This is a genomic window from Mycolicibacterium flavescens (assembly GCF_001722335.1).
Classification (GTDB): domain Bacteria; phylum Actinomycetota; class Actinomycetes; order Mycobacteriales; family Mycobacteriaceae; genus Mycobacterium; species Mycobacterium flavescens.
Genome location: NZ_MIHA01000017.1, coordinates 1 through 56,416, shown reverse-complemented (window position 1 = coordinate 56,416; position 56,416 = coordinate 1). Strand labels below are relative to the sequence as shown.

Genomic DNA, 56,416 nt, shown 5'->3' with positions numbered 1-56,416 from the left:
GGGGGCGACACCGTTTCTCGACGGGCTGCTCGCCGCCGCCCAGCGCGCCGACACGCGGCTGCCGGATCTGAAGGTGTTCATCTGCGGCGGCGCGTCGGTGCCGCCGTCGCTGATCCGCAGGGCCGCCGAGTATTTCGAAGCCGCCGCGGTGTCGCGGGTATACGGTTCGACCGAGGTGCCGGTCACCACCGTCGGCGCGCTCGGCGACATCGAGCACGCGGCCGACACCGACGGCAGGCCGGGCATCGCAGACATCAAGCTGGCCGGCGACGAGATCTGTGCGCGCGGACCGCAGATGCTGGTCGGCTACCTGCACCTGGAGGACGAGACCGCCGCGTTCGACGACGAAGGCTACTTCCGCACCGGCGATCTCGGCCGCTGGGTCGACGGCGACCACCTCGTGGTCACCGGACGCGCCAAGGACATCATCATCCGCAACGGCGAGAACATCTCCCCCAAGGAGATCGAGGACATTCTGATCGGACATCCCGGCGTTGCGGAGATCGCGATCGTCGGCGTGCCCGACGAGCGCACCGGCGAGCGGGCCTGCGCCGTCATCGTGGCGACCGACGAACCGCCGCCGGATGTCGCGGGTCTGCGGGCGATGCTCGAACAGCACGGGGTGGCCCGGTTCAAGGCGCCCGAACAGGTGGCGGTGTGGGAGTCGTTGCCCAAGAACGACGCCGGAAAAGTGTTGAAACATCGGATTCGAGCGGCCCTGACATGACCGCGGACGCAAGGAGCGAAATGGTCCGAGTAGCAATTGTGACGGGCGCCAGCAGCGGGATCGGCTTCGGCTGTGCGACCAAGCTCGCCGAGATGGGGATGGCGGTGCTGGGCACCGGCCGCGACGCGGAACGACTCGCCGGGCTCGATAAGGCCATCGGTGATCGGGACCGGGTGGCGACGGTCGCCGTCGACCTGACCGCCGACGACGCGCCGCAGCGGATCGTGCAGGCGGCGCTGGACCGGTGGGGGCGCATCGACTTCCTGGTCAACAACGCCGGGGTCGGCAGCCCGAAACCGTTGCACGAGACCGACGACGACAGCCTCGACTACTTTCTGGGACTGATGCTGCGGGCGCCGTTCCGGTTGGCCCGCGACGTGATCGCGCACATGGAGTCCGGTTCCGGGATCGTCAACGTGACATCGACGTTCGCGGTGGTCGGCGGGTTGCGGGGCGGCGCGTACTCGGCGGCCAAGGGCGGGCTGACGTCGCTGACGCAGCACATCGCGTGCCAGTACGGCCCGCGGGGGATCCGGTGCAACGCGGTGGCGCCCGGCGTCACGCTCACGCCGATGGTCGCGACGCGCCTCGAGGACGAACGGTTCCGCAAGATCAACACCGAGATGACGCCGTACCCGCGGCTGGGTGAGGTGAACGACATCGCGAGCACGGTGGCGTTCCTGTGCTCGGACGGCGCGAGTTTCATCAACGGCCAGACGATCGTCGTCGACGGCGGCTGGAGTTCGACGAAGTACCTGTCCGACTTCGCGCTCAACGCGGAGTGGGTGGCGCGGCCGTGAACCTGTTCGCGCTGCTGGATCAGGCCGCGAGCCGGTTCGGTGACCGCGGCGCGGTGTATCTCGGTGACCGGCAGGTGCTTTCGTGGAGCCAGTTGCGGGACCGGTCGTTGCGGCTGGCCGCGTCGCTGGGTGCGCCGGGCACCCGGGTCGCGGTCGCCAGCGAGAACCGGCCCGAGATCGTCGAATTGATGTTCGGGGTGTGGGCGGCCGAATGCGTGTACGTCCCGATCAACTACAAGCTGCACCCGCGCGAGATGATGCAGATCCTCGAGGACTCCGGGGCCGAGGTGGTGTTCGCGTCGCCGAAGATCGCGCCGACGCTGAATGTTCCGGCCGAGGTGATCGGCTCGTCGTCGTACGAGGACCGCTTCGCCGGTGCACCGTCGGCTCCCCCGGTGACCGATCCGCAGACACTGGCGTGGCTGTTCTACACCAGCGGGACCACCGGCAAGTCCAAGGGCGCGATGCTGTCGCACCGCAACCTGATGGCGATGACGGTGTCGCATCTGGCCGATTTCGACGACCCGGACGAGAACTGCAGCCTGGTGCACGGTGCGCCGATGTCGCACGGTTCGGGTCTGTACGTCCCGCCGTATGTGCTGCGCGGTGCGCGGCAGGTGATCCCGGAGTCGGCGGCGTTCGAACCCGAGGAGTTCCTCGACCTGTGCGAGCACCACCCCGGCTGCAGCGCGTTCCTGGCGCCGACGATGGTGCAGCGCCTGGTGCAGACCGGGCGCTCGTGCCCGGCCAACCTGCGGACCATCGTGTACGGCGGCGGCCCGATGTACGTGGAGAGCCTGAAGAAGGCGCTGGCCGCGTTCGGGCCGGTCTTCGTGCAGCTCTACGGTCAGGGGGAGGCGCCGATGACGATCACGGGTTTGCGGCGCGGCGATCACATCGACACCGACGATGCGGCGCTGGGTTCGGTGGGCTACGCCCGTTCGGGTGTCGACGTGGCGGTGTGGCGCGAGGACGACACACCCGCCGCGGTCGGTGAGATCGGCGAAATCGTCTGCCGCGGAGACGTTGTCATGTCCGGCTACTGGAAGAACCCCGAGGCGACCGCCGCCACGCTGCAGAACGGGTGGCTGCGCACCGGCGACATGGGTTCGTTCGACGAGCGGGGCTATCTCACGCTGCGCGACCGTTCCAAAGACGTCGTGATCAGCGGCGGCAGCAACATCTATCCGCGCGAGGTTGAAGAGGTGCTGCTCGAACATCCCGGCGTGGTCGAGGCCGGCGTCGTCGGGGCACCCGACGAGGAGTGGGGCGAGGTGGTGGTCGCGTTCATCGTCGGGTCGGTGACGGCCCAGGAACTGGACGCCCATCTGCTCGAGCGCATCGCCCGGTTCAAGCGGCCGAAGCGCTACGAGTTCATCGACGAACTGCCGAAGAACAGTTACGGCAAGGTGCTCAAGCGGGCGCTGCGCGAGCGCCTACGCTGAGTCGCGGGTGTTGCTGGGCGGTCGCTCAGCGGTGGCGGCTGAGTGTTCTTCAGCCAATCGCTGACACCACTTGACCAGTGCACCGGTGTGATCGAAGCAACAAAGCCACCACCCGAAAGGCAGTGATGCCGCGATGCCGTCAGAACCATGAACAAGACCTTCGCAACCGCATCAAAGCCGAGCGCCGCCCCCACCGGCCACCTCTAACGGTCAGAACCCCACGGCGCGAGCATGTTCCGCCCGCTCCCGCCAACGCGCCGAATTCATCGCCGAAGAGGAACGCCAACGCCAGGCGAACTACGAGCCCCCACCGCTTCGAGAACCGTTGTCGCAGAAGCGCAGTTGGTTGCCGAACGGATCGGTGACATCGATGGTCAGGCCCCAGGGCTCACGCTCGAGGCCGGGGCGCGCGAACGCGTAATCCTTGGCGGCGAGTTCGGCGTGGAACTCCTCGATGCCGCGCATCGGCAGGAACACGGCACTGCCGGGTGTGCCGTCACCGTGGTGCTCGGAGAGATGAATGACCAACTCGGAGCGACTGATCTGCATGTAGAGCGGCATGCCCGGTTCGAAGCGGTGCTCCCAGTCGGTACTGAAGCCGAGGTAGCCGAGATAGAACTCGTCGGCCTTGGCGCGGTCGAACACCCGCAGGATCGGGATCGCGCGTTCGAACCGCATGGGCTCAGGCCGGCGCGAAGATCGCCTTGAAGCGGTTCAGCGACTGCTGGATGTCGCCCTTGAGCGCACCGGCGACCACCATCCCGATCGGGCCGAACAGCGCCGGCCCGCCCAGGTGCACGTCGAACGTGACCGTCGACCCCTCACCGGAGGGTTTGACCTTGCCCATCAGCTTGACCTTGACGCCGCCCTTGCCGTCGCCGTTGAGCGTCATCGCCTCCGGCGGCCGGTAGTGCACGATGGTCCACTTGATCCGGTTCGGCATCCCCTTGACCTCGACGATGGATTCGAGCGTCGCGCCCTTCTCCAAGGTCTCGGGCAGCTTGCTGCGCCACACCCGGTGGATGCTCAGCCACTCCTTGTACCGCGCGAGGTCAGACGCGCACGCCCAAGCCTTCTCCGGCGGCAGTGGGACGTCGACGGAGACCGAGAGTTTGGCCATCGCTACGAGGTAGGAGGCGCGGTGGGCGGCTGCTGCTGAGGCGGCTGAGGCGGCTGAGGCGGCTGTTGCGCCTGCTGCTCCGGGGGCGCGCCCTGCGGGTTGTCCTTGGTGACGTAGTTGCGGGCCGCGTCCTGCGCCTTATCGACGTGTTGCGCGTATTTGCCCTGTGTCTTCTGGTCGAAGAAGTCGCCCGCTTTGTCGATCGCGCTGCCGGCCTTGTCGGGATTCTTCGACACCCAGTTCTTCAGCTTGTCCACAAACGACATGGATCGCAGCCTACCGCCCGCGGTCGCCGCCGAGACAGGGGTCGCGCCGTACACCCGCCAGTTCGCGGCGCATCTGTCGCCGAGCTCGGTGCAGCCGCGACATCACGGTGCCCACCGGAATGCCCATCAGATCCGCCACCTCCCGGTACGAGCGATCCTCGACGTCGGCGTAGTAGAGGACCAGGCGATGCTCCTCACTCAGCGCGGCCAGCGCGTCCATCACCGCAGGGTCGGGCATGTTCTGCAGCACGCGGTCCTCCGCGGAGCTCAGCTGATCACGGCCGGCCCGGTGGACGACGGCACTCTCGCTGACCAGCCCGTCGAACACTTCGCAGGGCCTGCGCTCGGAGCGCCGGTGGGCATTGATCCACTGGTTCCTCATGATTCGGTACAGCCACGCTTTGAAGTTCGTTCCGGCTTCGAACGATCGGTAACCGGCGTAGGCGTGCATCAACGTGTCCTGCACCAGATCCTCGGCGTCGGCCTGACTTCGGGTGAGGAGCCGAGCCCGCCCGGACAGCGCACCGATCACACTCTCGACATCGCTTTGGAATCGAACATGGTCGGCAAGCGTCTGCGTCATTCACAAAGCCTGCCGTTCACAGGCGAGCTTGTCGGCGGGGTTAGCCTCCGACTTCACTGGGGCTGACCACCAGTACCTACTCAGAGCGCCACAGCCGTCGAGGCTCTCCCGACACCGCCCCCAGCACCCACCAGATCACCTCGATCGCGAGCGCCCCGACCACCCCGATGCCCAACGCGATCGACGTGGTCTTGACGTTGGAGATGTCGAGGATGAACAGCTCATGCGCCCAAGGGATCGAGAAGATCACCACATAAGCCAGGCCCGACACGACCACCAACGCCACCCGCCACCACTGGTAGGGACGCGCCACCACGGCGAGCACCCAGACCGCCACCACCAGCAGCGTGATCAACGCCGCGGTCGAAGCCTGCGTCTGCTCCACCGGCGACGCATACCGCCCCTGATACGCCACCAGATACGACGTGAACGTCGCCAGCCCGACGACCAACCCCGACGGCAGCGCCGACGTCATCACCCGCCGCACGAATCCCGGCTGCGCCCGCTCGTGGTTCGGCGCCAGCGACAGGATGAACGCCGGGATCCCGATCGTGAACCAGGCCGCGATCGTCACATGGATCGGCTGGAACGGGAACAGCAGCGGGTCGGTGCCGAAGAACTTCGACGCCAGCCCGGCCACCCCGACGAAGATCGCCAGCAACACCGAGTACACGGTCTTGGTCAGGAACAGGTTCGAGACCCGCTCGATGTTGCCGATCACCCGCCGGCCCTCGCCGACGACGTACGGCAGCGTCGCGAACTTGTTGTCCAGCAACACGATCTGCGCCACCGCACGCGATGCCGAGCTGCCCGAGCCCATCGCGACACCGATGTCGGCGTCCTTGAGCGCCAGCACGTCGTTTACACCGTCGCCGGTCATCGCGACCGTGTGTCCGCGTGACTGCAGAGCGTGCACCATGGCCCGCTTCTGGTCGGGCCGCACCCGCCCGAACGTCGTGCACTCCTCGACGGTGTCGGCCAGCGGACCGGGCTCCTCAGGCAGCTGCCGGGCGTCCATGGTCTCCCCGTGCAAGCCCAGCGACCCGGCCACCGCCCCCACCGAGACCGCGTTGTCCCCCGAGATCACCTTGATCGACACCTGTTGGGAAGCAAAGTAGTCCAGCGTGTCCCGCGCATCCGGGCGGACCCGCTGCTCCAGCACCACCAGCGCGGCCGGCGTGACCCGCCCCGGCGCCTCGGGATGGTCGACCGGCAGATCACTGGACCCCAGCATCAGCACGCGCAGCCCACCGGCGCCGATCTGCTCGGCCTGCTCGGCGACCGGTGACCCGGGTTCGCACAGCACATCCGGTGCGCCGATCACCCAGTTGCCGTGCTCCCCGTACGACGTGCCGCTCCACTTGGTCGCCGACTTGAACGGCGCCACGGCGGTCGCGCTCCACCCGGGCGGCATCTTGTAGGCCTCCGCGATGGCCTGCATGCTGGCGTTGGGGCGGGGATCGTCGGCGGCCAACTGCGCCAGAATGTTGCCCACGTCGACAGCGTCGAGCTGCTTGAGGTCACAGACCCGCATCCCGTTCTCGGTCAACGTCCCGGTCTTGTCGGCGCACACCACGTCGACGCGGGCGAGGCCCTCGATCGCGGGCAGTTCGTTGACCAGGCACTGCCTGCGGCCCAGCCGGATCACGCCGACGGCGAACGCGATCGACGTCATCAGCACCAGGCCTTCGGGCACCATCGGGACCAGCGCGCCCACCATCGCCAGTACCGAACGGCGCCAACCGGATTCGGTGGTGAACAGCTGGGTGTAGATGATCAGCAGGCCGGCCGGGATCAGCAGGTAGGTGATGAACCGCAGGATCTGGTTGATGCCGCTGCGCAGTTCGGAGTTCACCAGTGTGAACTTGCTGGCCTCCTCGGCGAGCTTGGCCGCATACGCTTCCCTGCCGACCTTGGTGGCCCGGTAGGCGCCGGTGCCGGCGACGACGAAGCTGCCCGACATCACCGGATCGCCCGGATCCTTGGCGATGGCGTCGGCCTCACCGGTCAGCAGCGACTCGTCGACCTCCAGGTTCGACTCCTCGACGACCTCCCCGTCGACGACGATCTGATCGCCGGGTCCCAGTTCGATGATGTCGTCGAGGACAACCTCGCTGGGCGGCACCGCCGTGGTACCGGACTGCCTGCGCACCAACGGTTTCGTCTGCCCGACGATCGCCAGCTTGTCGAGCGTCTTCTTGGCCCGCAATTCCTGGATGATGCCGATCCCGCTGTTGGCGATGATCAGCAGACCGAACGCCCCGTTGATCAGCGAACCGGTGGACAGCACGATGATGAACAGCACCCCGAGGATCGCGTTGATCCGGGTGAACACGTTGGACCGCACGATCTCGGAGACGCTGCGCGCCGCCCGCGTGGGCACGTCGTTGGTCTTGCCCTCGGCGACCCGCTGCGCAACTTCGGCGTCACTCAGCCCGGCGGCGCGGGTCTCGGGTATGGCGGTCACTTGACGAACGTCCCCTTCTCGAACGTGTCGAAATACTCGAGGGTGAGCCGGTCGCCGTCGAAGCGTGCCTGCGAGATGGTGCCCGGCGGCGCGTTCTCGCTGACGAAACCGAACGTGAACGTGTCACCGTCCCAATGATCCAGCTGCACGTCGAATTTCGTGCCCAACGCCAACCTCAGACGCCCGTCGCGTTCGGTGACCCGCGCGGGTCCCCAGTAGTCGTTGGCGTAGATGCCGGCGTACGACGACAGCGGGCCGGGCGGTGCCGGGTTCGCCGGGGGTTGCTTGCCGACCAGGTCGCCCACCGGCTTCTCCATGTCGGCGAAGGCCGCGCTGTAGAGGCCGTACCAGTCTTCTCGGATCTCACCGAACTGCACGAGATCGGCGAACTGCGCGGTCAGCGCCTCCGGCACCCCCGACGGGGTGGCGTTGGTGAGCGCGACGATGCCGACGTCAGCCGACGGCAACATCAGGAAGTTCGTCCCCGTGCCGAGTTCGAAGGCGCCCGAATGGCTCAGCTCCGTCCGCGCCGCCGACGTCGTCCCGACGTTGAACCCGTAACCGTAGAAGCCCGACCGCATCGCCGGCTCGCTCGGCGGGTTCGACACCGCCTGCGGGCTCAGCGCGGGCAGCAGCGCCTTAGCGTCCACGACCTGCCGACCGTCGTGGCTGCCGTCGGCCAACACCATCGCCAGCCACCGGGTCATGTCGTTGACCGACGAACTCGCCCCGCCCGCAGGGGATTCGGCGTCGGCGTCGCGCACATAGGACGGCTCGTACCGGCCGTCGACGTGGATGTGGCCGACCGCGCGGTCGGGCCGGGTCTCGTAGTCGGTGAACCGGTAGCTCGTCACCCCCATGCCCAACGGGCCGAACATCACCTCCTCGGCGAGGGTCTCCCAGTCCCTGCCCGCGGCGGCGGCGACGGCCTCAGCACCCGCGGTGTACCCGAAGTTGGTGTAAGCGTAGGAGTCCCGGAACGGATCCAGCGGAAGTTGGCGCAGCCGTTCGAGCACCTGGCGGCGGTCGTAGCCGATGTCCTCGAGCATGTCGCCGGCGTGATCGGGCAGCCCGGAGCGGTGCGACATCATGTCCCCGACGGTGACCATCCGGGTGACCGCCGGGTCCGACAGCGCGAACCACGGCAGCCGGGACACGATCGGGGTGTCCCACCCGACCCGGTTCTGACCGACCTGCTGGGCGACGACGGTCGCGGCCAGGGGTTTGGACACCGACGCCAGCTGAAACACCGTGTCCGGGCCCACTTTCTCACCTGTCCGTGTGTCCTTGACGCCGAAACCTCTGGCGTACACGGTTTTTCCGCCGTGCACGACGGCCACCGCCATCCCCGGGATGCCGGTTTTGTCCATCAGGTCGGTGGCCAACCCGTCGAGCTGGGCGACCGCGTCGTCGACAGCGTTCTCGGGCAGCGGCATCGCGGCAACCAGCGGCGGTGGCACGTCGGACTGCGCGCTCGGCGGCGGGGCGGGCTCGGCCGGCTCCGCGCTACACCCGGCGACCAGCAGCAGCCCTGCGACAGCCCACCGGGCCAGTGCGTTCATGACGTGAACGGTAACTCAGAAACGCCACCACGGGTCGGACGCCGGCGGGGCGTCCCGCTCCACACGCTGACCGGGTTTGGGCACGACTACCTGGACCTTTTCGGCGTCGGCCGCGCGCAGCAGCCGCTCCACCGGTTCGGACCACGGGTGCGGGGCCAACCGGAACGTCGCCCAGTGGATCGGCACCAGCAGGCCGCGGTCGGCCTCGGCGACGTCGAGGTGCGCGCGCACGGCCTCCTCGGGGTTCATGTGGATGTCCGGCCATGCCGGGTGGTACGCGCCGATCGGCAGCAGGGTCACGTCGAACGGCCCGTGCTCGGCGCCGATCTCGGCAAAGCTCTTCGTGTATCCGGTGTCGCCGCCGAAGAACGCGCGGTGGCGCGGGCCCAGGATCACCCACGACGCCCACAGCGTGGTGTTGCGGGTCAGCAGCCGGCCCGAGAAGTGCCGGGCCGGCGTGCAGACCAGCGTCAGGTCGCCGATCGTGTGGCTCTCGTGCCAGTCCAGTTCGACGATGCGGCTCTCGGGTATCCCCCACCTGCGCAGGTGCGCGCCGATGCCCAGCGGCACGACGAACGGCGCGCGCTGCGTGCGGGCCAGACCGGTGATGGTCTCCATGTCGAGATGGTCGTAGTGGTCGTGGCTGATCACGACCGCGTCGACCGCGGCCAGCGCTTCCAGCGGCGCGGGCACGTCGTGCATGCGTTCGGGCCCGACCGCCTGCGACGGTGAGCACCGGCGGCTCCACACCGGGTCGGCCAGCACGCGGTAGCCGTCGAGTTCGATCAGCGCCGAGGAGTGCCCGAACCAGCACACCGACCCCTGCGATGCGGGGGCCGCCGGCGTCGGGGTGACGACCGGCACCGGCCCCGCCGGCCGGGTGACGCTACGCGAACCGATCAGCTCGCGTACCAGGAGCCGCTGCTGCTCGGCCTCGATGCTCATCATCGACGCGGGTTCGAGGTTGTCGAACCCGCCGTCGCGGTAATTCGGCGAGCGACGGGCGACCGTCTCGATCTCCGTCGGGGACGCGCCGAGCGCCGCCGGCGCGCCCTGCAGCGCGCGCAGCACCCAACCACCGGCCAGCAGCGACGCCGTGCCGAAGCCGATGCGCAGCGCGCCGCGGATCATCAGGCGCCCTTGAAGTTCGGCGGCCGTTTCTCGATCCGCGCGACCTGAGCCTCGATGACGTCCTGGCTGGCCCACGCCCGGTCGAACAGCTCCTGGTGCTCGGGCCAGGGGTCCTCGTAGGCGCCGTCGTCGTTGAGCACCCGCTTGGCGTGCTGCAGTGCCAGCGGCGCGTAGCCGGCGATCTCGGCGGCCCACGCCTGCGCGTCCTCGACCGTGCCGATGCGGTTGGCCATCCCGGTCTGCATCGCGTCGTCGGCGGTGAGCCGTTCGGCGGCCAGCAGCATCCCGCGCGCCCGGCCCGCGCCGACCAGCGACGTCAGCCGCCGGATACTCCAGTTGTCCAGCGCCAGACCGTATTTGGCGACCGGGAACTGGAAGTAGGCGTCGGGCGCGACGACCCGCAGATCGCAGATCATCGCCAGGATGACCCCGGCGCCGATCGCGGGACCGTTGATGGCGCCGATGACGGGCACCGGCGCCTTGTCGATCGCGACGTTGAGTTCCTTGGCCTTGTCGGGCAGCTTCTCGGCCACCCCGGACGGGTCGGACAGGTCGGCGCCCGCGCTGAAGACGTGGCCCGCGCCGGTGAGCACGATGGCGCGGACGTCCTCGGCGGCGGCCTTCAGGATGGCCTCACGGAGCGCATCGACCAGTTCGACGTTGAGGGCGTTGCGCCGCTCGGCGCGTTGCATCTCGAGGGTCAGCACGTGGGCGTCACGGGTCACACCAATCATTCCGCCAGCCTATATAGGCTGACGCCGTGAGCCGGATCGGTGCCCTCGAGGTGCGTGACGCCGTGCTCGACGCGGGCTCCTTCCGCAGCTGGGACGGCCCGCCGCTCGACGTCGGCGCAGGTGAGCGGTACCGCGGAGAACACGCCGCCGCCGCGGCCAAGACCGGACTCGACGAGTCCGTGGTCACCGGCGAGGGCACCGTGTTCGGCCGCCGCGTGGCGCTGGTGCTGTGCGAGTTCGACTTCCTGGCCGGTTCGATCGGGGTGGCGGCCGCCGAGCGCATCACCGCGGCCGTGCACCGCGCGACCGCCGAGAAACTGCCGCTGCTGGCGTCGCCGAGTTCGGGCGGCACCCGCATGCAGGAGGGCACGGTCGCGTTCCTGCAGATGGTCAAGATCGCCGCGGCCGTCGAACTGCACCGACGCGCCCACCTGCCGTATCTGGTGTACCTGCGGCACCCGACCACCGGCGGGGTGTTCGCGTCGTGGGGCTCGCTCGGGCACGTGACCGCCGCCGAACCGGGCGCGCTGATCGGGTTCCTCGGGCCGCGGGTCTACGAGCACCTGTACGGCGAACCGTTCCCGGAGGGCGTGCAGACCGCCGAGAACCTGCACCGGCACGGCGTGATCGACGGCGTGGTCCCGCTCGACGTGCTGCGAGCGACGCTGGACCGCGCGCTGACGGTGATCGCCGACCCGCCGCTACCTCCACCCGCACCGCCCGAACTCGGCCCGCTGCCCGATGTTCCGGCGTGGGAGTCGGTGCAGGCCTCGCGGCGACCGGACCGGCCGGGCGTCGGGTACGTGTTGCGGCACGGCACGACGGAGCGACTGCTGCTGTCCGGCACGGGTTCCGGCGAGGCGGCGACGACGCTGCTGGCGCTCGCCCGCTTCGGCGGGCAGCCGGCGGTGGTGGTGGGCCAGCAGCGCGTGGTGGGAGGCTCAGGTTCAATCCCGGGTCGCTCCGCTCCTGCCCTCCGTGTCGGCCCCGCCGCGCTGCGCGAGGCTCGCCGCGGCATGGCGCTGGCGGCGGGCCTGCGGCTGCCGCTGGTGCTGGTCATCGACACCGCCGGGCCTGCGCTGACCGTCGAGGCCGAGCAGGGCGGGCTGGCCGGCGAGATCGCGCGGTGCCTGGCCCAACTCGTCACGCTCGACACGCCGACGGTGTCGGTGCTGCTCGGGCAGGGCAGCGGCGGGCCGGCGCTGGCGATGGTGCCCGCCGACCGGGTGGTGTCCGCGCTGCACGGCTGGTTGGCGCCACTGCCGCCGGAGGGCGCCAGCGCGATCGTCTACCGGGACCTCGACCATGCGCCGGAACTGGCTGCGGCCCAAGGTGTCCGGTCGGCCGACCTGCTGCGCGACGGCATCGTCGACGTCGTCGTCCCCGAGCAGCCGGACGCCGCCGACGAACCGCTGCAGTTCACCGGGCGGCTGTCGGCCGTGATCGCCAACGAACTGCACTCACTGCGCGCGGTGCCCGCCGACGACCGGATGCGCGCCCGGCTCGACCGCTACCGGCGCATCGGGTTGCCGAGCTAGCCGCCCAGCTCGGAGACCGCGGTGTCCAGCTGCGCCGCCTGCTCCTCGACCTCGCGGTCCGACGGTGACTCGCCGACCCGGTTGACCAGATCCTCGCGCGACACCACTTCCAGGGCGCCGCGGTAGTCGGGCGAGGCCAGCTTCCCGGCGCCGATCACCTCCACGCGGCCCTCGATCACGACCAGCACCGCGTTCTTCTCCTGCGAGGCCAACAGCACCCGCACGTCGTCGACCGAAATCACGACGAACTCCGTCCGGTCTGCTGCTGCAGGCGGTCGATCAACTCCGAGGCCTGGGCCTTGGACAGATTCTCGGGCACCTCTTCGCCGGCCTCCTGCGCCAGCGTGGACAGGTAGCTGCGTTGCGGACCGGTCATCGGCTCGTCGCCGGTGACCCAGTCCGAGCGGTCTTTCTGCGGGTTCTCCTGCGGCGCGCGGCCGGCGTCCTCACTCATGGCCTAGCTATGCCCGCTCCACCGCCGGTCTATGCGAGTGCCAGCGCCCACAACACCGCGCCGCAGGTGATCAGGTCCAGCGGCAGCCGCGCCGCGCTGCGCCGCGTCCAGCGCACCGCGGCCGCCTCGTCGACGCCCGCCGGGTCGGACCGCTCGAACGCGCGCCCCGCCGGCTCGACGTCCAGCAGTGACCACACCCGCACCGCCGCGTGCGCGATCACCGCGACCAGCAGTGCGAGCCGCACGTCGGGCCGGTCCCACGCGGTGATCAGCGCCAGGATCAGCAGCACCTCGCACATCGTGTGCGCCGGCAGCCAGAACCGCTGTCGCGACAGCCCACCGTTGCGGGCCTGAACGATGCCCGGCCGCTTCGGCCACACCGGGTCGACGACGACCGTTTCGTAGATTCCGGCTCCGAGCAGGACACCGGAGGTCAGGGCAGCGGCGGCGATCAGCAGAAGCGTCCACATCAAGTGCGATTATCGCGGTGCAGCGCCGCGTACTGACCGCGGCTGCGCACATACAGCACGGCCGCGGCGGCCGCCGCCTCGACGAGCGCCACCAGCGTGGCGGCCGCCATCAGCGCCGACGACTGCGCGTCGACGGTGGTCGCGCCGCCGTGGCGGTGCGCCGGGGCCGGCAGGTGCAGCGCGATCATCGCCAGGTTCATCAGCGCGACGACCACCCAGGTGCGGGGGCGGTCGTCGCGCCACAGGTCCCACGCGCAGAACAGGCAGGCGGCGATCATCGCCGCGAGCAGGCCGGTGGTGACCGCGCTTCCGGTGTGGCCGAGCATCGCCGCGTGCAGGCCCGCCGAGCCCACCGCCAGCGCGGCGCACACCCGTCGTCCGATCACACCGATGAATGTCACACAGATAAGGACTACTCGCAGCACGGGAACTCATCCCCGTGACAGGATCCGCACATGGCTGCCGTGACCCCGTTCCGCATCGACGTGCCCGACAGCGACCTCGAGGACCTGCAGGCCCGGCTGCGCCGCACCCGCTGGCCCGAAGCCGAGTGCGTCGACGACTGGAGCCAGGGCATCCCGCTGTCCTACACCCGCGAGCTCGCCCAGTACTGGGCCGACGAATACGACTGGCGGACAAGGGAAGCCGCGCTGAACCGGTTCGACCAGTACACCACCGAGATCGACGGCCTCGACATCCACTTCATCCACCAGCGCTCGTCCGCGCCCGACGCGTTCCCGCTGGTGATCACGCACGGCTGGCCGGGCTCGGTCGTCGAGTTCCACAAGGTGATCGAGCCGTTGACCGAACGCGGATTCGACGTGATCTGCCCGTCGCTGCCGGGCTACGGGTTCTCCGGCAAACCCACCCGCACCGGCTGGGGCGTCGAACGCATCGCGCAGGCGTGGGACACGCTGATGCGACGGCTGGGCTACGACCGCTACGGCGCCCAGGGCGGCGACTGGGGCTCCGCGGTGACCACCCAACTCGGCCGCCTCGGCGGCGCGTGCGCAGCGATCCACCTCAACATGCCGATGGGCGCACCGCCGGACGGGGCCACCGAGTTCACCGACGAGGAACTCGCCGCGATCGAACGAATCGAGTACTACCGCAAGTGGGACAACGCCTATGCCAAGCAGCAGTCGACCCGGCCGCAGACACTGGGCTACGCGCTGGTCGACTCGCCGGTCGGGCAACTGGCGTGGATCGTCGAGAAGTTCTGGTCCTGGACCGACTGCGACGGACACCCGGAGAACGCGCTGCACCGAGACGAACTGCTGGACAACGTGATGCTGTACTGGCTGACCGCCTCGGGCGCCTCGTCGGCGCGGCTGTATTGGGAGAGCTTCAACTCGTTCGGCGGCGGTGAACCCGTGCGGGTGCCGACCGGCGTCGCGTCGTTCCCCAGGGAGATCCTGCGGTCGCCGCGCTCGTGGTGCGAGAGCCGCTACCACATCACCCACTGGACGACGATGCCGCGCGGTGGTCACTTCGCGGCGTTCGAGCAGCCGGACCTGTTCGTCTCCGACGTCGCCGACTTCTTCACCGCCGCGCGAAACGATGGCTGAGGACATCGACGTCGACTACCTGGTGGTCGGGGCGGGCGCGATGGGGCTGGCCTTCACCGACACGCTGGTCGACGAGTCGGATGCCACGGTTCTGGTGGTCGATCGCAACGACCGTCCGGGTGGGCATTGGACGGCCGCATACCCGTTCGTGCGGCTGCACCAGCCGTCGGCCTACTACGGGGTGAACTCGAGGCGTCTCGGCGAGGACCGGATCGACGAAACCGGCGTCAACGCCGGGTATTACGAGCTGGCCAGCGGCGCCGAGGTCGGTGAGTACTTCGACGCGGTGATGCACGCGCACCTGCTGCCGACGGGCCGCGTGCGGTACCTGCCGCGCAGCGAGTACCTCGGTGACGGCCGGGTGCGTACCTCCGGCGGGGACACCGTGCGGGTGCGGGCGCGACGCGTCGTGACCAGCCACACCGAGATCGTCGTGCCGTCGATGCGGCCGCCGGGGTACGACGTGGCCGACGGGGTCGACGTCGTCGCCCCCAACCTTCTTCCCGATGTCGGCGCTTCGCGGGACCGGTACGTCGTTGTCGGAGCCGGTAAGACGGCGATGGACTCGTGTCTGTGGCTGCTGCGCAACGGGATCGGGCCGGAACGGGTGACGTGGGTGAAACCGCGCGAGTCCTGGGTGCTCGACCGCGCGACGATCCAGCCGGGCAGGCAGTTCGCGTCGGCGGTGATGCGCGATACCGCCAACCAGCTGACCGCGGTGCGCGACGCGGAGTCGCTGCCCGACCTGTTCGACCGGTTGGAGGCCGGCGGGTGCCTGCAGCGCGTCGACACCTCCGTCGACCCGACGATGTACCGGTGCGCGATCCTCTCGCAGGCCGAACTGGCCGAACTGCGGCGCATCACCGACGTCGTGCGGATGGGCCGGATCCGGTCGGTCGAGCCGGGCCGGATGACCCTCGACGGCGGCACCCGCGACGTGGCGGATTCGGTGCTCTACATCGACTGCACCGCAGACGGTCTGGGCGGTGAGTCACCGACCGCCGTGTTCGACGGTGAGCAGATCGCGTTGCAGACCGTGCGCACCTGCCAGCCGGCGTTCAGCGCGGCCGTGATCGCCCACGTCGAGGCGACCTACCCCGACGACGAGACCCGCAACGCCTACTGCGAGCCGGTGCCCTACCCGCACGTGCCCACCGACTGGCTGCGGATGATGTTGCCGTTCAACCGCAATCAGCTGCGCTGGTTCTCCGATCCGGACATGCTGGCGTGGGTCGACCGTGCCCGGTTGAACGCGCTGCACCATGTCACGGCCAACGTCAGCATGCGGGCCCGCGAACGGATCATCTCGATGCTCACCTCGCAGCTGCCGGGAGTCAACGACAAGCTCGAGGAGCTGCTGGCGTCGGAAGGTTAGGCCAGCGACTCCATCCACGCGCGGTGCAGCGCCGCGTAGCGGCCGTCGTCGCGCGCGATGAGATCCTGCGGCGCACCGTCTTCGACGACGCTGCCGTGTTCGAGCACCAGCACCCGGTCGGCGATCTGCACCGTGGACAGCCGGTGCGCGATCACCAGCGCGGTGCGGTGCGCGAGCACGGTTTCCAGCGCCCGCTGCACCATCCGCTCGCTGGGGATGTCGAGCGACGAGGTCGCCTCGTCGAGGATCAGCACCGCCGGGTCGGCCAGGAACGCCCGCGCGAACGCCACCAGCTGACGCTGGCCCGCCGAGAGCCGGCCGCCGCGTTTGGCGACGTCGGTGTCGAAGCCGTCGGGCAGCGCGGCGATGAACCGGTCGGCGCCCACCGCTTCGGCCGCCGCCAACACCTGCGCGTCGGTGGCCTCTGGTCTGCCGAAGCGGATGTTGTCGGCGACGGTGCCGTCGAACATGAAGTTCTCCTGGGTCACCATCACGACGTGCCGGCGCAGTTCGCTCTGCGACAGGTCACGCAGATCCACACCGTCGAGCGTGACCGCGCCCTCGGTCGGGTCGTAGAACCGCGCGATCAGCTTGGCGATCGTGGTCTTGCCGGCGCCGGTGGTGCCGACCAGCGCGACCGTCTGCCCCGCAGGCACCGTCAACGTCAGACCCGGCAGCACCGGCCGCCCCTCGACGTATTCGAAACGCACACCGTCGAAGGCGATCTCACCGCGGACGTCGGTCAGCGCGACGGGCTTGCGCGCATCTGCGATGCCCGGGCGCACCGCCAGCACACCCGCGAGCTTCTCCAGCGCCGATGCCGCCGACTGGAAAGTGTTGAAGAACTGCGAGATCTCCTGCATCGGTTCGAAGAACATCCGCAGATACAGCAGGAACGCGGTGAGGGTGCCGATCGTCATCTGGTCGCCGAGCACCCGGTAGCCGCCGTAGAGCAGCACCACCCCGGTGGTGAGGTTGCCGACGAGCTTGACGCCCGGCATGAAGATCGCCAGCAGTTGAAAGGTGCGCTCGTTGTCGTCCTTGTACCGGTCGGCGAGGTCTTCGAAGATCTGCTGGTTTCGCGGTTCGCGACGGTAGGCCTGCACGGCCTTGATGCCCGTCATCGTCTCGACGAACTGCACGATCACCAGCGCCGCGCTCTCGCGCACCCGCCGGTAGGTCAGCGCCGACTCGTTGCGGAACCACCACACCAGACCGACCAGCACCGGGAACGCGGTCAGACACATCAGCCCCAGCCGCCAGTCCAGCGTGATCAGCAGGATCGCGGTCCCGAACAGCGTCAGCACCGCGGTGATCAGGCTGTCGAACCCGGTCTCCAGCATGTCCTGGATGGCCTCGACGTCGTTGGTGGACCGGCTCACCACCCGCCCGGACGTGTAGCGCTCGTGGAACGCGATGTCGAGGCGCTGGAAGTGGCGAAACACCCTGCGGCGCAACTCGCATAGCACTTTCTGCCCGATCCGGCCGGACCGGCGCAGGAAGAACATCCGGCTGGTGGCCTGCACCACGACCACCACCGCCAGCACCGCGACGATCGTCATCAGCGTGCGCGCCGAACCGCCCTCGACGATCGGCGGGATGCCGTGGTCGATGCCGCGCTGCACCAGGATCGGCACCGACAGCCGCGCCGCGTTCTCGACCACCACGACCAGCGCGAGCAGACCGATCGTGAGGCGGTAGGGCCGCAGCAGCGAACCCAGCAGCTGGCGCGCCTCGCGGCGCCGCGGCACGCTCTCGTCGATCGGCAGGTCGTCCTGTTTCTCGTCGAACCGGCCGCGCCATTCGGTTGTCGTCATCGGCGTTCGGCCTCGGAGCTGACGAACGGGTGCGGATGCTGTTGCTGCCCCTCCTCGACGAGGTGCTCGAGGCTGTTGCGCGCGTCGTCGCCCGCCCAGTCGCAGGCGCGTTCGGCGCCGTCGTCGAGTTCGTCGTCGGCGGCCAGCAGGAACCGGTACTGCGGCACCTCGGCCAACAACTCGGAGTGGGTGCCGACGTGGGTGATGGTCGCCCCGGAAGCACCGTCGCGCGCGAGCAGCGCGACCCGGTCGGCCAGCAGCACCGTCGACGCGCGGTGGGCCACCACGATGCCGGTGACCGCGTGCAGCACCCGGCGCAGCGCCTCCTCGACGACGGCCTCGGTGTGCACGTCCAGCGCGGACAGCGTGTCGTCGAGCACCAGGATCCGCGGTGCCGCCAGGATCGCGCGGGCCAGCGAAAGCCGTTGCCGCTGACCGCCGGACAGGCTCATGCCCTGCTCACCGATGCGGGTGTCCAGGCCGAACGGCAGGTCGTAGACGAAGTGCGCGGCGGCGACGTCGACGGCCTCGGCGAGCTGGTCATCGGTGGCGTCCGGCCGACCGAGCCGGAGGTTCTCGGCCACCGACATCGAGAACAGGGTGGGGTCCTCGAACGCGGTCGCGACGGTCTGGCGCAGCGCCGACAGCGACAGCTCGCGGATGTCGCGGCCGTCGATACGGATCGAGCCCTCGGTGACGTCGTAGAGCCGCGACAGCAGCGCGGCCAGCACCGATTTGCCCGACCCCGTCGCACCGACCAACGCGACCGTCTCCCCCGGTTCGACGGTGAGGTTCACGTGCCGCAGCACCCACTCGTCGGAGTCCGGGAAGCGGAAACCCACGTCGACGAGTTCGAGCCGGCCCCCGCGCGGCGGCTCGGTGACGGGGCCGTCGACCAGTTCCCGTGGTTCGTCGAAGATCTCGGCGATCCGGTTCGCGGCGGTGAACGACTCCTGGGTCATCGACAGCAGGAAGCCCAGCGACGCGATGGGCCAGACCAGCGACAGCATCATCGTGATGAACGCGACCAGCGTGCCCATCGTCACGTGGCCCTCACCGGCGGCGTACGCGCCGAACCCGAGCACCACGATCAGCGTCAGGTTCGGGATGACCTCGAGCAGGGTCCAGAACTTCGCCGACACCGACACCCGGTCGAGCTGCGTCTCATACAGATTGGTGAGCTGCTCGTCGAACCTGTCGTACACGTAGTCCTCGCGGCCGAACGACTTCACCACCCGCAGCCCCAGCGCGGACTCCTCGACGTGGGTGGCGACGTGGCCGGCCTGGTCCTGCGCCAGCCGCGACAACCGGGTGTAGGACTGCTGAAAGTGCAGCACCGTCAACGTGATCGGGACGATCGACACCACCACGACCACACCCAGCGGCCAGTACATGAACAGCAGGATCGCGGTGACCACGGTGATCTGCAGACCGTTGAGCAGCAGGAACAGCAGTCCGAAGGACATGAACCGGCGAATTGTGCCGAGGTCGTTCATGATTCGCGACAGCAGCTGACCCGACTGCCAGCGGCCGTGGAACGACATCGGCAGGATCTGCAGCCGCGCGTAGAGGTCCTTGCGGATGTCGGCCTCCACACCCATCGTCGCGCGCGCGGCCAGCCAGCGGCGGATGAACCACAGCACCGCCTCGGTGATCCCGATGCCCACCGCGGCGCTGCCCAGCAGCCACAGCCCGCGCGGGTCCTGCTGGCGCACCGGGCCGTCGATGACGGCCTTGGTCATCAGCGGGATCGAGACGGTGGCGGCCAGGCTGGCGATCGCGACCGTGACCATCGCGATCCAGCGGGCGCGGTACGGCATCAGGTAGGGCAGCATCCGCCACAGGTCCGAACTCGGCCGCGGCCGGTCCGGCGGCCGGGCGATCGCCGGCGCCGAGCGCAAAGCATCCCTCATGCGGCCTCGTTCTCTGTGTCCTGGATCCCGAACTGGGTCTCGTACAGCTCGGCGTACCGGCCCCGGTGGCCGAGCAGTTCGAGGTGGGTACCCCGTTCCACGATTCGACCATCCTCGACCACGAGGATCTGGTCGGCCGCGCGGACCGTGGACAACCGGTGGGCGATGACGATCGAGGTGCGGCCGGCCAGCGCTTCGGCCAGCGCCTGCTGGACCGCGGCCTCGGACTCCGAGTCCAGGGATGCGGTGGCCTCGTCGAGCACGACGACCCGCGACCGGCCGAGCAGCAACCGGGCGATCGTGAGGCGCTGCCGCTGCCCGCCCGAGAGCCGGTAGCCGCGCTCGCCGACGACGGTGTCCAGGCCGTCGGGCATGTCGGCGACGACGTCGGACAGGCGGGCGCGTTCGAGCGCGCGCCACAGGTCGTCGTCGGTGGCGCCGGGCGCGGCGAGGGTGAGGTTGTCGCGGATCGACTCGTGGAACAGGTGCCCGTCCTGGGTGACGACGCCGACCGTGTCCTTCAGCGAGGCGAACGACACGTCGCGCACGTCGACGCCGTTCAGCGTGATACGGCCGGCATCGACGTCGTAGAGGCGGGCGATCAGCGAGGCGATCGTCGACTTGCCCGCGCCCGAGGAGCCGACCAGCGCGACCATCTGCCCCGGCTGCGCGGTGAACGAGATGCCGTGCAGCACTTCCTCGCCGCCGCGGACGTCGCTCGCGCTGAGCTCGGCGACCTCCTCGAGCGAGGCCAGCGACACCTTGTCCGCCGACGGGTAGGCGAACCGCACGTCGTCGACGACGACGGACACCGGCCCGTCGGGCACGGTGACCGCGTCCGGCTTCTCGTCGATCAGCGGTTTCAGGTCGAGCACCTCGAAGACCCGCTCGAAAGACACCAGCGCCGAGGCGATCTCGACGTGCGCGTTGGCCAGCGCGGTCAGCGGCGCGTAGAGCCGGGTCAGCAGCAGCGCCAGCGACACGATCGCGCCGGCCTGCAGGTGGCCGCCGATCGCGAGGACGCCGCCGAGGCCGTACACCAGCGCGAGCGCCAGGGCCGACATCAGTGTCAGCGAGTTCATGAACACCGACTGCAGCATCGAGGTCCGCACACCGATCTGACTGACCCGCCCGGCGCGGACCGCGAACTCGCGCGATTCGGTCGCGGGGTTGCCGAACAGCTTCACCAACGTCGCGCCGGGGGCGGAAAAGCGTTCGGTCATCTGGGTGTTCATCGTCGCGTTGTGGGCGGCCGCTTCACGCGAGAGTTTGGCCATCGCGGCGCCGATGCGGCGGGCGGGCACGATGAACAGCGGCACGAGCACCAGCGACAGCAGCGTGATCTGCCACGAGATCGACACCATCACCACCACCGTCAGCGTGAGCGTCACCAGGTTGGACACCACACCGGAGAGGGTGTCGGAGAACGCCCGCTGCGCACCCATGACGTCGTTTCCGAGTCGGCTGACCAGAGCGCCCGTGCGGGTCCTGGTGAAGAACGCGACCGGCATGCGCTGCACGTGGTCGAACACCGCGGTGCGCAGGTCGAGGATCAGGCCCTCGCCGATGGTCGACGACAGCCACCGGGTCACCAGCGAGGTCGCGGTCTCGGCGAGCGCGACCACGGCGATGACGCCCGCGAGCAACAGCACCGTGCGCGTCGAACCGCCGGTGATCGCGTCGATCACCTTGCCGGCCAGCACCGGGGTGGCCACCGCCATCAGCGCACCGACGACGCTGACGCCGACGAACACACGCAGCCGCGCGTGGTGGCGGCCGGCGAATCGCCAGATGCGCCGCAGCAACGCCCGGTCGAGCAGCGAGCGCAGGTCGCCGCCGCGCGCCCGGGTCTGGCGGTACAGCGTCTGCCGGGCGACCGTCTCAATACTCATGAATTCACCGTAGGACCTCAACAATGGATGAGGTCAACGACTTCCCGGCGGGCCATGTCGACGGGGTTGCCGCAGTTCGCCGGGCGCATCAGGCAATATTGCGTACATGGACAGTTCAGCAGGTTCGCCCCGGGTCCTCGTCGTCGACGACGACCCCGACGTGCTGGCCTCGCTCGAGCGCGGGCTGCGGCTCTCCGGGTTCGACGTGTCGACGGCCGTCGACGGCGCAGAGGCCCTGCGCAGCGCGACCGAGACGCGGCCCGACGCGATCGTCCTGGACATCAACATGCCCGTGCTCGACGGCGTCAGCGTGGTCACCGCGCTGCGCGCGATGGACAACGACGTGCCGGTCTGCGTGCTCTCGGCGCGCAGCTCGGTCGACGACCGCGTCGCCGGTCTGGAGGCCGGGGCGGACGACTACCTGGTCAAACCGTTCGTGTTGCAGGAACTGGTCGCCCGGGTCAAGGCGCTGCTGCGCAGGCGCGGGTCCACCGCGACCTTCTCCTCGGAAACCATCCAGGTCGGCCCGCTGGAGGTCGACATCCCGGGCCGCCGGGCGCGGGTCAACGGCGTCGACGTGGACCTGACCAAACGCGAGTTCGACCTGCTCGCGGTGCTGGCCGAGCACAAGACCGCGGTGCTGTCGCGGGCCCAGCTGCTCGAGTTGGTGTGGGGTTACGACTTCGCCGCCGACACCAACGTCGTCGACGTCTTCATCGGCTACCTGCGCCGCAAGCTCGAAGCGGGTGGCGCTCCCCGGCTCCTGCACACCGTTCGCGGAGTGGGATTCGTGCTGAGAACCCAGTAGTCCGATGTCGCTGCTGTCGCGGATCTTCCGCCGCACCCCGTCGCTGCGCACCCGCGTCGCCCTGGCCACCGCGATCGGCGCGGCCATCGTCGTCATCATCGTCGGCACTGTGGTGTGGATCGGCATCACCAACGACCGCAAGGAACGCCTGGACCGTCGTCTCGACGAGGCGGCCGGCTTCGTGATCCCGCTGCTGCCGCGCGGCCTCGACGAGATCCCCAAATCGCCGAACAACCAGGACGCGGTCATCACCGTGCACCACGACGGCGAGGTGACGTCGAACTCGAATGTGGTGCTGCCGCCGCTGGATCCGGGCTACGCCGACACCTACGTCGACGGTGTGCGCTACCGGGTGCGCACCGTCGACATTCCGTACTATCCCGGCCCGATGCTGGTCGCCGTCGGCGCCACCTACGACGCCACCATCGCCGACACCAACAACCTGCACCGGCGGGTGATCATCATCTGCGCGTTCGCGGTCGGCGCGGCCACGGTGTTCGGCTGGGTGCTGGCCGCGCTGGCGGTCCGCCCGCTCAAACGGCTGGCCCAGCAGACCCGCCAGATCGACGCCGGCGACGCCGACCCCGACGTCGAGGTGCGCGGCGCGACCGAGGCCGTCGAGATCGCCGAGGCCGTCAAGGGGCTGCTCAAGCGGGTGTGGAACGAGCAGGACCGGACCAAGGCGGCGCTGGCGTCTGCGCGCGATTTCGCGTCGGTGTCGGCGCACGAACTGCGCACGCCGCTGACCGCGATGCGGACCAACCTCGAGGTGCTCTCCACCCTCGATCTGCCCGAGGAGCAGCGCAAAGAAGTGGTGGGTGACGTCATCCGGACCCAGTCGCGGATCGAAGCGACGCTGGGCGCGCTGGAACGACTGGCCCAGGGCGAACTGTCGACCGCCGACGACCACGTTCCCGTCGACCTCACCGAACTGCTCGACCGCGCCGCGCACGACGCGATCCGGATCTACCCCGACCTGGACGTGTCGCTGGTGCCCGCGCCGACGATCATCATCATCGGGCTGCCCGCGGGTCTGAGGTTGGCCGTCGACAACGCGATCGCCAACGCCGTCAAACACGGCGGCGCGACGCGGGTGCAGCTGTCGGCGGTCAGCTCACGCGAGGGTGTGGAGATCGCCATCGACGACGACGGCGTCGGCATCCCCGAAGAGGAGCGCACGATCGTGTTCGAGCGCTTCTCCCGCGGGTCGACGGCGTCGCACTCGGGTTCCGGTCTGGGCCTGGCGCTGGTCGCCCAGCAGGCCGAGTTGCACGGCGGGTCAGCGTCTTTGGAGGCCAGCCCGCTCGGCGGTGCGCGGCTCCTGCTGCGCCTGCCGGGCCATCAGTGATCTGCTCGAACGCGGCAGCCGGTCATCGGGTGGCCAGCAGGTCGATGACAAAGATCACGTCATCGGGTGGCCAGCAGGTCGATGACAAAAATCAAAGTCTTTCCGGACAGGCGGTGCCCGCCGCCGGCCGGACCGTAGGCCTGCTCGGGCGGGATGACGAGCTGACGACGGCCGCCGACCTTCATGCCCGGGATGCCGTCCTGCCAGCCCTGGATCAGGCCGCGCAGCGGGAACTCGATCGACTCGCCGCGGTTCCAGGAGCTGTCGAACTCCTCGCCGGTGTCGTACTCGACGCCGACGTAGTGCACCTCGACGTTGGCGCCGGGTACCGCCTCGGCGCCCTCGCCGACAACGAGGTCGGTGATCACGAGTTCGGCGGGCGGCGGGCCGTCGGGAAATTCGATCTCGGGCTTTTGTCCTGAAGAGGAAGTCACCGATCCACCGTAGTCGGGCACACTGGTGTCGTGGCTAAAGACCAAGACATCCTCGATCTGGTGAACCGCCTCGTCGCCGAGGAGCAGGAGCTGCGCTCTGCGCTGCAGAACCGCGAGATCGACGAGTCCGAGGAGCATCGGCGGCTGCGGGCGGTCGAGGTGCAACTCGACCAGTGCTGGGATCTGCTGCGGCAGCGGCGCGCGCTGCGGGAAACCGGCGGCGATCCCCGTGAGGCCGAGGTGCGGCCGCCCGACGAGGTCGAGGGTTACCTGAACTGAGCGCCTACAACGCCACCGGAGCCGCCCCGGCGGCGACATACAACACCATCGTCGTCGGTGGCGGGCACAACGGGCTGGTGGCGGCCGGTTACCTGGCCAAGGCGGGCCGGCGGGTCCTGGTGCTCGAGCGCCTCGACCACGTCGGCGGCGCCGCGGTGTCCGCCCAGGCGTTCGACGGCGTCGACGCGCGGCTGTCGCGCTACTCCTACCTGGTCAGCCTGCTGCCCCGACGCATCGTCGACGATCTCGGCGCCCGGGTCCGGCTGGTGCGCAGGCGCTACTCCTCCTACACCCCCGACCCCGCGACGGGCGGCCGCAGCGGGCTGCTGATCGGGCCGCCGTCGACGTTCGCCGCGATCGGGGCCGCCGACGACGAGGCCGGCTTCGCCGAGTTCTACCGCCGCTGCGGCGTCGTCACCGAGCGGTTGTGGCCGTCGCTGCTGGAGCCGCTGCTGACACGTACCCAGGCGCGATCGCTGGTCGGCGATGCCTGGCGGTTGGTGGTCGACGAGCCGATCGGGCATGCGATCACCTCGGCGGTCGGCAACGACGTGGTGCGCGGGGTGATGGCCACCGACGCGCTGATCGGGACGTTCGCCTCGCTCGAGGAGCCGTCGCTGCGGCAGAACGTGTGCTTCCTGTACCACCTGCTCGGCGGCGGGACCGGCGACTGGGACGTGCCTGTCGGCGGAATGGGCTCGGTGACCGGTGCGCTGGCCGCGGCCGCCACCGGTTACAGCGCCGAAATCGTTTGCGGCGCCGACGTTTACGCCGTTGACCCGGACGGGCAGGTGCGGTACCGCAAGGACGGTGCCGAGCAGACCGTTCACGGCGAGGTCGTGCTGGCCAACGTGACGCCGACCGTGCTGGCCGGACTGCTCGGCGAACCGGCACCCGCGGCGGCGCCCGGCGCGCAGGTCAAGGTGAACCTGATGCTGCGCCGACTGCCGCGGCTGCGCGACGAGAGCGTCACCGCCGAGCAGGCTTTCGGCGGGACGTTCCACATCAACGAGACCTACCGACAACTGGATGCCGCGTATACGCAGGCGGACGGCGGCGCGGTGCCCGACCCGCTGCCGTGCGAGATCTACTGCCACTCGCTCAACGACCCGTCGATCCTGTCGGAGCAATTGCGGGCCTCCGGCGCGCAGACGCTGACCGTGTTCGGGCTGCACACCCCGCATCAGCTGGCGCAGGCCGGCGATCCGGACCGGATGCGTGACCGGTTGACCTCAGCGGTGCTGACCTCGTTGAATTCGGTTCTGGCCGAGCCGATCCAGGATGTGCTGATGCAGGACGCGTCGGGCCGGCTGTGCATCGAGACCAAGACGACGGCCGATCTGGAGCATTCGCTGGGCATGACGGGCGGCAACATCTTCCACGGGGGGCTGGCCTGGCCGTTCGCCGAGGAGGACGAACCGCTCGACACCCCGGCGCGGCGCTGGGGCGTGGCCACGGCGCACGACCGGATTCTGCTGTGCGGCTCGGGGTCTCGACGCGGCGGCGCGGTGTCGGGTATCGGCGGGCACAATGCGGCGATGGCGGTGCTGGAAAGTTAGGGCATCTCGGCGGCCGTTGTGATGTGCCCCTCGAAGCCGTGGTCGGCGGCCAGCGCGCAATAGCGGTCCTTCAACTCGCGATAGGCCGGTTCGTTGCCGAGCGCCAGGGCCAACTGAGCGCGAAGCCGCAGAACCATGACGTCGCCGATCACACAGTGCGGCTCCGATTGCGCACTGGCCAGTCTTTCAATCGCCGACTGTGCCTCCATCACATCGCCTTTCGTCCCTCGGGCGAGCAGGAGTTGCACCAGGGTCTGCGTGCAGCCCTCGACATTGGAGAAATTGCCCGTTGTGAACACGGTCTCTGTGGACGAGCGCACCTGTTCTATGGCACCGTCGATGTCCTCATCGGCATGCTCGGCGGCAAGAAGCACCCGCACCGGCGGCACGATGTTCATCGCGTACTGCTCCCGTTCACACGTATCACACATCTCGGAGAGTAGGGCCAGCCCACGCGCACGAGCTGAGGAGTCGCCGAGCGCCAGCGCCACCCCGAGCGCCAGGCGTAGCAGTACCAGCGGCAGGTCCTCGGTGCTGCGCTCGGCCAGCTCATGAATCTCGATCAACTCCTCGAGACCTGCGTCGGTGATCGGCAGAACTCCTCGACCGATATTGACGTACTTGTATGCGGCGGCAACCGCCAGCGACGTCGGATCGGCACTGCGCGCCATCGCCACCGCCCCGTCCATGTCCTCCCGCCATCCGCTTGCGCCGATGCTGCAGCGGGCGAAACCACGGAACACGTACGCGAGTGCCAATGGTGAGCCGAACATGAAGCTTCCCGCCGAACAGTCGCCATCGGCGATGTCGATGACAGCTTGCGCCCATCGCAGCGCGTCCATCCACTGCGCTGCTTGCAGTTTGGCGATGCAGGCGGGTAATGCAAGGCCGATCGTCAGGTTCGGGTCACCGATGGATTCGACGAGCGCCATTTGCTCGGATGCTTGAGTAGACGCTTCGAGAATCCGTCCTCGCAGCATGTGCTCCAGAGCCATCCCCGCCATTCCGGTGGCCAGCGACGCCTTGTCGCCGGCCTCTATGCACAACATCCGAAGCTCGTCGAACCGCTCTGACATGTCAGGATGAAAGCGTCGGAACGCGCTGCTGCACAACAAACTCCGCGGTGCAATCCTCATCTTCAGGCGATCCGGAACTTCCGGAGGTAGGGCATCCGCCACTCGACGTGCGCGTTCCCAGCTGAGCTGGGCCGCGACGTTGTCGCGATTGTTCGACCACGCGCCCGCGCGCATATGCCAGTCATAGGCGCTGCGAAGTTCGCCGGCCGACTCGAGATGTTCTGCGATCAGGGCCGCGTTCTGGTCGCTCTGCTCGATGGTGGCCGCGACCTGTCTGTGCAAACGCGCCCGCTCGGATCTCAGTTGTGACTCGTAGGCCACCGCTCGAATCAATGCGTGCCGGAACGTGTAGTGGGGATCGACGCCGAACACGGTCTGATCGATCAGCTCCGCCTTGACCAGGTCCTTGAGCTCGGGCTGAATACCCAGCGCCTCCAGAAGTTTTCGGCTGAACTCAATTCCGATCACCGCTGCTCCGTTGAGCGTACGCTTTGCCGCCGGACGCAGACGGTCGATTCGTGCGGCGATCACCGCCTGCAGCGTCTGGGGCACGTTCACTTCGTCCGTCGGCTCGATGCACAGATAGCAGCCCCGACCCCCGATCAGCACCTGGCGCTCGGTGAGATCACGGACGATCTCCTCGGCGAAGAACGGGTTGCCCTCGGCCCGTTCGGCGACCAGATCGGCGAGTTCGGTCACCGAGCCGTCCTTACCCAGCAGCTCGGTGCTCAGCTGCGACATCTCTGCGTCAGCCAGCGGCTCGAGGGCGATGGTTTGAGACCGGGGCGCGTGAGCGAGTGGTCCGTCGTACTCGGGCCGGTAGGTGATGAGCACGAAAAAGTGGGTACGGGGCACGACGGTCAGAAAGTCGGTGAGCATCGACTCGCTGAGCCCGTCGATCCAGTGTGCGTCCTCGATGACGTACATCGTCGGGGTGACCCTCGCGAGCGCGGCGGCATTGACCAGCGCCGCGATCCGGCGCCGGCGTGCGTCGGGATCGATCTGAGGCAGGGTTGCGGCGGGATCGCCGATACCCAGAAGATCTTCGACGAGAAGCAGGTCCTCCTGGTCAGCGCCGGAGAATCCCACGCGGACTTGTTCCCGAGCAGTCGCTGCATCGAGTCCGCTTGCGCCGGTGGCGCATCTGAGCAGATTGGCGGCGGCATGAAACGGGATCTCCGCGGTGTGGGACTCGCAGGACGTGGTGAACACCTCGGCGCCGACGTTCCGGGCGCGCGACGTGATTTCCTGCACGACCCTGCTCTTGCCGATACCGGGCGGGCCCACCAGCCCCACGATTCCACCGTTCCCACCGACCGCGCGCTCGAGGATGCCGGTGAGCGCGGTCATCTCCCAATCTCGGCCGATGAATGTCGTCTGCAGCCGGGTAGGCCTTCTGTGTGGAGTGAGTCCCAGTAGACGGCGTGCAGGGACCGGCGCCGGCATTCCTTTTACAGGCACCAGTTCCGGGTCGTCCAGTACGGCGCCGCTCTCCACCAACCGCGCGGTCGATTCACTGACCATCACGCCGCCGGGCGGCGCCACCGCTTCCATCCGCTGTGCCATGCCGACTTGCTCACCGACTGCCGTGTAAGACAACGGGCCCGAACCGATCTCGCCGGTGATCACCACTCCAGAGTTCAGCCCGATGCGTAGCTGCAGAGCCACCCGGTCGCGCTCTGCGATGACGGCAGCCCACATCTGCGCTTCGTGCTGTATGTCCAGCGCGGCCCGGCAGGCGAGCAGCGCGTGATCCTCGAGCGCAACGGGCGCGCCGAACTCGGCCATGATCCCGTCGCCGGTGAACTTGTCGACCGTGCCCCCGTAGCGCTGAACGATCGTCGAGGATCGGTCGAACAACTCCGTCATGATCTCGCGCAGCCGCTCCGGTCCCAGCCTGGCGGCGATGTCCATCGACCCCACCACATCGGCAAACAGCACGGTCACCTGCTTGTACTCGGCACTGGAGCCCGCCGCGGCGACCGACGACCCGCAGGCGTCACAGAAGCGGGCACCGTCTCGCAGACCGGCACCGCACGACTGACACACGACCCCCACGATTCAATCGTGCGCCGAGCGAGAAGCCATGGCTGCGAAATCGCCGCAATCGCGACCAGGAATGCTATTTCGGCGCCGGCTCAGACGCCATCGGCGGCCACCAGCGGAGCGAGCCGGTCAGCCGAGCGCAGCGCCCGCCGCGACGTCGAGTAGAAACCGAGCACGGTGATCGCCACGCCGAGCGCCGCGCAGATCAGCCACAGCGGGCGGGTGGCCTCGGCGAAGTTCGCGCCCGTCGTCGCCAGCGCGGCGCCCGCGACCGAACCGCACAGCGCCACACCGATACTCACGCCGACCTGACGGCTGGTCGAGGCGATCGCCGATGCGGCGCCGGCGCGGTCGGTCGGCATACCGCTGACCGCGGCGTTGGTCACAGGCGCGTTGACCATCGAGAACCCGATGCCGAACACCGCGAACACCACCAGCAGTTGCCACACCGGCGTCGTCGCCGACAACGAGGCGAGCATCAGCGTCGCCGCGGTGATCAGCGTGCCCGCCGACAGCAGCGACGGCCGAGCCCCGAACCGTCCGACCATCCGGCCCGACAGCGGCGAGAACACCAGTGCGCCAACCGCGATCGGCAGATAGATCAGCCCGGTCTGCATCGGCGAGAAGCCGCGTTCGTCCTGCAGGTACAGCGACATCATGAACAGGAACGCACCCCACGCCGCGAACGCGCACACCGCGATCATCGTCGCCGACGCGAACGGGATGCTCTTGAAGAACCTCAGGTCGATGAACGGCTCGCGGTGCCGGGCCTCGTAGACCAGGAACCCGGCGAACGCGAGGACCACCGCGACGGCGATCGCCACCACTCGCCCGTCGGCCCAGCCCAATCCGGGACCTTCGATGAGCAGGAACACGATTCCGAACAGGAACGCCATTCCCAGTCCCTGACCGACCGGGTCGAGACCGCGCATCGTCGCCGACTTCGTCTCGGGCACGAAGACCGCGGTCAGCACGATGGCCAGTACACAGATCGGCAGGTTGATCCAGAACACCGCGCGCCAGTCGAGCACCTCGATCAGCGCACCGCCGACGATCGGCCCCGCCGCCATCGAGATGCCGACGACCCCGCCCCATACGCCGATCGCCCGCGCGCGTTCGACCCGGCCGGTGAACACCTGGGTGATGATCGACATCGCGACCGGGTTCATCATCGACCCGCCGATCGCCTGCAGGAACCGCGCGGCGATCAGTGTCTCGATGTTCGGCGCGAGGCTGCACAGCAGCGAGGCCACCGCGAACACGCCGAGCCCGAGTTGGAAGGTGCGTCGCCGGCCGAAACGGTCGCCGGCGGCGCCCGACAGCATCAGCAGCGACGCCAGCACCAGCGTGTAGATGTCGATGACCCACTGCAACTGGGTGCCCGAGGCGTCGAGGTCGGCGCGGATGCTGGGGATCGCGACGTTGACGATCGTCGCGTCCATCGACACGATCAGCAGGCTCAGGCAGCAGGACACCAGAATGATGGCCTTGCGCCTGGCGCTCAACCCCCCGACGACGGATTCGTTCACCTGTGAATCAGCCGAGTGTGGGGTTACGTCACGCTTCGGGCGCCGAACGTGTGCGGGTAATCCACGTTCGGCGCCAAAGGGTCAGCGCTTGTCGGAGTCGACGTAGTCGCGCTCGGTGTAGCCGGTGTACACCTGCCGCGGCCGGCCGATCTTGCCGCCACCCGCGTCGTGCATCTCCCGCCAGTGCGCGATCCAGCCGGGCAGCCGGCCCAGCGCGAACAACACGGTGAACATCCGGGTCGGGAAGCCCATCGCGCGGTAGATCACGCCGGTGTAGAAGTCGACGTTCGGGTAGAGCTTGCGCTCGATGAAGAAGTCGTCGGTCAGCGCGGCCTCTTCGAGTGTCTTTGCGATGTCGAGCATCTCGTCGTCGCCGCCGAGCTTGCCGAGGATCTTGTCGGCCTGCTCCTTGACGATGCGCGCCCGCGGGTCGTAATTCTTGTAGACCCGATGGCCGAAGCCCATCAGCTTGACGCCCTCTTCACGGTTCTTGACCTTCTTGATGAACTCGTGGACGTCGAAGTCGGCCTGGCGGATCTTCTCCAGCATCTCGAGCACCGCCTGGTTGGCGCCACCGTGCAGCGGGCCCCACAGCGCGTTGATGCCGCCGGAGATCGAGGTGAACAGGTTGGCCTGCGACGAACCCACCAGCCGGACCGTCGACGTCGAGCAGTTCTGCTCGTGGTCGGCGTGCAGGATGAACAGCATGTCCAGGGCGCGCACGATCTCGGGGTCGACCTCGTAGGGCTCGGCCGGGAAGCCGAACGTCATCCGCAGGAAGTTCTCGACCAGGGTCAGCGAGTTGTCCGGGTACAGGAACGGCTGGCCCGCCGACTTCTTGTAGGCGTACGCCGCGATGGTCGGCAGCTTGGCCAGCAGCCGGATCGTCGACAGCTCGACCTGGTTGTCGTCGAACGGATCCAGCGAATCCTCGTAGTAGGTCGACAGCGCGTTGACCGCGCTCGACAGCACCGGCATCGGGTGCGCGTTGCGCGGGAAGCCGTCGAAGAACCGCTTGAGGTCCTCGTGCAGCAGCGTGTGCCGCTGGATCTGGGTGGTGAACTTCTCCAGCTGCTCCTTGGTGGGCAGCTCCCCGTAGATGAGCAGGTAACTCACCTCGATGAAGTTGGACTTCTCGGCGAGCTGCTCGATCGGGTAGCCGCGGTAACGCAGGATGCCGGCGTCACCGTCGATGTAGGTGATGGCGCTCTTGGTCGAGGCGGTGTTGACGAAACCCTCGTCGTAGGTGGTGTAGCCGGACTTGGCCAGCAGCGAGCCCAGCGCGATGCCGTCGGAGCCTTCGGAGGCGGAAACGATATCCAGGTCGAGCGTGCCACCGGGGTACGAGAGGGTGGCTTTCTCTTCCCCACTCTTCGCGTTATCGGCCACGAGGTTCCCTTCGTCGCTGCTGGGAGTCGAACATTGCACTACAGAAGGTAGTCGCATTCCGGCGAGCGTGCCCCGCCGGGGGCGGTCAGTCGGTCACACCACCTGCCGCAGGTCCGCCGTCAGGGCGGTGAAGTCGTCGAACGTGGCCTGAAGACGGGTCGCCAGGTAGTCGACCGAGACCTGCGCCCAGTCGTCGACGTCGTCGGCGGCGGCGGTCAGCGAGGTCATGATCAGCGCGCTCCACACCGCCGAGGCCAGCCGCAGCCGACGGTCGTCGAGCCCCACTCCCATGCGGCGGGCCAACTCGCGGTCGATGGCGTCGCCGCGGTATTCCACCGACACCTGGCGCAGGGCGGCCGACGAGATCAGGATCCCGACGATGCACAGCACGCGCTCTTCGGTCAGCTCACCGGGCGCGGCGCGCTTGGAGGTCTCGGCCAGCGCGACGAACGAGCGCATCAACGCCTCGAAATTGTTCAGGTCGGCGGGTTGGCGCGCGAGTTCGGCCGCGGCGTGATCGAGGATCTCGTCGACCAGTGCCAGCGCGATCGAATCCTTGGTCGGAAAGTACCGGCTGAAGGTGCGCGGCGAGACATCGGCGATGGCGGCGATCTGTTCGACGGTGGTGTTGTCGAAACCCTGGAGGTGGCACAGCTTGACGGCCGCGTCGATCAGGGTGGCGCGGGTGCGCTGCTTTTTGCGTTCGCGAAGCCCGACGGGAGCCCCCCGTACATCCACCACAAACGGGATGCTATCGGCGATTCTTGAGAAAGAGCTTAGAAACTGTCGGCGCCCGACAGTTGTCCACCGTCAGACTTTGTCGCCCTGGGTCACGCGGTAGCGAACGAACGCCGGTGCCGCCAGCACCGCAAGCACGACGACGATCACGACCAGCGCACCGCCGCCCGCCGCGGCGACCGTCGTGCCGACCATCGCCGCCGCTCCCCCGTGCGCGGCGTCGGCCAGCCGCGGGCCGCCGGCGACGACCACGGTGAACACGCCCTGCAGCCGTCCGCGCACCTCGTCGGAAGCGGCCTGCTGCAGGATCGTCGACCGGAACGCCGCCGAGACCATGTCCGCGGCCCCGCCGATCGCCAGGAACGCCAACGCGATCCACAGCATCGTGCCCGCGCGGCCGCCCGCCATCCCACCCGCGAAGCCGAAACCGACCATCGCGGCACCCCACACCACGATCGCGACCACCACCGCCAGCCCCTGTCTGCGGATCCGCGGCAGCCATCCGGAGAACACGCCGCCGGCCACCGCACCGACCGACATCGCCGCCGCCAACAGCGCCATCGTGGTGCCGCCTTCGATCGGGCCGCCGAACGACTCGTGGGCCATCTGCGGGAACAACGCGCGCGGCATCCCGAAGATCATCGCGATCAGGTCGACGACGAACGACATCAGCACGACCTGGTTGCCCGCCAGATACCGGAACCCGTCGAGCACCGCGCGAAACCCGAAGCCCCCCGACGTCTGGCCGGAGGGCGGCATCGGCGACAGCCGGACCGTGGCCCACACCCCGACCAGGCAGGTCACCGCGTCGATCGCGTACAGCGTCGACAGGTCCACCCAGCGCAGCATCACCCGGCCATCAGCGGTCCGACGATCGCGCCGAACTGCATGACGGTCATGTTCAGCGAATTGGCCGCGGGCAGTTGCTCGCCGGGCAGCATGCGCGGGATGGCCGCCGAGCGGGTCGGCGAGTTGACCGCGTAGAAGCCCTGCTGCACGGCCAGCAGGCACAGCACCACCCACACGTTGTTCAGCGCGAGCGCGGCCTGCACCCACAGCAGCACCGACGCCAGCGCCAACCCGACCGAGCTGATGATGAGCAGCAGCCGGCGGTCCATCGCGTCGGCCCACGCGCCGCCCCACAGCCCGAACACCACCAGCGGCACCAACGCGAACAGCCCGGACAGCCCGACGTAGGCGGAGCTCTGGGTGAGCGCGTACAACTGCACCGGCACCGCGAAGATCGTCAGGTTCGCCCCGATGACGGTGACGATGCCGGCCAGCCACAGCCGCCGGAAGTCGGGCGTCTGCAGCGGCGTGGTGTCGGCGAAGAGCTTCCGCACGTGTTACGGCTGGAGGCGCTCGACGCTGACGCGGTCGCCCAGGTTGAGGCGAATCCTGTTGTGCACCCGGTTTTCCCGGCCCTGCCAGAACTCGACGACCTCGGCGGCGATGCGGTAGCCACCCCAGTTCGGCGGCACCGGCACCCTGTCGTGGTCGGCGAACCGCTGCGTCACCTCGTCGAGTTGGTCGAGCAGCGCGGCGCGCGAGGCGATCGGCGCGGACTGGTGCGACGCCCACGCGCCCAGCTGGGAGCCGCGCGGGCGCTTGGACCAGTACTCGGCGGTCTCCTCGGCGGACACCTTGGTCACCGCGCCGCGGACGTGGACCTGGCGGCCGATCGGGTACCACGGGAACGTGGCCGACGCGTACGGCGTCGCGGCCAGCTGTTCGCCCTTGGCGGAGTCGTAGTTGGTGTAGAAGGTGATACCGGTCTCGTCCACGCTCTTGCACAACACCGAGCGGGTGACCGGCCTTCCCGCCGCGTCGACCGTGCCGACCACCATCGCGTTGGGCTCGGCGACACCGGCGCGTTCGGCCTCGGTTAACCAGTTGCGCAGCAACTCAATCCAGCCGGTCGCCGGGTCGGGGCCGAGCCAGTCGGCGTCCAGGTCCGCGCTGCCGTCCTTTTCCACCGAACCGTATTCCACGCGCATCCTCGCCAAGTGCTCGTCGCCGACCGCCGCCACGGAACAACGCTACGCCCGGGGTCGGTGTGCAGGTTGTCGACCGACCGAAAATCGCGGGTGCGAGAATCGGCCCATGACCGCGGTGCCCGAAGATTTCGTTCCCGGCCTCGAAGGCGTCGTCGCCTTCACCACTGAGATCGCCGAACCCGACAAGGACGGCGGAGCGCTGCGGTACCGCGGCGTCGACATCGAGGACCTGGTCGCCCAGCGGGTCACGTTCGGCGATGTGTGGGCGCTGCTGGTCGACGGCGCCTTCGGTGACGGGCTGCCGCCCGCCGAGCCGTTCCCGCTGCCGATCCACAGCGGCGACGTCCGCGTCGACGTGCAGGCGGGGTTGGCGATGCTGGCGCCGATCTGGGGCTATCCCCCGCTGCTCGACATCGACGAGGCCACCGCGCGCGACCAGTTGGCGCGGGCGTCGGTGATGGCGCTGTCCTACGTCGCGCAGTCCGCCCGCGGCATCTACCAGCCGGCCGTCCCGCAGCGAACCATCGACGAATGCGCCACGGTCACCGAACGTTTCATGACGCGCTGGCAGGGTGATCCGGACCCGAGGCACGTCGAGGCCATCGACGCCTACTGGGTCAGCGCCGCCGAACACGGCATGAACGCCTCGACGTTCACCGCTCGGGTGATCGCCTCGACCGGGGCCGATGTGGCGGCCGCGCTGTCCGGTGCGATCGGCGCGATGAGCGGACCCCTGCACGGCGGCGCGCCGGCGCGGGTGATCCCGATGATCGAGGAGGCCGAGAACACCGGTGACGCCCGCGCGGTGGTCAGGGGCATCCTCGACCGCAAGGAGAAGCTGATGGGCTTCGGGCACCGGGTCTACCGCGCGGAGGACCCGCGGGCCCGGGTGCTGCGGGCCACTGCCAAGCGGCTCAAGGCGCCGCGTTACGAGGTGGCCGCCGCGCTCGAGCAGGCCGCGCTGGCGGAATTACGCGAGCGGCGCCCGGACCGGGCCATCGAGACCAACGTCGAGTTCTGGGCGGCGGTCATCCTGGACTTCGCGCAGGTGCCGACGAAGATGATGCCCGCGATGTTCACGTGCGGCCGCACCGCGGGCTGGTGCGCGCACATCCTGGAGCAGAAGCGGCTCGGCAAGCTGGTGCGGCCCTCGGCCATCTACGTCGGGCCCGCCCCGCGCAGCCCCGAATCGGTGCAGGGATGGGATCAAGTCGTCCGGTCATGACGACGACGTTCGCTGCCGCGGCAAGGGCTTTCGCGGACCTGGTGCACCGGGTCCCCGCCGGTTCGTGGCAGCGACCGGGTCTGGGCGAGTGGGATGTGCGGGCCCTGGTGGGACACACCTCGCGGTCGTTGACGACGGTGATCACCTACCTCGACACCGCCGCCGAACGTGAGGACGTCACCAGCCCGCAGGAGTACTACGCGCGGGTGAACCCGACCGCGCTGGGCATGGACCCGTCGGCGGTGACCGAACGCGGCAGGCAGGCCGGCCGCGACCTGGGTGACGATCCGGCCGCCGCGGTGGACGCGCTGGTGGGGCAGGCGCTGGACCGGCTCGAGGCGGTCGACGATCCGCTGATCCAGGTGCTCGGCGGCCTGGGCATCCGGTTGTCGGCGTATCTGCCGACCCGGGTGTTCGAGCTGGCGGTGCACAGCCTGGACATCGGTCGGGCGCTGGGCATTTCGGTGGATCTGCCCGGCGATGTGGTGGAGGACGCGCTGGTGCTGGCGGCCCGGATCGCCGCCGACGGACAGGGCGCCGAAGTGCTGTTGGCGCTGACGGGGCGCGAGCCGCTGCCGCCGTCGTTCTCGATCGTCTGACCGGTTGTCGGTGGGTGGTGGTTGCATGGCGCGTGCGCGATGAGATCCGTCGGCGCGGCGGGTCTGTACGCGTGAACCCACCCAATATCTGAGGAGACCGCCATGGCCATCGAGTTCGAGCCCGCCGTATCGCCCATGCTGACCGTCAGTGACGGCGCCGCCGCCATCGACTTCTACGTCAAGGCGTTCGGCGCCGAGGAACTGGGCCGGGTGCCGGGCCCGGACGGCAAGAAACTCTTCCACGCCGCGCTGCGCATCAACGGTGCGCTGGTGATGCTCAACGACGATTTCCCCGAGATGAACGACGGCAAGTCGGCCGCGCCGGAGGCCCTCGGCGGGTCACCGGTCACCATCCACCTCACCGTCACCGATGTCGACACCAAGTTCCAGCAGGCCGTCGATGCCGGCGCGACGGTCGTGATGCCGCTGGACGACATGTTCTGGGGTGACCGCTACGGCGAACTGCGCGACCCGTTCGGGCATCTGTGGTCGATGGGACAACCGATCCGCGAGGTCAGCCAGGAGGAGATCGACGCGGCGGTCAAACAGCACCAGTAGCCGACTCAGAACACGGCAGGGGCCACGTACTGCTGCAGCAGCCACAGCGGCAGCGCGTTCGACCCGGTGATCGCGCTGAGCGCGGCGATGCTCGCCGGCTTCGGGGTGCGTTCGAGTTCGGGGGTGGCCGGGTCGGAGCCGTAAAGCCCGAACTGCAGGTGGTAACCCTCGGACCACTCGAGGTTGTCGACGAACGACCAGTAGGTGTAGCCGCGGATGTCGGCGCCGTGCGCCACCAGGTCCTGCACGACGGCGATGTGGTTGGCGATGTAGGACGGGCGCTTGGTGTCCTCGTCGTCGGCGATGCCGTTCTCGGTGACCCACAACGGTTTTCCGTACGAGGCGGCCACCTCGAGGACCTCCCGGAAACCGCCGGGGTCGATCGGCTGATTGAAGTCGCTGCACGTCGGCGAGCTGGCCTGGCAGCGGACCGGCAGCCCGCGCAGGAACGGCAGCCCCGGGATCGGCGCGAAGCCGAAGCCCTGCATCGGCTGCGACCCGTAGTACTGCACGCCCATGAAGTCGACCTTGCCGACGAACTCGGGGTGGACCTCGTCGGGTGTCTTGACGCCGTCGAGGTTGGCGTCGACCCAGCCGTCGATGACGGCGTTGGGGAACCAACGGTTGAACATCTGGTTCCAGGCGTCGGCGGCCGCCACGTCGAGCGGGTTGACCGGGTTGGCCGGGCGGGCGGGCACCATGTTGTTGGTGAAGCCGACGAACGCGGTGCTGTCCCACGCGTGGATCGCGTCGTAGGCGCCGACGTGCGCCTTGGCCTGGTTGACCAGGAACGTCGAGGCCAGGTCGGGGCGGATCAGTCCGGGCGGCCACGCGGGGACCAGGCCGGGCAGGGCGAGGAACTGGGTGAGCACCGGCGGAACCGGTTCGTTCAGCGTCGCCCAGTTGTCGACCTGGTCGCCGTACTTCCACGCCAGGTAGGCCGCGTACTTCTCGAATTCGGTTGCGGTGTCGGGTGAGAGCCAACCCGCGGCGGGTGCGGGCAGCCCGAACTGCCCGAGCAGCCGCGTCGAGCCCGGGTCGTGTACCCAGGCCGGCAACGTGAAGTGGGTGACCGTGACCATCGGTTCCAGCCCGTGCGCGTGCAGCGCGGTCAGCACGTCGCGGTAGTGCTGCACCTCCTGCTCGTTGGCCAGCGCGTCCAGCGCCTGCAGATCGGCCAGGCTGATGGTGCCGCCCTCGTCGGAGATATCAACGGAGGCAGTGGAGTTCGGGAATATGCGGCTCCACTCGATGCCGATCCGGAACGAGTTCATCTTGAGCTCGTCGCGGGCCAGCGCCGCGTCCTCGGCGTAGCGGACGTAGGCGCCGGGCCCGTTCTCCGGGACACCCTTGGTCAGGCCGAGCAGCTGGTTGAGCGGATCGTGCACCCACTTGTACCAGTCGGAGTTCGGGTCGACGGGTGAACCTGGCCCGCCTTCGGCCTGGAACCCGGAATGCGCCACGCCCCAGCTGAATCCGTCGGGGAAGGACAGGTCGACGCCGTCGACGGCGGTCACGTCGACGCGGATGGTGCGGGCCACCCGGTGCCCGCCGCCGGGGTTGATCAGGTCGCCGAGGATCGGCACGAACTGCAGCAGCCCGAGCGGCCCGTTGAGGTGGAAGCCGGCGGCCTCGTCGTCGACGACGACCACGAACTCGTCGAACCCGCCGACGGCGGCCATCGCGTTCATCGGCCGGTAGGTGAAGGTGCCGTCGTCGGCGACCTCGACCACGCCGCCGTAGAGGGGGCGGCCGATCACGGTGTAGGTGAGCGGATCACCGTCGACGTCGGCGGCGCCGATGCTGCCGGTGACCACGACGTCGCCGTTCTCGTCGAGGCTCTGGCTGTTGAGCACGGGGTCGTAGGCGATGGTCGGCGAGGAGTTGAAGAACTCGCGGCGGACCCAGGCCAGCAGCGTCCACAGCGTCGGCGGTCCCGTCGGCGGCGCGGGAAGGCCGGCGGCGAACGGGCTCAGCGCCATGCTGACGAAGCTGGTGATCAGGTCGACGACGTAGTTGACCGCGGTGGCCGGATCGAACGCGGTCGGCCAGGGCCGCAGCGACGGCACCTTCGGCACGGTCAGCGTGGCCGCCGCCGCCACCGGCGCGTCCAGCGTAAGCGACTGTGCGACAGGCTGATCGATCTCCAGCGGCGTGTCCGGCGGGGTCTCGTCGTCTGTCGTGTCGACGCGCAGCTGCGTCGCGTTCACCCGCGCCTGTGGGAGCTCGGGTTCGGGCTGCGGTTTCGGCTCGGGCTCCGGCTGCGGCTCGGGCTCGGGTTCCGGTTCGGGCTGCGGTTCGGGCTCGGGCTCGGGCTCGGGCTCGGGCTCGGGCTCCGCTTCGGGTTCGAGTTCCGGCTCCTCGTCGTCCTCCCCGGTTTCGAGTTCCGGCTCGTCCTCGTCCTCGGGCTGGTTCTCGGACTCCTGCTCCGCATCGGTGTCCGAGGCCTCCGGCGGTGCGGCGTCAGCCGACGACTCCGACTCCGACGCCTCCGATGACCCCGACTCTGATGAGGAGGGTGTGTCGGCCCACGCGGGACCGCACCCGTACCCGGTGATCACCGCGGCCCCGATTCCGAGAGCGACGGCGAGCCTGCCCACCCGACCAACACACGCTGCGGCGTTCACGCCTTCGGTTTACTACGGTTGCCCCGCGCCCCGGGGCGGTTTGCACGATCTGAGCGCGCGGCGGCTACCGCCGCAGGCCGGCCAGCAGACGCCGCCCGATCGACGGCGCCGGGGCGTTTGCCGCGGCGGCCAGCATGTCGGGCACGGCGGTGAACTTGGCGCGCGGGCGCGAATCATCGCCGCGGGCGATCTCGGCGGCGTCGATCGCCTTCCAGCCGGCGGCGTCGACCATGTCGGGACACCGGCGGCGGACCAGCCGGTCGAGCGTGGCCGGCTTGCCCCGGTCGCCGGCCGGGTCGCGCAGCAGGCCGTCGTTGTAGTCGGCGACCAGGTTGCGCACCGTCTGCGCCGCACACGACTTGTTGGTCCCGATGAACCCCGTCGGCCCGCGCTTGATCCAGCCCGCGACGTAGCTGCCGGTGACCGGCCGCTGGGTGGCCGGGTCGATCACCCGACCGCCGTCGTTGGGCACCACGCCGGCGGACTCGTCGAACGGCAGATCGCGAACCGCCCTGCCGCGGTACCCGATCGAGGTGAGCACCAGGCCGGCGTCGATGCGGTGCCGGTCGTCGCCGGCGGTGAACTCGACGGCCTCGACGCGGGGTTCGCCGAGCACCCGCGCCGGGGTCAGCCCGTAGGCCAGCCGGATCCGCGGCCGCGTCGACGCGGTCGTCTCGGCCACCCCGAGCTTGCCCAGGATCTCCAACTTGTTGCGCGTCAACGGATCATCGGTGACCGCGAGGTCGCGTTGCACGGCGTCGTGATCGGCCGCCGACAGCACCACCTCGGCCGCCGACGTCAACCCGATGAGCTCGGGAAGTGTGAACGCGGACTGCGCAGGCCCCCGGCGCGCCGCGATCACCACCTCGGTGACATTCGAGCGCCGCAGCGCGGCCAGGGCGTGGTCGGCGATGTCGGTGCGCGCCAGCGTGTCGGGATCGGCGGTGAGGATGCGCGCGACGTCGAGGGCGACGTTGCCGTTACCGATCACCACGACCCCCTCGGAGCTCAGCTCGACTGGCAGCGAACTGAATTCGGGGTGGCCGTTGTACCACGCGACGAACTCGGTGGCGGTGCCCGTGCCGGGCAGATCCATACCGTCGATCTCGAGGCGACGGTCGTTGGGCGCGCCGACGGCGTAGAGCACGGCGTGGTGATGGTCGAGCAGATCGTCGTGCGTGAGGTCCGAGCCGACCTCGACGTTGAGGTAGAACCGGAACCCGCGGCGGTCGGCGATCCTGTCGAACAGCCGGGTGACGCGCTTGGTGCTCTGGTGGTCGGGCGCGACGCCGGCGCGCACCAGCCCGTACGGGGTGGGTAGCCGCTCGAACACGTTGACCCGCACGCCTTCCTGGGTGAGCAACTCGTCGGCGGCGTACATGGCCGCCGGGCCCGACCCGACGATCGCGACGGTCAGCGGGCCGGTCGGCCGCGGGTGCACCATCGGCGCCTCGAGGACCGGCGCCAGCTTCGACGTCGGCGGCAGCTTGCCTTCCGGTTCGGGGTAGAACGCCGCGTTGAGCGCGACGAACGGCAGCTGCTCGGTGGTCAACCGGCTGTCGTGACTGATCGCCCCGACCGGGCACGCCGTCACGCACGCACCGCAGTCGACACACGCGACCGGATCGATGTAGAGCATCTCGGCGGTCGCGAACCCCGGCTCGTCGGGTGTCGGGTGGATGCAGTTCACCGGACAGGCGTAGACACAGGACCCGTCGCTGCAACACGACTGGGTGATCACATGCGGCACGGGCGCCTCCTAGGCGGCGACCACGTGCTGGCGGGCCGGCTCGCTGCGGTACCGGCTGGGCCGGCCGTCGATCTTGCACAGCCGCCAGACCAACCGCGCGAACGGGTTCATCAGACCGGTCTCGTGGCAGAGCATCCGGACGTCGCCGAACATGTCGCGCAGGAACTGCCGCGACTCGGGCGCGCGGAAGAACAGGTCCTTCTTCACCGAGCGCGGGATGTCGAACTCACGCCAGAACGACTTGGGCGGCACGATGATCGCCTGGCACAACACGCGCATGATGATCGGCACGTTCCACGACAGCCAGAACCGCTGCCACCGCGACAGGTACGGCAGCCGCTTGCGCAGGTACTCGTGCGCGAACGAGATGTGGCGGGCCTCCTCGGCGACGTGGATCGCCATCACCCGCTCCATGATCGGGTGCAGCGCCTTGCCTTCGCGCAGCACCATCTTCTGCGTGTGGTCGATGGGCTCCTCGCCGGCCAGCACCCCGAAGAAGAACGGGATCGGCAGCGGCCCGGCGATCAGTGGGATGAACGGGGACAGCCACCGCAGCATCCGCGGCATGCCGGGCACGTCGGCGCCGATGCGATTGACCATCTCCTGGAACATCATCGTGTGGTTGCACTCTTCGACGGTCTCGTGCATGCAGTAGCGGTACTCCGGTGAGCCGTTGGGCACCCAGAACGCGTAGTTGGTCAGCCCGCGGATCAGGATGATCTCGAACTGCAGGCCGACCTTGGCGACGTTGGCCTGCCGCCACATGCCGATCTGGATCTGCCGCTCCCTGGGCTGCGCCTGGTACCACGGGTGGCGCCCGATCGGGTCGGTGCCGGGCAGAATCCAGCGGTCGTCGTCGTCGATCACCGCGAACTCGGGCGAGTTCCAGTCGATGTCGGTGTACGGGTTGAAGTTCCGTCGCACCGAACCCTCGGACAGCGTGGTGAGGGTGTGGGTGTACTGGGCGTCGTCGCTGACTTCCATGTTGCGGCGCCAGCGCCTGACCATACGAGTGCGAGCCATTCCGACCTCCTCGTCGAGGGACACGTCCACCTGCGTTGCGAAACACGGTACCGCAGGTATCGCATACCGGGAATAGCCCCTAATGGGATGTGTCACACCCCGGCTCACGGCCGCTCATGTGACGTGCGCCACTCAGGCGTTACTGGCGCCCGAATTCGCCGACCGCCGTCGCCCGGGTGCCATTGCGCACGACCGCGACGCCGACCTCGGTCATCGAGCAGTCGACGAGGACCGCGCGGTGACCCGGGCTGTTCATCCACCAGTTGACGGCCGCGGCGGGAACGGCACCGACGCCGTTGCTCCAGAAGATGATCTCGGCGTAGTCGCGGTAGCTGGTGTAACCGGCGTCGGTGATGCGCTGGCCGACCGATGACCCGTCGGACCCGACGTGTCCGACCACACCGTTGGCCATCATGTCGTTTGCCTGACGCGAGGCGGCCGCGTTCAGCTGGGGGTTTGCCGCGACCGGGCCGCATCCGTTGGCCGCGCGGGTGGAGTTGATCTGGTTGATCAGGGCTCCGTCGTCGGGCCCCTCGGCGTGCGCCGGGACGGCGAAGATTAGCGGTAGGAGGGCCGCTGCTGCGCAGGCCGGAATCGGGATCAAGCTTCTTATTCGACTTTTCACGTGGCCCCCTGGGCTGAGAGCTGCAGCCCCGACAGGTAACAGTATGGCCACAGCGACGTCTCTATACGAGCCGTTTACCCACTTTTTCGAATTTGCCGTGCCGACTCCCGCTTCGGCCCCGCAGGCGGGGTCACTACTGTTGTGCGCATGTCAGACCTGACGATCCCCGAGGACCTCAAACCCCGTGACGGCCGTTTCGGGTGCGGGCCCTCGAAGGTCCGGCCGGAGCAACTCGCGGGGTTGGCCGCGGCGGGCGACCTGTTCGGCACGTCGCACCGGCAGGCGCCGGTCAAAAACCTGGTGGGCCGGGTGCGCGACGGGCTGCGCCAGCTGTTCAGCCTGCCCGACGGCTACGAGGTGATCCTCGGCAACGGCGGCACCACCGCGTTCTGGGACGCCGCCGCGTTCGGCCTGATCGACAAGCGTTCGCTGCACCTGACCTACGGCGAGTTCAGCAGCAAGTTCGCGTCCGCGGTCGCCAAGAACCCGTTCGTCGGGGACCCGGTGGTCATCAAGGCGGATGCCGGCAGCGCGCCCGCACCGCAGTCGGACCCGTCGGTCGACCTGATCGGGTGGGCCCACAACGAGACCTCGACCGGAGTGGCGGTGCCGGTGACCCGGCCCGAGGGATCCGGCGACGCGCTGGTGGCCATCGACGCGACCTCGGCGGCCGGCGGGCTGCCGGTCGACGTCCGCGAATCCGACGTCTACTACTTCGCCCCGCAGAAGAACTTCGCCAGCGACGGCGGGCTGTGGGTGGCGCTGATGTCGCCGGCGGCACTGGCGCGGGTGGAGGCCATCGCGTCCGGCGGCCGCTGGGTGCCCGAGTTCCTCTCGCTGCCGATCGCGATCGACAACAGCGTCAAGAACCAGACCTACAACACGCCCGCGATCGGCACGCTGCTGCTGTTCGCCGAGCAGTTGGACTGGATGCTCGGCAACGGCGGGCTGGACTGGGCGGTCAGCCGCACCGCCGACTCGTCGCAGCGGCTCTACGGCTGGGCCGAGGCCGCGCAGTTCGCGACGCCGTTCGTCACCGAGCCCGCGTTGCGCTCACAGGTCGTCGGCACCGTCGACTTCACCGACGACGTCGACGCCGCGGCGGTCGCCAAAACCCTGCGCAGCAACGGCATCGTCGACACCGAGCCGTACCGCAAGCTCGGCCGCAACCAGCTGCGCGTCGGGATGTTCCCGGCCATCGACCCCGACGACGTCAGCGCGCTGACCGCGTGCATCGATTACGTCGTCGAGCGACTCTGAGCACCGCGTGTCCTACCAGGTAACGGGCGGATAACACAGTAGTGTCCGAGTGATCGGGCTTGGCGCTAGCCCGGAGGAGGTCGGCATGCGAGAACTCAGAGTCGTCGGACTCGATGTTGACGGCAAACGAATCATCTGCGAAGCCGACGGCTCAGGCGAGAAGTTCATCCTGCGGCCCGACGAGCGGTTGCGCGCCGCCGTCCGTGGCGACCGGGTGAGCTCCACGTCGTCTCGAACTGAAGCCGAGGTGCCGACTGTGCTGCGTCCCAGAGAAATTCAGGCCCGGATTCGTGCCGGTGCATCGGTCGAGCAGATCGCCGAAGCGGCCGGCGTCGACATCGCCCGTGTCGAGCGGTTCGCCCACCCGGTGCTGCTCGAGCGCTCGCGCGCCGCGGAGCTGGCAACCGCCGCGCACCCGATGCTGCCCGACGGTCCGTCGGTGCTGACGCTGCTGGAGACGGTGACGACGGCGATGATCGCCCGCGGCCTCGATCCCGACGACACCGCGTGGGACGCCTGGCGCAACGAGGACGGTCGCTGGACCGTGCAGCTGGCCTGGAAGGCCGGGCTGTCGGACAACGTCGCGCACTTCCGCTACACGCCGGGCTCGCACGGCGGCACGGTGTCGGCGTTCGACGACGCCGCGAACGAGCTGATCGACCCGAACTTCGCCCGGCCGCTGCGGCCGGTGGCCGCGCTGCCCGAACCCGCCCCCGAACCGGTCGTCGAGCAGGCGGTCGAGGAGCCGACCCTGCCGATCGAGCCGCCGGTGCAGCAGACCCCGGAACCGCAGCCCGAACCCGAACCCAAGCCCAAGCGGACCCGCAAGGCCAAGGCCAGGCCCGCGGTCCCGGCGTGGGAGGACGTGCTGCTCGGGGTGCGCTCCAGCGGGCAGCGCTAGCTGCCGACGGCGACCGCCAGCAGCGCCAGCCACGCGATCGCCACCCCCACCCCCGAGCCCAGCACGAACCACCGCCACACCGGGCGTTCGCGCCAGCCCCACACCGTCGGGGCGAGTCCGCCGACCGCGACCAGGTTGAGGCCCAGCGCCAGGAGCCCGTGCACCCGCATCAGCCCGAGGCTGAGCACCACGATCGCGGCCGCGGTGACCGCCGCGACGAACGCCGCCACCGTCAGGCCCATCGCCCACGGCGTCGAGTCGTCGGTCATGCTAGGAATCTAGCCCGCTCGTAGAACGCCAGCGCCGCGGCGGTCGCGACATTCAACGAGTCCGTGCCCCGCGCCATCGGGATCCGGACCCGCGCGTCGGCGGCGCGCATGGTGTGTTCGGTCAGGCCCGGCCCCTCGGCGCCGACCAGGATGGCCACCGGGGCGTCGCCGACGTCGCCCATCGCCTCGGCCAACGTGCGAGACGTCGGCGCGGGGGTCATCGCCAGCAGGCGAAAACCTCTGTCCCGCAACAGCTCCAGGTCGGCGGGCCAGGTGCGCGCCCACGCGTAAGGCACCAACAGCGCGTGCCCCATCGACACCCGCACCGCGCGCCGGTACAGCGGATCGGCGCACCCGGTGCCGAACACCACCGCGTCGACGCCGAGGCCGGCGGCGTTGCGGAAGATCGAGCCGAGGTTCTCGTGGTCGTTCACGCCCTCGAGCACCGCGACCGTGCGCGCGTGGTCGAGGACCTCGGCCACGCTCAGTTCGGGGGCGCGCGAGGCCGACGCCAACACCCCGCGGTTGAGGTGGAACCCGACCACCTCGGCCATCACGTCGGCGCTCACGCGGTAGTAGGGCGCGGGGACCCCCGACAGGTTTGCGCGCAGTTCCTCGAGCCGACGGTCGGTGCCCATCAGCGCGCGCGGGACGAACCGCGACGCGAGCATCCGCTGGGCGACCAGCACGCCTTCGGCGATCACCAGGCCCTTACCGGTCGGCAGGTCCGGTCGGCGGTCGACGCTGTTGAGGTCGCGGAAGTCGTCGAGCCGGGGGTCGGCCGGGTCGGCGACATCGATGACGTCGCTCACCGGCCTTCTCGTTTCGTGTTGTGGCTCAGACTGTTTCGTCGACCATAGCGGTCAGCAGCTCGGTGGCCACCATCAGCGTCTTGCGCGACTCCTCGTCGAGATGGTCCAACCGGTCGCGCAGCCACTCCTGGCTGGCGCGGCGCTCGTCGTCGATCAGATCCAGGCCGGCGGGCGCCGCCGACACCAGCACCTGCCGTCCGTCGCCGGGATGCGCGGTGCGCACGACGAATCCGAGGTCGGCCAGCGAGGAGATGATCCGCGTCATCGACGGCGGCCGCACCCGCTCGCGCACAGCTAACGCGCCGGGGGTCATCGCGCCCTCCTTGGCCAACGTCGTCAACGCCGACAGCTGCGACAGCGAAATCGGGGAATCCGGTCGCCTGAACCGTAATTGACGCGCGAGTCGAATAATGGCGAGCGACAGGTCGTTGGCCAGTCGACAGTCGCCATCTTTCACATGGCAAAGGGTATCGAGCGGTCAGGCGGTACGTGAGCACAATGGACTACCTTTCATAGCAATGACCCCGCCGCGACCGCCGGAGCTGCCGGCCATCCTGCTCAAACCCGAGCCGGTGATCATCGTGATCACCGTGGGGTGGGTGCTGGCCACGATCCTGGCGTTCACCGTCTCGGAACTGCACGGGTGGCGCCCGTACACGGTGGCCGGCCTCGGGGTCGGCGTGCTTGGCACTTCGATCGTGATGTGGCAACGTCGCGCTGTGCGCCGCGGGTCCCGCGGAGCCCAGAGCGGTTTGACCTGACAGGAGGAAGCGATGGCGGCGCCGTTGTTGCAGGCCGAGATCGACATCAACGCCCCGGTGGGCAAGGTGTGGGAGCTGGTCTCAGATCTGAAGAACATGCCCCAGTGGAGCCCGCAGTGCCGGGCCATGAAGGCGTTCGGGCCGCTGCGCGCGGGCGCGCGCACCATCAACCTCAACCGCCGCAAGTTCCTCTTCTGGCCGACGACCAGCCGGATCACCGAGTTCGTTCCGGAGAAGAAGCTGGCGTTCCGGGTCAACGAGAACAACACCGTGTGGAGCTACGAGCTCGAACCGACCGCGTCGGGCACCCGGCTGGTGGAGACCCGGCACGCCGAGAACGGCGTCAAGCCGGTGTCCACGCTGCTGGTCAACGCCGCGATGGGCGGGGTGCCCAACTTCGAGCGGGAACTGCTCGAGGGGATGAACGAGACGCTCGCGCGCATCAAGGCCGCGGCGGAGCGCTAGTCGGCCGACTCGGTCAGATCGAGCACGCCGTCGTCGTACGGGTCGTACAACGGCGAGCCACCACCGGCCGGCTGCGGGGTGTCCGAGTGTGCGCCGCAACCGTATTCGGAGTCGACGACGTGCCCGTCGGCGGAGAACTCGTTGGCGCAGACGCCGAACATCCGGCCCAGCGACCCGGCCAGCGGAAGGTAGAACCCGCAGTCGCGGCAGACCCGGCGCGTCGACCGCGCCATCGCCGAACCCGGACCGTACTCACCGTCGTGCCACCGCTGCGCGGCCTCGGTGCGGCCCCACAGGCTCAGCACCTGGCGCCGGCCCAGGCCGACCTCGGCGGCGACCTCGTCGACCTCGGGATCGCCGGACGCCAGATAACCGGGCACCAGGCGCGGATCGTCGGCCGGCGGTGCGAGCAGATCGCCGGGGCCCAGGTCACCGGGACGGACCCGCTGATCCCAGGGCACCCATTTCGGCGCCAGCAGCGCCGTCGGGCCCGGAACGAGCACGACCTCGCTGATGGTCGCGTGGTCGGCGCCCGGCCACGCCGCGACCACCACGGCCCACTGCCAACCGCGGTACCCCGGCAGCTCGGCGAGGAAGCGATGGGTGGCCGCGGCGGGGTCGTCGAAACTGGCGCCCAGATATTCGCCGACGGTGTCTTCACCGCTGAACTCGACGATCGCCGCGCGCGCGTCGTCGACGGCACCCAGAAGCACCGCCTCCAGGTCCGGGCGCTCGGCGGATTCGGTCACACTGTCCATCGCTCCTAATAGTGCCTGACCGGTGAACCGGTAGCCACACCGGTTGCCTGCACGCCCGATACCGGGTCGATGGTGGACAATCGAGACCGTGACCGGACCGCGGCGTGACCCTCGCTATTACCCGCCGCGCCCGCCCGCCGACGACCAGGAACATCCCGGGATGGCGAACTATCCCAGCGACGGCACCTACCGCAGGCCGCGGCGCAGCGGACCGTCGCCGAGCGCCAACCGCTGGCTGCCCCCGCTGGACGAACCGGTACGCGAGTTCCAGAATCCGCCCCCGCCCCGCGGCGTGGGCGGCGCCGCCGGCGAACGCGTCACGGTCACCAGGGCCGCCGCCCAGCGCAGCCGCGAGATGGGCTCGAAGATGTACGGCCTGGTGCACCGCGCGGCCACCGCCGACGGGGCCGACAAGTCGGGGCTGACCGCGCTGACGTGGCCGGTGGTCGCGAACTTCGCCGTCGACGCCGCGATGGCCGTCGCGCTGGCCAACACCTTGTTCTTCGCGGCCGCCTCCGGCGAGAGCAAGGCCAAGGTGGCGCTGTACCTGCTGATCACCATCGCGCCGTTCGCGGTGATCGCCCCGCTGATCGGTCCCGCGCTCGACCGGCTGCAGCACGGCCGCCGCGTCGCGCTGGCCACCTCGTTCGGCCTGCGCACGGTGCTGGCGCTGGTGCTGATCGCCAACTACGACGGGGCGACCGGCAGCTTCCCGTCGTGGGTGCTCTACCCGTGTGCGCTGGGAATGATGGTGCTGTCCAAGTCATTCAGCGTGCTGCGCAGCGCAGTGACACCCCGGGTGCTGCCACCGACGATCGACCTGGTGCGGGTGAACTCCCGGCTCACCATGTTCGGTCTGCTCGGCGGGACCATGGTGGCCGGCGGGATCGCCGCGGGCGCCGAGTACCTGTTCAAGCTGTTCGAGGCGCCCGGCGCGCTGTACGTGATCGTCGCGGTGTCGGTGGCCGGCGCCGCGCTGTCGATGCGGATCCCGAAGTGGGTCGAGGTCACCGAGGGCGAGGTGCCCGCGACGCTGAGCTACCACGGCGGCACCGGTGAACTGCGGCGCCACCCCGAACAGCAGCCGTCGACCAAACCAGCGCGTCAGCCGTTGGGCCGCAACGTGATCACCGCGCTGTGGGGTGTGTGCACGATCAGGGTGATGGTCGGCTTCCTGTTCCTGTATCCCGCGTTCGTCGCCAAATCGCACGACGCCAGCGGCTGGGAGCAGCTGCGGATCCTCGGGCTGATCGGTGCTGCCGCCGCGATCGGCAACTTCATCGGCAACTTCACCGCGGCGCGGCTCAAGCTCGGCAGGCCCGCGCAGATGGTGGTGCGGTGCGCGACGGTGGTGACCGGCGCGGCGTTGGCCGCCGCGCTGACCGGCAACCTGCTGGTGGCCGCGGTCGCCACCCTGCTGACGTCGGGGGCCAGCGCGATCGGCAAGGCCTCGCTGGACGCGTCGCTGCAGGACGACCTGCCCGAGGCGTCGCGCGCCTCGGCGTTCGGCCGGTCGGAGTCGGTTCTGCAGTTGGCGTGGGTCGCCGGCGGCGCCGTCGGCGTGCTCGTCTACACCGACCTGTGGATCGGTTTCACGGCGATCACCGCGGCGCTGATCCTCGGGCTGGCGCAGACGGTGGTGAGCTACCGCGGCGAGTCGTTGATCCCCGGGTTCGGCGGTAACCGGCCGGTGTTCGCCGAGCAGGAGGGCGGCCGGGCCGACACGGCGGCGGTGGGCCGGAAGTGAGACGCGGTCTGGCCGCGCTGGCGGCCGTCGTAGTGCTGGCGTCGGTCGGCACGGGTGTGCTGGTGTGGCGACTGCGCGCCGAACCGCCGCCGAAATACCCTCAGATAAGCGCGTATTCGCACGGTCAGACCGTCCGGGTCGGACCGTACCGCTACTGCCTGGTGCTCGATCCCACCGACTGCGAGGTGTTCGCCGAGCAGGGCGAGCTGCCGGTCACCGAACGCAACGCGGTGCAGTTGTCGGTGCCCCCGGCGATCTCGAAGGCGCCGTGGGTGTTGCTGCGCCAGTACGAGGACGCCGAGGTCATCGAGGAGTTCCGGCCCAATACCCGGTTGGCGGTGACGATTCCGACGCTCGACCCGCGCCGCGGCAAGCTGACCGGGCTGACCGTGATGCTGCCGACGCTGATCCGCGTCGACGGCGAAGAGGTGCCCGCACCGCACGCCGAGTGGTCGGTGCGCACCGTCTGGTCCTAGCCGCTAGGCCGAGTGTTCGGCGGGCACCCGCTCCCCTTCGCGCACCGGACCCGGCGGGGTGCCGTCACCGAAGGGCCTGCCGCCCAACGACTCCCGACCGTGCGGGGTGAGCCAGTTGGACAGCTCGGGCCCCTTGGGGACGATGCGCGTCGGGTTGATGTCGGTGTGCACGATGTAGTAGTGCTGTTTGATCTGCACGAAGTCGATGGTGTCGCCGAAGCCCGGCGTCTGGAACAGGTCGCGGGCGTAGGCCCACAGCACCGGCATCTCGGAGAGCTTGGCGCGGTTGCACTTGAAGTGCCCGTGGTACACCGGATCGAAGCGGGCCAGCGTGGTGAACAGTCGCACGTCGGCCTCGGTGATCGTGTCGCCCACCAGATAGCGCTGGCCATCCAGGCGCTCGGAGAGCAAGTCGAGCGCGAAGAACAATCTGTCGTAAGCCATCTCGTAGGCCTCCTGCGATCCGGCGAACCCGCAGCGGTACACACCGTTGTTGATCTCGGTGTAGATACGTTGGGCCACTTCGTCGATCTCGTCGCGGTGCTTCTCGGGGTAGAGGTCGGGCGCGCCGTCGCGGTGGTACTGCGTCCACTCGGTGGAGAAGTCGAGGGTGATCTGCGGGAAGTCGTTGGTGACGACCTCACCGGTCGGCACGTCGACGATCGCGGGGACCGTGATGCCCTTGTCGTAGTCGGGGAAACGCTTCAGGTAGGCGTCTTTGAGCCGCGGGATGCCCAGCACCGGGTCGACGCCGCCGGGGTCCAGGTCGAACGTCCAGCTGTCCTCGTCGTGGGTCGGGCCGCAGAAGCCGATCGACAGGGCGTCTTCGAGTCCGAGCAGCCGGCGGACGATGATCGTGCGGTTGGCCCACGGGCAGGCCCGCGCGACGACGAGCCGGTAGCGGCCGGGTTCGACCGGGTAGCCGTCGCGGCCGTCGGCCGTGATGCGGGTGCCGATGTACTTGGTGTCGCGGTTGAACTCGCCGCCGGATTCGGACGTGTCGGCTACATATGCCATGTGCTCAGCATGCCCGCCGAAACTGAAGATATGCGTGTTCGAGCGCCCCAAACTCGCACACAAGTTCAGTTTCGCCGAGGGAACCGCAGCGTCGGCGGGGCCGTCCTATCAACGTGGACTGGCCGTTCCTGGGTAGCGAGGCCCTCGCCGCGGGTGTGGTCAACCGCTATCAGCTGACCACCCGCTACGACCAGATTCACCGCAATGTGTACGTCCCGCACGGACGCTCGCTGACCCCGGCGCAGAAGGCGTACGCGGCCTGGTTGTGGTCCAATCGGCGCGCGACGCTCGTCGGCCTCTCGGCCGCGGCGATACACGGCGCCAAGTGGATCGACCGCAGGCTGCCCGCCGAGCTCAACCAGCCCAGTCAGCACAAGACCCGAGGGATCGTGCTGCGCAACGACACTCTCCCGCCTACCGAAGTCGCCGTGGTCCGCGGCCTGCCCGTCACGACAGCGGCCAGGACGGCATTCGACCTCGGCCGCCGAGCCGGCCGGACGCTGGCCGTCATCCGCGTCGACGCGATGCTGCAGGCCAGCTCGCTGAAACTGTCGGCCGTCGCGGCGCTGGCCGAAAGCCACCGCGGGGCTCGCGGGGTGATCCAGCTGCGCGACGTGCTCGAACTGGCGGACCCCGGTGCGGAATCACCGCAGGAGACCCGCACCCGACTGGTGCTGACCGACGCCGGTATCCGACCGTCGCACACCCAGATCGACGTCTACGACCAGCGTGGGCACGTCGGGCGCATCGACATGGGGTGGCCGCAGTGGAAGGTCGGCGTCGAGTACGACGGCGAGCAGCACTGGACCAACCCCGCGATCCGAGCGGCCGACATCGAACGCCAGGCCCGACTCGAGGCGCTCGGGTGGCGCATCATCCGGGTCAGCGCCGAACTGCTGCGGTACCGGCCGTACACGATCGTCGAGCGCGCCACCGCCGCACTACGCGCCGCCGGCGCGACTATATGACCGCCGAAACTGAAGACATGCGTGTTCGAGCGGCCAGAAATCAGTAACAAGCTCAGTTTCGGCGCCGAACCCCAGAAGAATCAGGCCTCGAGTTCGCGGGCGACCGCACGCACCACTTCGGAGACCCGGCGGGCGGCCTTGCGGTCCGGGTAGCGCCCCTTGCGCAGTTCGGGCTGCACCGCGCTCTCCAGCAGCGTGATCATGTCCTCGATCATCCCGTGCAGCTCGTCGGGGCTGTGCTTGCGCTCGGCGGCCGCGGCCTCGCGGCGGGTGCGCGACAGGCTCGGCGGCGGGTCGATGACCTTCAGGCTCAACGCCTGCGGGCCGCGGCGACCGGCGGCCACCCCGAACTCCACGCGCTGGCCGGCCTTGAGCGTCTCGACACCGGAGGGCAGCGCCGACGACCGGACGTAGACGTCCTCCCCGTCTTCCTGAGACAGAAATCCGAAGCCCTTTTCGGCGTCGTACCACTTAACCCGGCCGGTCGGCACTGAACTCACCCGCTTGTCGTCTACTACTTACATAAGGAAAGCGCCCCGTATGCGCCGGGACGCGTGCTGTCCGATCCTACTCTGACCTCGACCTCGCCAGCACCCCAGTATCGGTAGGCTGGGGCCACCGCCCGAGGAGAAGAAACCCCCAAATGCGATTGCTCTTGAACGTCATCTGGTTGATCTTCGGCGGCCTGTGGCTGGCGCTGGGCTACCTGCTCGCGGCGCTGATCTGCTTCGTACTGATCATCACCATCCCGTTCGGTTTCGCCGCGCTGCGCATCGCGGTGTTCGCGCTGTGGCCGTTCGGCCGCACGGTCGTCGACAAACCAGGACCGCGCCCCGGCGCGCTGGTCGGCAACGTCATCTGGGTGATCCTGTTCGGCGTCTGGCTGGCGCTCGGACACATCATCACCGCGGTCGCCATGGCGATCACGATCATCGGCATCCCGCTCGCACTGGCCAACCTGAAGCTGATCCCGGTGTCGCTGATGCCGCTGGGCAAGGACATCGTGCCCGTCGACTCGGTGGCCAACCCGGACCGGGCGTTCGCATGACCGTCGTCGGACTCGGATTGCCCAGCGTCGCCACGATTTCCTCGGCGCCGGCCACCTCGGCCCCCGCCGACGGTCCGCTCATCGACACGTTCGGGCGGATCGCCACCGACCTGCGGGTGTCGCTGACCGACCGCTGCAACCTGCGCTGCACCTACTGCATGCCGGCCGAGGGGCTGGACTGGCTGGAGTCCGACCGGCTGCTGCGGCCCGCGGAACTGACCCGGCTGCTGCGCATCGCGGTGACGCGGCTGGGCATCACCAGCGTCCGGTTCACCGGCGGTGAGCCGCTGGTGGCCAAGCACCTCGAGGACGTCATCGCCGCGACCTCGTCGCTGCGTCCGCGCCCGGAGATCACGCTGACCACCAACGGCGTCGGGCTGGCCCGCCGCGCCGAGGCGCTGAAGCGGGCCGGGCTGAGGCGCATCAATGTCTCGCTGGACACCGTCGACCCCACGCGCTTCGCGGCGATCACCCGTCGTGACCGCCTCTCCGACGTGCTCGCCGGTCTCGCGGCGGCCAAGGCGGCCGGCCTGGACCCGGTCAAGGTGAACGCGGTGCTCGACCCGGAGACCGGGCTGGACGACGCCGTCGCGCTGCTGCGGTTCTGCCTCGAACACGGCTACCAGCTGCGCATCATCGAGCAGATGCCGTTGGACGCCGGGCACGCCTGGGAACGCGGGCGCGCGCTCAGCGCCGACGACATCCTCGCGACGCTGCAGCAGCACTTCGATCTCACCCCGGACACCGCGCCGCGGGGATCGGCGCCCGCCGAGCTGTGGCAGGTCGGCGGCGGTGGCACCGTCGGGATCATCGCCTCGGTCTCGCACGCGTTCTGCTCCGCCTGCGACCGCACCCGCCTGACCGCGGACGGCCAGGTCCGCAACTGCCTGTTCGCCCGCCAGGAAACCGACCTGCGGCTGCTGATGCGTTCGGGAGCCGACGACGCCGCGGTCGAGGCGGCCTGGCGCGCGGCGATGTGGGCCAAGGCGGCCGGACACGGCATCAACGATCCCGGCTTCGTCCAACCCGACCGGCCGATGAGCGCGATCGGAGGCTGAATGACGCGCCCTGACGAGAAGACGCTGACGACCCTTGCGGTGACGGTGCGGTTTTTCGCGGCCGCCCGCGCCGCTGCGGGTAACGATGAGGAGACGATTCGGCTTCGACCGGATACGACGCTCGCCGAACTCGTCGCAGAGCTGGCCGAGCGCAACGAGAATCTGGCAAAAGTGCTGAGACGCTGCTCGTTTCTGGTCGACGGGGTAGCCGCGCGGGCGGACGCGACCGTGCTGCGCGATACCCAAACGGTCGATGTTCTTCCCCCTTTCGCCGGCGGATAGCGGTGATTTCCGTCACATAACGGAATGGTCACAGACTGGCTACGACCCGGTTTAGCGGCCGATAGTCCTGCGTAAACGCCGAAAACTCCTGGCGGTTTAGAGCCCTTTTAATATTTGCCGCATCCGGAAACGCCGTTGCGCGCCAAAGGTGACGGGTCCCTTGCGAGCGGATACGGTTCTGTCCCAGGCCGGTCGCCGCAAATCGACCGACCGCCGTGCCCAGCAGCGCCGAGCTCCATCCGCTGGACCACGGAACCGACGAACACCAAAGGATGGAGGCGGGGGACCCAACCGGTCCGCCGTGTCGACGGACCAGGAGCCACTTCGGTTCCTTGGGGTGAAGCCGAGTCGTTCGCGACCCGGCCGGGCAACCTCTCCAGCCCGAACCCGACAGCTGACCTCGCAGGCGCCGACGAGAGGATATTGGCGTACCTATGAGTGGACGGCATCGCAAGCCCACTGCATCAGCCGTAAACGTCGCGAAAGTCGCCTTCACAGGCGCGGTTCTGGGAACCGGGAGCCTCGCTCTGGCGGGGCACGCCAACGCCGCGACCGACGGTGAATGGGACCAGGTCGCCAAGTGCGAATCGGGCGGCAACTGGGCCATCAACACCGGCAACGGTTACCAGGGTGGTCTGCAGTTCGCCCCGAGCACCTGGTCCGGACACGGCGGCGGCGAGTACGCCCCCGCCGCGCATCTGGCCACCAAGGAAGAGCAGATCGCCGTCGCCGAACGCGTGCTGGCCAGCCAGGGCAAGGGTGCCTGGCCGACGTGCGGCAAGGGACTGTCGGGTTCGACGCCCCGCAACGTCGTCGACGACGCCATCGACGCGGTGAACAACCTGTTGCCGCCGCCTCCGCCGCCGCTCGACCCGTTTGCCCCGCCGCCGCCTCCGCCGCCGGTCGACATGCTGGCCGCACCGGCTCCGCCGCCTCCCCCGCCGGCCGATCCGCTGGCCCCGCCGCCACCGCCCGCACCGGTCGACATGCTGGCCGCGCCCGCGCCGCCGCCTCCCCCGCCGGCCGATCCGCTGGCCCCGCCGCCACCGCCCGCACCGGTCGACATGCTGGCCGCGCCCGTCCCGTCGTCCGACGAACTGCGCGCCCGCATCCCCAGATCGG

55 protein-coding genes, 1 pseudogene and 1 riboswitch (1 of these 57 cut by a window edge) are annotated in these 56,416 nt (G+C 69.2%); of the genes and pseudogenes, 24 read left to right on the top strand and 32 right to left on the bottom strand.

Translation table 11 applies throughout. From position 1 onward, the window contains the following. The 3 genes in view from BHQ18_RS20925 to BHQ18_RS20915 are tightly spaced (at most 20 nt apart) and all read left to right on the top strand, a layout consistent with a single transcriptional unit that may run on beyond the window. A protein-coding gene (locus BHQ18_RS20925; RefSeq protein WP_069415563.1) for an AMP-binding protein crosses the window boundary here: on the top strand, positions 1-727 show its end. Its footprint begins 815 nt before the window's first position; only the last 727 of its 1,542 coding nucleotides appear in the window; its start codon lies off the left edge, out of view; it ends in the stop codon at positions 725-727. A 20-nt stretch (positions 728-747) separates the two neighbouring features. Further along, the gene (locus BHQ18_RS20920; RefSeq protein ID WP_069415562.1) at positions 748-1,527 is read left to right on the top strand and encodes an SDR family NAD(P)-dependent oxidoreductase; all 780 of its coding nucleotides are present in this window, start codon (positions 748-750) and stop codon (positions 1,525-1,527) included. Further along, the gene (locus BHQ18_RS20915; protein ID WP_069415641.1) at positions 1,524-2,972 is read left to right on the top strand and encodes an acyl-CoA synthetase; all 1,449 of its coding nucleotides are present in this window, start codon (positions 1,524-1,526) and stop codon (positions 2,970-2,972) included. Before BHQ18_RS20920 ends, BHQ18_RS20915 begins: the two co-directional genes overlap by 4 nt. A 297-nt stretch (positions 2,973-3,269) precedes the next feature. Here the strand turns inward: BHQ18_RS20915 and BHQ18_RS20910 are convergent, their stop codons facing one another. The 8 genes from BHQ18_RS20910 to BHQ18_RS20875 all read right to left on the bottom strand — a co-directional run bounded on the left by BHQ18_RS20910 (position 3,270) and on the right by BHQ18_RS20875 (position 10,835). Then, a complete protein-coding gene (locus BHQ18_RS20910; RefSeq protein ID WP_069415561.1) occupies positions 3,270-3,650 on the bottom strand; it encodes a glyoxalase superfamily protein in 381 nt (126 codons plus the stop codon). Between the two features lie 4 nt (positions 3,651-3,654). After that, positions 3,655-4,092 carry a type II toxin-antitoxin system Rv0910 family toxin gene (locus BHQ18_RS20905; RefSeq protein ID WP_069415560.1) on the bottom strand — a complete coding sequence of 146 codons (438 nt, stop codon included), beginning with the start codon at positions 4,090-4,092 and terminating at the stop codon, positions 3,655-3,657. A gap of 2 nt (positions 4,093-4,094) precedes the next feature. Further along, a complete protein-coding gene (locus BHQ18_RS20900) occupies positions 4,095-4,358 on the bottom strand; it encodes an antitoxin (RefSeq protein WP_069415559.1) in 264 nt (87 codons plus the stop codon). Between the two features lie 10 nt (positions 4,359-4,368). Then, positions 4,369-4,941 (bottom strand): sigma-70 family RNA polymerase sigma factor, encoded by a 573-nt coding sequence (locus BHQ18_RS20895; RefSeq protein WP_084294205.1) that lies wholly within the window; start codon positions 4,939-4,941, stop codon positions 4,369-4,371. Between the two features lie 76 nt (positions 4,942-5,017). Further along, positions 5,018-7,408, bottom strand: coding sequence for a cation-translocating P-type ATPase (locus tag BHQ18_RS20890; RefSeq protein WP_069415557.1), 2,391 nt, complete (start codon positions 7,406-7,408; stop codon positions 5,018-5,020). Next, positions 7,405-8,970, bottom strand: coding sequence for a serine hydrolase (locus BHQ18_RS20885; RefSeq protein WP_069415556.1), 1,566 nt, complete (start codon positions 8,968-8,970; stop codon positions 7,405-7,407). The genes BHQ18_RS20890 and BHQ18_RS20885 overlap by 4 nt, the downstream gene beginning before the upstream one ends. 15 nt (positions 8,971-8,985) lie before the next feature. After that, positions 8,986-10,101 carry an MBL fold metallo-hydrolase gene (locus tag BHQ18_RS20880; RefSeq protein WP_069415555.1) on the bottom strand — a complete coding sequence of 372 codons (1,116 nt, stop codon included), beginning with the start codon at positions 10,099-10,101 and terminating at the stop codon, positions 8,986-8,988. Further along, a complete protein-coding gene (locus tag BHQ18_RS20875; RefSeq protein ID WP_069415554.1) occupies positions 10,101-10,835 on the bottom strand; it encodes an enoyl-CoA hydratase in 735 nt (244 codons plus the stop codon). Before BHQ18_RS20875 ends, BHQ18_RS20880 begins: the two co-directional genes overlap by 1 nt. A gap of 26 nt (positions 10,836-10,861) precedes the next feature. Between BHQ18_RS20875 and BHQ18_RS20870 the strand changes: the two genes are divergently transcribed. After that, positions 10,862-12,373, top strand: a complete 1,512-nt coding sequence (locus BHQ18_RS20870) for a carboxyl transferase domain-containing protein (protein WP_069415553.1) — start codon at positions 10,862-10,864, stop codon at positions 12,371-12,373. Here BHQ18_RS20870 and BHQ18_RS20865 read toward each other — a convergent pair. The 4 genes from BHQ18_RS20865 to BHQ18_RS20850 are packed head-to-tail and all read right to left on the bottom strand — an operon-like array spanning position 12,370 to position 13,623. After that, a complete protein-coding gene (locus tag BHQ18_RS20865) occupies positions 12,370-12,615 on the bottom strand; it encodes a hypothetical protein (protein ID WP_069415552.1) in 246 nt (81 codons plus the stop codon). The two genes, BHQ18_RS20870 and BHQ18_RS20865, sit on opposite strands and share 4 nt — an antisense overlap. After that, on the bottom strand, positions 12,612-12,827 hold the full coding sequence (locus BHQ18_RS20860; protein ID WP_069415551.1) for a DUF3072 domain-containing protein: 216 nt from the start codon (positions 12,825-12,827) through the stop codon (positions 12,612-12,614). Before BHQ18_RS20860 ends, BHQ18_RS20865 begins: the two co-directional genes overlap by 4 nt. Positions 12,828-12,856: 29 nt before the next feature. Then, positions 12,857-13,297, bottom strand: coding sequence for a hypothetical protein (locus BHQ18_RS20855; protein WP_069415550.1), 441 nt, complete (start codon positions 13,295-13,297; stop codon positions 12,857-12,859). Further along, positions 13,297-13,623 carry a hypothetical protein gene (locus BHQ18_RS20850; RefSeq protein ID WP_234794257.1) on the bottom strand — a complete coding sequence of 109 codons (327 nt, stop codon included), beginning with the start codon at positions 13,621-13,623 and terminating at the stop codon, positions 13,297-13,299. The genes BHQ18_RS20855 and BHQ18_RS20850 overlap by 1 nt, the downstream gene beginning before the upstream one ends. 129 nt (positions 13,624-13,752) lie before the next feature. On the opposite strand from BHQ18_RS20850, the gene BHQ18_RS20845 reads away from it, so the two are divergent. Together BHQ18_RS20845 and BHQ18_RS20840 are read left to right on the top strand one after the other, a co-directional pair. Then, complete coding sequence (locus BHQ18_RS20845) at positions 13,753-14,865, top strand: epoxide hydrolase family protein (RefSeq protein ID WP_069415548.1); 1,113 nt, start codon at positions 13,753-13,755, stop codon at positions 14,863-14,865. Continuing rightward, positions 14,858-16,240 carry an NAD(P)-binding protein gene (locus tag BHQ18_RS20840; RefSeq protein ID WP_069415547.1) on the top strand — a complete coding sequence of 461 codons (1,383 nt, stop codon included), beginning with the start codon at positions 14,858-14,860 and terminating at the stop codon, positions 16,238-16,240. Before BHQ18_RS20845 ends, BHQ18_RS20840 begins: the two co-directional genes overlap by 8 nt. Here the strand turns inward: BHQ18_RS20840 and BHQ18_RS20835 are convergent. Genes BHQ18_RS20835 through BHQ18_RS20825 form a run of 3 tightly spaced genes read right to left on the bottom strand, consistent with a single transcriptional unit; the run spans position 16,237 to position 21,862 of the window. Continuing rightward, entirely contained in the window at positions 16,237-18,057 is a 1,821-nt protein-coding gene (locus tag BHQ18_RS20835) for an ABC transporter ATP-binding protein (RefSeq protein ID WP_069415546.1), read from the bottom strand. The genes BHQ18_RS20840 and BHQ18_RS20835 overlap by 4 nt on opposite strands. After that, the gene (locus tag BHQ18_RS20830; protein WP_069415545.1) at positions 18,054-19,970 is read right to left on the bottom strand and encodes an ABC transporter ATP-binding protein; all 1,917 of its coding nucleotides are present in this window, start codon (positions 19,968-19,970) and stop codon (positions 18,054-18,056) included. The genes BHQ18_RS20835 and BHQ18_RS20830 overlap by 4 nt, the downstream gene beginning before the upstream one ends. After that, positions 19,967-21,862: an ABC transporter ATP-binding protein gene (locus tag BHQ18_RS20825; RefSeq protein WP_069415544.1), complete on the bottom strand. Its 1,896-nt coding sequence runs from the start codon at positions 21,860-21,862 to the stop codon at positions 19,967-19,969. Before BHQ18_RS20825 ends, BHQ18_RS20830 begins: the two co-directional genes overlap by 4 nt. Before the next feature lie 106 nt (positions 21,863-21,968). Between BHQ18_RS20825 and prrA the strand changes: the two genes are divergently transcribed. Together prrA and BHQ18_RS20815 are read left to right on the top strand one after the other, a co-directional pair. Further along, positions 21,969-22,670: a two-component system response regulator PrrA gene (prrA, locus tag BHQ18_RS20820; RefSeq protein WP_069415543.1), complete on the top strand. Its 702-nt coding sequence runs from the start codon at positions 21,969-21,971 to the stop codon at positions 22,668-22,670. Between the two features lie 4 nt (positions 22,671-22,674). Beyond that, a complete protein-coding gene (locus BHQ18_RS20815; RefSeq protein WP_069415542.1) occupies positions 22,675-24,018 on the top strand; it encodes a sensor histidine kinase in 1,344 nt (447 codons plus the stop codon). Between the two features lie 59 nt (positions 24,019-24,077). Here the strand turns inward: BHQ18_RS20815 and BHQ18_RS20810 are convergent, their stop codons facing one another. Continuing rightward, complete coding sequence (locus BHQ18_RS20810) at positions 24,078-24,452, bottom strand: FKBP-type peptidyl-prolyl cis-trans isomerase (protein WP_069415640.1); 375 nt, start codon at positions 24,450-24,452, stop codon at positions 24,078-24,080. A 30-nt stretch (positions 24,453-24,482) separates the two neighbouring features. Here BHQ18_RS20810 and BHQ18_RS20805 point away from each other — a divergent pair, with 30 nt between their 5' ends. Both BHQ18_RS20805 and BHQ18_RS20800 read left to right on the top strand, forming a co-directional pair. After that, a complete protein-coding gene (locus BHQ18_RS20805; protein ID WP_069415541.1) occupies positions 24,483-24,731 on the top strand; it encodes a DUF2630 family protein in 249 nt (82 codons plus the stop codon). Positions 24,732-24,805: 74 nt separating this feature from the next. Further along, positions 24,806-26,290, top strand: a complete 1,485-nt coding sequence (locus BHQ18_RS20800) for a phytoene desaturase family protein (RefSeq protein ID WP_069415540.1) — start codon at positions 24,806-24,808, stop codon at positions 26,288-26,290. Here BHQ18_RS20800 and BHQ18_RS20795 read toward each other — a convergent pair. From BHQ18_RS20795 to pdxH, 6 genes and pseudogenes are all read right to left on the bottom strand, one after another. Beyond that, positions 26,287-29,415, bottom strand: coding sequence for an ATP-binding protein (locus BHQ18_RS20795; RefSeq protein WP_084294223.1), 3,129 nt, complete (start codon positions 29,413-29,415; stop codon positions 26,287-26,289). The two genes, BHQ18_RS20800 and BHQ18_RS20795, sit on opposite strands and share 4 nt — an antisense overlap. Positions 29,416-29,504: 89 nt before the next feature. After that, the gene (locus BHQ18_RS20790) at positions 29,505-30,941 is read right to left on the bottom strand and encodes an MFS transporter (RefSeq protein WP_069415538.1); all 1,437 of its coding nucleotides are present in this window, start codon (positions 30,939-30,941) and stop codon (positions 29,505-29,507) included. Positions 30,942-31,022: 81 nt separating this feature from the next. Continuing rightward, the gene (locus BHQ18_RS20785) at positions 31,023-32,330 is read right to left on the bottom strand and encodes a citrate synthase (protein ID WP_084294201.1); all 1,308 of its coding nucleotides are present in this window, start codon (positions 32,328-32,330) and stop codon (positions 31,023-31,025) included. 93 nt (positions 32,331-32,423) lie between these two features. Next, positions 32,424-33,071 (bottom strand): TetR/AcrR family transcriptional regulator, encoded by a 648-nt coding sequence (locus BHQ18_RS20780; protein ID WP_069415537.1) that lies wholly within the window; start codon positions 33,069-33,071, stop codon positions 32,424-32,426. Positions 33,072-33,140: 69 nt separating this feature from the next. After that, a pseudogene (locus BHQ18_RS20775) lies at positions 33,141-34,411 on the bottom strand (MFS transporter). 3 nt (positions 34,412-34,414) lie between these two features. Beyond that, complete coding sequence (gene pdxH, locus BHQ18_RS20770) at positions 34,415-35,098, bottom strand: pyridoxamine 5'-phosphate oxidase (protein WP_372516629.1); 684 nt, start codon at positions 35,096-35,098, stop codon at positions 34,415-34,417. Positions 35,099-35,171: 73 nt separating this feature from the next. Between pdxH and BHQ18_RS20765 the strand changes: the two genes are divergently transcribed. The 3 genes from BHQ18_RS20765 to BHQ18_RS20755 all read left to right on the top strand — a co-directional run bounded on the left by BHQ18_RS20765 (position 35,172) and on the right by BHQ18_RS20755 (position 37,447). Then, entirely contained in the window at positions 35,172-36,290 is a 1,119-nt protein-coding gene (locus tag BHQ18_RS20765) for a citrate synthase 2 (protein WP_069415536.1), read from the top strand. Beyond that, positions 36,287-36,889: a maleylpyruvate isomerase family mycothiol-dependent enzyme gene (locus BHQ18_RS20760; RefSeq protein ID WP_069415535.1), complete on the top strand. Its 603-nt coding sequence runs from the start codon at positions 36,287-36,289 to the stop codon at positions 36,887-36,889. The genes BHQ18_RS20765 and BHQ18_RS20760 overlap by 4 nt, the downstream gene beginning before the upstream one ends. A 102-nt stretch (positions 36,890-36,991) precedes the next feature. Beyond that, positions 36,992-37,447: a VOC family protein gene (locus tag BHQ18_RS20755; protein ID WP_069415534.1), complete on the top strand. Its 456-nt coding sequence runs from the start codon at positions 36,992-36,994 to the stop codon at positions 37,445-37,447. A gap of 5 nt (positions 37,448-37,452) precedes the next feature. Here the strand turns inward: BHQ18_RS20755 and BHQ18_RS20750 are convergent, their stop codons facing one another. The 4 genes from BHQ18_RS20750 to BHQ18_RS20735 form a co-directional block, all read right to left on the bottom strand. Next, positions 37,453-40,047, bottom strand: a complete 2,595-nt coding sequence (locus BHQ18_RS20750) for a family 1 glycosylhydrolase (RefSeq protein WP_084294199.1) — start codon at positions 40,045-40,047, stop codon at positions 37,453-37,455. A gap of 91 nt (positions 40,048-40,138) precedes the next feature. After that, positions 40,139-41,824: an FAD-dependent oxidoreductase gene (locus BHQ18_RS20745; protein ID WP_069415532.1), complete on the bottom strand. Its 1,686-nt coding sequence runs from the start codon at positions 41,822-41,824 to the stop codon at positions 40,139-40,141. Between the two features lie 9 nt (positions 41,825-41,833). After that, a complete protein-coding gene (locus BHQ18_RS20740; RefSeq protein ID WP_069415637.1) occupies positions 41,834-42,847 on the bottom strand; it encodes an AurF N-oxygenase family protein in 1,014 nt (337 codons plus the stop codon). 139 nt (positions 42,848-42,986) lie between these two features. Next, complete coding sequence (locus tag BHQ18_RS20735; RefSeq protein WP_234794253.1) at positions 42,987-43,451, bottom strand: CAP domain-containing protein; 465 nt, start codon at positions 43,449-43,451, stop codon at positions 42,987-42,989. A 168-nt stretch (positions 43,452-43,619) separates the two neighbouring features. Here BHQ18_RS20735 and serC point away from each other — a divergent pair, with 168 nt between their 5' ends. Next, positions 43,620-44,732: a phosphoserine transaminase gene (gene serC, locus BHQ18_RS20730; RefSeq protein ID WP_069415531.1), complete on the top strand. Its 1,113-nt coding sequence runs from the start codon at positions 43,620-43,622 to the stop codon at positions 44,730-44,732. Positions 44,733-44,817: 85 nt separating this feature from the next. Beyond that, positions 44,818-45,633, top strand: coding sequence for a septation protein SepH (sepH, locus tag BHQ18_RS20725; RefSeq protein ID WP_069415530.1), 816 nt, complete (start codon positions 44,818-44,820; stop codon positions 45,631-45,633). Here the strand turns inward: sepH and BHQ18_RS20720 are convergent. From BHQ18_RS20720 to BHQ18_RS20710, 3 genes are read right to left on the bottom strand one after another with little or no spacing between them, the layout of a single operon-like run. Then, positions 45,630-45,902, bottom strand: coding sequence for a DUF2537 domain-containing protein (locus BHQ18_RS20720; protein WP_069415529.1), 273 nt, complete (start codon positions 45,900-45,902; stop codon positions 45,630-45,632). The genes sepH and BHQ18_RS20720 overlap by 4 nt on opposite strands. After that, on the bottom strand, positions 45,899-46,714 hold the full coding sequence (locus tag BHQ18_RS20715; RefSeq protein WP_069415528.1) for a TrmH family RNA methyltransferase: 816 nt from the start codon (positions 46,712-46,714) through the stop codon (positions 45,899-45,901). Before BHQ18_RS20715 ends, BHQ18_RS20720 begins: the two co-directional genes overlap by 4 nt. Positions 46,715-46,739: 25 nt before the next feature. Then, positions 46,740-47,171 (bottom strand): Rv0880 family HTH-type transcriptional regulator, encoded by a 432-nt coding sequence (locus BHQ18_RS20710; RefSeq protein WP_069415527.1) that lies wholly within the window; start codon positions 47,169-47,171, stop codon positions 46,740-46,742. A gap of 61 nt (positions 47,172-47,232) precedes the next feature. Here BHQ18_RS20710 and BHQ18_RS20705 point away from each other — a divergent pair, with 61 nt between their 5' ends. Continuing rightward, positions 47,233-47,475, top strand: a complete 243-nt coding sequence (locus BHQ18_RS20705) for a DUF2530 domain-containing protein (protein ID WP_069415526.1) — start codon at positions 47,233-47,235, stop codon at positions 47,473-47,475. Positions 47,476-47,487: 12 nt separating this feature from the next. Further along, entirely contained in the window at positions 47,488-47,940 is a 453-nt protein-coding gene (locus BHQ18_RS20700; protein WP_069415525.1) for an SRPBCC family protein, read from the top strand. Here BHQ18_RS20700 and BHQ18_RS20695 read toward each other — a convergent pair. Next, positions 47,937-48,698 carry a DUF3027 domain-containing protein gene (locus tag BHQ18_RS20695; RefSeq protein WP_069415524.1) on the bottom strand — a complete coding sequence of 254 codons (762 nt, stop codon included), beginning with the start codon at positions 48,696-48,698 and terminating at the stop codon, positions 47,937-47,939. The genes BHQ18_RS20700 and BHQ18_RS20695 overlap by 4 nt on opposite strands. Before the next feature lie 160 nt (positions 48,699-48,858). On the opposite strand from BHQ18_RS20695, the gene BHQ18_RS20690 reads away from it, so the two are divergent. After that, the gene (locus BHQ18_RS20690; RefSeq protein ID WP_069415635.1) at positions 48,859-50,445 is read left to right on the top strand and encodes an MFS transporter; all 1,587 of its coding nucleotides are present in this window, start codon (positions 48,859-48,861) and stop codon (positions 50,443-50,445) included. Beyond that, positions 50,442-50,921 (top strand): DUF2771 domain-containing protein, encoded by a 480-nt coding sequence (locus tag BHQ18_RS20685; RefSeq protein ID WP_069415523.1) that lies wholly within the window; start codon positions 50,442-50,444, stop codon positions 50,919-50,921. Before BHQ18_RS20690 ends, BHQ18_RS20685 begins: the two co-directional genes overlap by 4 nt. A 3-nt stretch (positions 50,922-50,924) precedes the next feature. Here the strand turns inward: BHQ18_RS20685 and BHQ18_RS20680 are convergent, their stop codons facing one another. Beyond that, complete coding sequence (locus tag BHQ18_RS20680; RefSeq protein WP_069415522.1) at positions 50,925-51,938, bottom strand: glutathione S-transferase family protein; 1,014 nt, start codon at positions 51,936-51,938, stop codon at positions 50,925-50,927. Positions 51,939-52,051: 113 nt separating this feature from the next. Between BHQ18_RS20680 and BHQ18_RS20675 the strand changes: the two genes are divergently transcribed. Next, positions 52,052-52,906 (top strand): endonuclease domain-containing protein, encoded by an 855-nt coding sequence (locus BHQ18_RS20675; protein ID WP_069415521.1) that lies wholly within the window; start codon positions 52,052-52,054, stop codon positions 52,904-52,906. A gap of 80 nt (positions 52,907-52,986) precedes the next feature. Here the strand turns inward: BHQ18_RS20675 and BHQ18_RS20670 are convergent, their stop codons facing one another. Beyond that, on the bottom strand, positions 52,987-53,397 hold the full coding sequence (locus BHQ18_RS20670; RefSeq protein ID WP_069415520.1) for a cold-shock protein: 411 nt from the start codon (positions 53,395-53,397) through the stop codon (positions 52,987-52,989). Between the two features lie 152 nt (positions 53,398-53,549). Here BHQ18_RS20670 and BHQ18_RS20665 point away from each other — a divergent pair, with 152 nt between their 5' ends. The 4 genes from BHQ18_RS20665 to BHQ18_RS30600 form a co-directional block, all read left to right on the top strand. Next, positions 53,550-53,954, top strand: a complete 405-nt coding sequence (locus tag BHQ18_RS20665; protein WP_069415519.1) for a YccF domain-containing protein — start codon at positions 53,550-53,552, stop codon at positions 53,952-53,954. Next, positions 53,951-55,012 carry a GTP 3',8-cyclase MoaA gene (gene moaA / locus BHQ18_RS20660; RefSeq protein WP_069415518.1) on the top strand — a complete coding sequence of 354 codons (1,062 nt, stop codon included), beginning with the start codon at positions 53,951-53,953 and terminating at the stop codon, positions 55,010-55,012. Before BHQ18_RS20665 ends, moaA begins: the two co-directional genes overlap by 4 nt. Continuing rightward, positions 55,013-55,294 (top strand): MoaD/ThiS family protein, encoded by a 282-nt coding sequence (locus tag BHQ18_RS20655; protein WP_069415517.1) that lies wholly within the window; start codon positions 55,013-55,015, stop codon positions 55,292-55,294. 246 nt (positions 55,295-55,540) lie between these two features. After that, a riboswitch (cyclic di-AMP (ydaO/yuaA leader) is annotated at positions 55,541-55,718 on the top strand. A 10-nt stretch (positions 55,719-55,728) separates the two neighbouring features. Then, positions 55,729-56,416, top strand: a 688-nt coding sequence (locus BHQ18_RS30600; RefSeq protein ID WP_165614581.1) for a transglycosylase family protein, incomplete at its 3' end; no start/stop codon positions are given.

What these genes read in the sequence shown, in the direction of transcription:
- BHQ18_RS20920 (WP_069415562.1), top strand. Translation starts at nt 748, where the DNA reads ATGGTCCGAGTAGCAATTGTGACGGGCGCCAGCAGCGGGATCGGCTTC.
- BHQ18_RS20910 (WP_069415561.1), bottom strand. Translation starts at nt 3,650, where the DNA reads ATGCGGTTCGAACGCGCGATCCCGATCCTGCGGGTGTTCGACCGCGCC.
- BHQ18_RS20905 (WP_069415560.1), bottom strand. Translation starts at nt 4,092, where the DNA reads ATGGCCAAACTCTCGGTCTCCGTCGACGTCCCACTGCCGCCGGAGAAG.
- BHQ18_RS20900 (WP_069415559.1), bottom strand. Translation starts at nt 4,358, where the DNA reads ATGTCGTTTGTGGACAAGCTGAAGAACTGGGTGTCGAAGAATCCCGAC.
- BHQ18_RS20895 (WP_084294205.1), bottom strand. Translation starts at nt 4,941, where the DNA reads ATGACGCAGACGCTTGCCGACCATGTTCGATTCCAAAGCGATGTCGAG.
- BHQ18_RS20885 (WP_069415556.1), bottom strand. Translation starts at nt 8,970, where the DNA reads ATGAACGCACTGGCCCGGTGGGCTGTCGCAGGGCTGCTGCTGGTCGCC.
- BHQ18_RS20880 (WP_069415555.1), bottom strand. Translation starts at nt 10,101, where the DNA reads ATGATCCGCGGCGCGCTGCGCATCGGCTTCGGCACGGCGTCGCTGCTG.
- BHQ18_RS20875 (WP_069415554.1), bottom strand. Translation starts at nt 10,835, where the DNA reads ATGATTGGTGTGACCCGTGACGCCCACGTGCTGACCCTCGAGATGCAA.
- BHQ18_RS20860 (WP_069415551.1), bottom strand. Translation starts at nt 12,827, where the DNA reads ATGAGTGAGGACGCCGGCCGCGCGCCGCAGGAGAACCCGCAGAAAGAC.
- BHQ18_RS20855 (WP_069415550.1), bottom strand. Translation starts at nt 13,297, where the DNA reads ATGTGGACGCTTCTGCTGATCGCCGCCGCTGCCCTGACCTCCGGTGTC.
- BHQ18_RS20850 (WP_234794257.1), bottom strand. Translation starts at nt 13,623, where the DNA reads ATGCTCGGCCACACCGGAAGCGCGGTCACCACCGGCCTGCTCGCGGCG.
- BHQ18_RS20845 (WP_069415548.1), top strand. Translation starts at nt 13,753, where the DNA reads ATGGCTGCCGTGACCCCGTTCCGCATCGACGTGCCCGACAGCGACCTC.
- BHQ18_RS20840 (WP_069415547.1), top strand. Translation starts at nt 14,858, where the DNA reads ATGGCTGAGGACATCGACGTCGACTACCTGGTGGTCGGGGCGGGCGCG.
- BHQ18_RS20835 (WP_069415546.1), bottom strand. Translation starts at nt 18,057, where the DNA reads ATGACGACAACCGAATGGCGCGGCCGGTTCGACGAGAAACAGGACGAC.
- BHQ18_RS20830 (WP_069415545.1), bottom strand. Translation starts at nt 19,970, where the DNA reads ATGAGGGATGCTTTGCGCTCGGCGCCGGCGATCGCCCGGCCGCCGGAC.
- BHQ18_RS20825 (WP_069415544.1), bottom strand. Translation starts at nt 21,862, where the DNA reads ATGAGTATTGAGACGGTCGCCCGGCAGACGCTGTACCGCCAGACCCGG.
- prrA (WP_069415543.1), top strand. Translation starts at nt 21,969, where the DNA reads ATGGACAGTTCAGCAGGTTCGCCCCGGGTCCTCGTCGTCGACGACGAC.
- BHQ18_RS20815 (WP_069415542.1), top strand. Translation starts at nt 22,675, where the DNA reads ATGTCGCTGCTGTCGCGGATCTTCCGCCGCACCCCGTCGCTGCGCACC.
- BHQ18_RS20765 (WP_069415536.1), top strand. Translation starts at nt 35,172, where the DNA reads ATGACCGCGGTGCCCGAAGATTTCGTTCCCGGCCTCGAAGGCGTCGTC.
- BHQ18_RS20760 (WP_069415535.1), top strand. Translation starts at nt 36,287, where the DNA reads ATGACGACGACGTTCGCTGCCGCGGCAAGGGCTTTCGCGGACCTGGTG.
- BHQ18_RS20755 (WP_069415534.1), top strand. Translation starts at nt 36,992, where the DNA reads ATGGCCATCGAGTTCGAGCCCGCCGTATCGCCCATGCTGACCGTCAGT.
- BHQ18_RS20740 (WP_069415637.1), bottom strand. Translation starts at nt 42,847, where the DNA reads ATGGCTCGCACTCGTATGGTCAGGCGCTGGCGCCGCAACATGGAAGTC.
- serC (WP_069415531.1), top strand. Translation starts at nt 43,620, where the DNA reads ATGTCAGACCTGACGATCCCCGAGGACCTCAAACCCCGTGACGGCCGT.
- sepH (WP_069415530.1), top strand. Translation starts at nt 44,818, where the DNA reads ATGCGAGAACTCAGAGTCGTCGGACTCGATGTTGACGGCAAACGAATC.
- BHQ18_RS20720 (WP_069415529.1), bottom strand. Translation starts at nt 45,902, where the DNA reads ATGACCGACGACTCGACGCCGTGGGCGATGGGCCTGACGGTGGCGGCG.
- BHQ18_RS20705 (WP_069415526.1), top strand. Translation starts at nt 47,233, where the DNA reads ATGACCCCGCCGCGACCGCCGGAGCTGCCGGCCATCCTGCTCAAACCC.
- BHQ18_RS20700 (WP_069415525.1), top strand. Translation starts at nt 47,488, where the DNA reads ATGGCGGCGCCGTTGTTGCAGGCCGAGATCGACATCAACGCCCCGGTG.
- BHQ18_RS20695 (WP_069415524.1), bottom strand. Translation starts at nt 48,698, where the DNA reads ATGGACAGTGTGACCGAATCCGCCGAGCGCCCGGACCTGGAGGCGGTG.
- BHQ18_RS20690 (WP_069415635.1), top strand. Translation starts at nt 48,859, where the DNA reads ATGGCGAACTATCCCAGCGACGGCACCTACCGCAGGCCGCGGCGCAGC.
- BHQ18_RS20680 (WP_069415522.1), bottom strand. Translation starts at nt 51,938, where the DNA reads ATGGCATATGTAGCCGACACGTCCGAATCCGGCGGCGAGTTCAACCGC.
- BHQ18_RS20665 (WP_069415519.1), top strand. Translation starts at nt 53,550, where the DNA reads ATGCGATTGCTCTTGAACGTCATCTGGTTGATCTTCGGCGGCCTGTGG.
- moaA (WP_069415518.1), top strand. Translation starts at nt 53,951, where the DNA reads ATGACCGTCGTCGGACTCGGATTGCCCAGCGTCGCCACGATTTCCTCG.
- BHQ18_RS20655 (WP_069415517.1), top strand. Translation starts at nt 55,013, where the DNA reads ATGACGCGCCCTGACGAGAAGACGCTGACGACCCTTGCGGTGACGGTG.